Here is a 56,811-nt window from a genome sequence, read left to right on the forward strand (position 1 = left end):
GGAAGCCACTGGACGGCGGTCCGGGGGGCTGCTGGCCGCCACCCTGCTGGGGGTAGCCGGGCCCGCCGCTGGGGAAGGTCATCGGATGCACTCCTGTCGGTTCGACCGGCACTCCGGGCGCGCGGGCACCCGGGGAAAGACGAGGTGGCGTGTGTGCGCAGAACGCTAGCGCACTCCGCGGCCACCAGCCCAGCAGACGCACGAATCCCCCGCGCGGTTTCGTCCCGGGACGAGGAAAGGCCGGGCACTCGTCGAGTGCCCGGCCTCACCAGGAGTTACTTCGGGGGATCAGCCCAGGTTGTTGTACAGCTCACGCGCGAGGACGGCGGTCTCGCTCGGGGTCTTGCCGACCTTGACGCCGGCGGCCTCGAGGGCCTCCTTCTTCGCGGCGGCCGTGCCGGAGGAGCCGGAGACGATGGCGCCGGCGTGGCCCATGGTCTTGCCCTCGGGCGCGGTGAAGCCCGCGACGTAACCGACGACCGGCTTCGTCACGTTCTCCTTGATGTAGGCCGCGGCGCGCTCTTCGGCGTCGCCGCCGATCTCGCCGATCATCACGATGACCTTGGTCTCGGGGTCGGCCTCGAACGCCTCGAGGGCGTCGATGTGCGTGGTGCCGATGATCGGGTCACCGCCGATGCCGACCGCGGTCGAGAAGCCGATGTCCCGCAGCTCGTACATCATCTGGTAGGTCAGCGTGCCCGACTTCGACACGAGGCCGATGTGGCCCGGGCCGGTGATGTCGGCCGGGATGATGCCGGCGTTCGACTTGCCCGGGCTGATCACGCCGGGGCAGTTCGGGCCGATGATCCGGGTCGTGTTGCCCTTGGCGACCGCGTGCGCCCAGAAGTAGGCGGAGTCGTGCACCGGGATGCCCTCGGTGATGACCACGGCGAGCGGGATCTCGGCGTCGATGGCCTCGATGACCGCGTCCTTGGCGAACTTCGGCGGCACGAAGATGACCGACACGTCGGCGCCGGTCTCCTTGATCGCCTCTTCGACGGTGCCGAAGACCTTGAGGTCCTTGCCCTCGATGGTGACGGTCTGGCCGGCCTTGCGGGCGTTGACGCCGCCCACGATGTTCGTGCCGGACTTCAGCATCTTGGTCGCGTGCTTCATGCCCTCGGAGCCGGTGAGCCCCTGGACGATGACCTTGCTGTTCTCGTTGAGGAAGATCGACATCTCACGCACCTGCCGCGGCGAGCTCGGCAGCCTTGTCGGCCGCGTTGTCCATTGTGTCCACCACGGTGACCAGCGGGTGGTTCGCGTCGGCCAGGATCTGGCGACCCTCGACGACGTTGTTGCCGTCCAGGCGGACGACCAGCGGCTTGGTGGCCTCGTCGCCCAGGATCTTCAGGGCTTCGACGATGCCGTTCGCCACCGCGTCACAGGCGGTGATGCCGCCGAAGACGTTGACGAAGACGCTCTTCACGTCGGTGTCGTTGAGGATGACGTCCAGCCCGGCCGCCATGACCTCGGCCGACGCGCCGCCGCCGATGTCCAGGAAGTTCGCCGGCTTCACGCCGCCGTGCTTCTCGCCCGCGTACGCCACGACGTCCAAAGTGGACATCACGAGGCCCGCGCCGTTGCCGATGATGCCGACCTGGCCGTCGAGCTTGACGTAGTTGAGGTTCTTGGCCTTGGCCTTCGCCTCGAGCGGGTTCTCCGCGTCCTTGTCCACCAGGGCCTCGTGGCCCGGCTGGCGGAAGTCCGCGTTCTCGTCGAGGGTGACCTTGCCGTCGAGGGCGATGATCTTGTCCTGCGGGTCGCGGACCAGCGGGTTGACCTCGACCAGGGTGGCGTCCTCGGAGACGAAGGTCTCCCAGAGCTTCACCACGACGTCGGCGGCTTCGTCGATGATGTCGGCCGGGAAGTGGCCGGCCTTCAGGATCTCGAGCGCCTTCGCCTTGTCGACACCGGCGATCGCGTCGACCGGGATCTTCGCGAGCGCGTCGGGGCGCTCGACCGCGAGCTGCTCGATCTCCATGCCGCCCTCGGAGGACGCCATCGCCAGGAACGTGCGGTTCGCGCGGTCCAGCAGGAAGGAGAAGTAGTACTCGGACGCGATGTCCGAGGCTTCGGCCACGAGCACGCGACGCGTGATGTGGCCCTTGATGTCGAGGCCGAGGATGGCTTCCGCCTTCTCCTTCGCCTCGTCCGGCGTCTGGGCCAGCTTGACGCCGCCCGCCTTGCCACGGCCGCCGACCTTCACCTGCGCCTTGACGACGACCTGGTTACCGATCTGCTCCGCGGCGGCCTTGGCTTCTTCGGGGGTGCTAGCCACCGAGCCCGGCAGAACCGGTACTCCGTGGGCGGCGAAGAGATCCCTCGCCTGGTACTCGTAGAGGTCCACTACTCCAGTCTCCTGACGACACGCCACTGCAGGTGGTCCGCGACCGGACCGCGCTGTCGGACCAGTCGAGGTTAGCGACCTGCGCAGACGCAGGGGACTCCGCACCTGGTGAAGTCGGTCACCGTATGCGGTCAGACGGTGCTTCACCGGTGTGAGACCGCCCACCGCGCAACCATTCCACCGCTGTTCCGGGGTCTCCGGCGGGCAGGACGAGAACGCCGTTCAACGCTTCGGCGAGCCCGGGCGGCGGTCCCGCGCCGAGCACGCCGACGGCGTCCGGGTCCTCCTGTTCGGCGGTGCTCCGGAGCTCTTCGAGCGTGTTCAGCCGGCCGGCGTGGACGACTTCCACGCCTTCGTCACGCAGGACGCGGGCCAGCACGACCGCGGCCGGATCGGGCCGCCCGAACTCGACGAGCAGCACCCGGAGGCGCTCACGGCGCACGGCGTCCCCCGGCGACCGCCATGCCGGCGGCGGCGAGCAGCGCGGCCGTGGCGGCGAGCGCGACCCAGAAGCCGGTCGCCGGACTGGCGTCGCCGAGCGAGCCGCCGACGAGCGGCAGCTCCGCGGCGTGCAGCGCGGTGAGCAGGGCGGCCCCGACGAGCAGGGCGGCCGCGGGTTTCGGCCGGGACCGCGTCGCGAGCGCGGCCGCGCCGACGACGACCGCGGCGGCGGTCAGCAGCCCCCACCACGGCGTGTCGAGGTGCGACCAGAGGCCCGCGGCGACGTAACCGGGGACGGCGAAGACGGGCAGCCCGAACGCGGCGACGGCCAGGATCGCGCCGGCCGCGACGGGGGTGAGGACGTTGCTCAGCACGCTGCTCTCCCCGGCGTCCTCGCGTTCGACGACACCGGTGCCGACGGCGGCGAGGGCCGCCAGGACGGCGAGCACGAGCGCGGCGAACGTCCAGGCGGCGCCGGCCCCGAGGTCGTAGCCGAAGACCGGGGCGGCGGCGCCCCCGAACCCGGCGAGGTTGCCGGCCTGGGTGGCGGTCAGGGCGGTGTTGAGGACGGCGGTGCCGGCCAGGACGATCCCGGCCCAGGCGACCCCGAGCACCGGCCGCGCGACGGCGGCGGTCTTCGGGACGAGCACCCCGGCGGCGGGAACGGCGAGCACGACGGCGGCGGCGAGCAGGAACCAACGGGCGGGACTGTCGGCCGCGGCGCTGACCGGAGCGGTGGCGCCGGGGTTCAGTGCGGTGACGGCGACCTGCGGGGCGATGGCGCCGATGAGCGCGGCGACCGCGGTGGCGAGGCCCAGCAGGCCAGTGGTGAGCCGCCACCAGAAGAGGCTGGGGAGCTCGGCGTTGCCGGTCTCGGCCGGTTGGGCGCTTTCGGTCAGCCGCGTACCCGCGAGGCCGGCGACGATCGCCGTCGCGGCGAGGGCGAGCACGGGGCCCCAGGTGACGTGCAGGTCGTCCCGGAACAGCCCGGCGAGCACGGGCGGCGCGGCCACCCCGAAGGCACCGGCGGCGAGCCCGCCGAGCGCACCCCGGGCCGTTTGTTCGGCGGGCGCGGCGAGAGCGAGCACGGCCACGAGCGGCAGGGCGGCGGCGAGGAGGAGATAGCCGCCGAGCGCGGGCCAGGGGCCTTCGAAGGCGGCGCGGGCGAGCAGGAAACCGTTGTCGGAGTGGACGGGGGCGGTGAGCAGCCCCGCCCCGGCGACGACGGCGAGCAGCGGGACGAGCAGCCGCCAGCGCCGGCGTTCGGGCTCGTCGTGGCTGCGGAGGGCCCGCCAGGCGAGGACCCCGGCGGCCGCGGTGAGCACCTGCCCGGCCACGAGCAGCCAGAACCCGGCGCCGACGGTGGAGCTGCCGAGGAACCGGTCGGGCAGGTAGAGCTCGGGCCGGATGGTGAGCGGACCGTTGACGGCGAACTGCAGGTCGAGCACCAGCCGCCCGGGCGCGAGGGCGGCGAGGCCGAGAACGAGGCCGCCGCCCACGCCGGGTTTCCCGCAGGCGGCGAAGACGATGGCGGCGGCGACGGGTCCGAGCGCGAGGAGGGCGAGCCAGGGCCAGCTGGCGAACCCGGGACCGGCGGAGGGCGAGACGGGGACGAAGGCCGCGGCGGTGAGACAGAGGGCACCGAGGGCGGCCAGGGCCAGGGCGGTTTTCAGGGCGCCGGAGGGGTGGGTCTCGTCGGCCCAAGGCTCGGTCTCGGCGATTTGGAGCCCGTTGGGGGCGCGCCGGGCGAAGGGGTTCGGGGGCGCGGGGGTGCCGGAGCGGCTGGTGGCGGAGGGGGTTGACGCAGGTTTCGCGCGGTTGGCGGGATGGACCGGGGATTCGGTGGAGTTTTCGGGCACGCCGGGTACACGTGCCGCGGCAGGCACCGGGCTCGTTGGCGCGTCGGATCCGGCGGAGATTTCGGGAGCCGGGTCGGATCGGGAGGGGTCGCCGGCGCCCGAGGTGCCGCCCGCAGTGCTTTCGGGCTCGCCCCGCCCTGCCGAGGCGGCTTCGGGTCGCGAGGAACTATCGGACCGACCGGCCACCGTGCTGTCCGCGCTCCACTCGTCAGCCGAAGCCGGGGCAGAGCGAGAGGAACCACCGGACGGACCAGAGCCCGGGGCGCCCGCAGAGTCATTGACCGCACCCCGCTCGCCAGCCGAAGGCGGGGCAGGGCGGGATGAACCACCGGACCCTCCAGCGCGCGCGGGAGTGCCTGCAGCGCGGCCAGGCTTGCCACCCACGCCTTCCGCGGCGGGGACTGGCCGCGTCGGGGCGTCTGCTGCCGGCTGACCCGGGTCGGCGGGCTCGGCTGGGCTCGGGGCCGGGCCTCGGGCCTCCGGGTTTTCGGCGGGGCCGGGAGTGCTTCCGGTGGGGGGCTCTGCGCGTGGGGGCATATTGCCCGCGACGCTAGCAAGCTCGGGCCGCCCGGGAGCCGTCGGCGGGCGCGAGTCGTCGGATGCGCTTCAACCCTCTTCCGCAATCCGTTATTCCGGCGCGCGCGGACCCCGGAGGCCTCGGTTACCCCCTTGTCGGGCTTTCACTACCCCGCAACCGTGTAAGGCAAGTCACACCGAACGCCGTAAACCCCCGCTAACTTTCCGTGATTTGCACAGGTGAGCGTCGTGGCGACTCCACCCGATCGGCCGACACCGGGGGCACGTCTTGCCGACAGCGGTACCCCTTCGTTACTGTCCCGGGGTCCCCATTACAGTCAGGTCACGAAGTAGGACGCCGAGCAAACCACCCCCGAGGTTGGCTCACCGGGTTCCCCCGCCCGCAGTCCTCGACCCGGCTCCCCGACGATGGAAGGCCCTGTCTTGGCTTCACACCGCTCCCCCGGCGGCCAAGCTCCTTCCCCGGCATTGAAGGACGCACTGGAAGGTGCGGTCGTTCGTGTCCGGGGTGCGCACCGCATCGCCCCGCCCTCTTCGGCCCTCCGCGGCCGTGTCGTGGTTGCCGCCGTTGCGGCTGGTGCGTTCGCCGCCGCCGCTGCGGGTTCGACCCTCAAGACGGTCACCGATTCCGACGCCGCCTTCACGCCCCTGGCCAACAGCCAGGACGCCAGCGCATCGCTCACCGCGGGAGGTGCGGGCTCCGGGGGCGCCCCGGAACTCCTGCCGACCGGCCACACCGTCGACGCCTCCGCCGAAGCCGCGAAGCTCGCTGACAGCGCTTCTGTCACGCAGGCCCGCGAGCAGCGCGAGGCCGACGCCGCCAAGAAGGCCGCCGACGAAGCCGCTCGCCCCAAGACCTGCCTGCCCGCGCACGGCACCTTCACCTCGGGCTTCGGTGCCCGGTGGGGCACGAGCCACCTCGGCATCGACATCGCCAACGCCATCGGCACGCCGATCTACGCCGCCTCCGACGGCACCGTGATCGAGGCCGGCCCCGCCAGTGGTTTCGGCCTCTGGGTCCGGGTGCAGCTCGACGACGGCACCATCCAGGTCTACGGCCACATGAACAGCTTCTCCGTCAAGGAGGGGCAGAAGGTCAAGTGCGGCCAGCAGATCGCCGAGATCGGCAACCGCGGCCAGAGCACCGGCCCGCACCTGCACTTCGAGGTGTGGCAGAACGGCACCAAGAAGATCGACCCCCGGCCCTGGCTGGCCGCGCGCGGCATCGTCATCTGATCCACCCGCAGTTCGCCCCCCGCCCGGCGCCACCAGCGCGCCCGGCAGCGGAAACCCGGCCGTCGAGCAGGCTCCTGCTCCGGCCGGGACGCCGCGGGCAGCCCCGACCGGCCGAGGGTGCTGAAGGCACGCGCTCCGCCGAGCCGCTCGTCTGCTGGAACCGGTCACAAGATCAAGGTTCACCACCGCGGGCCATACGCAAACACCCTGATCGGGTACGTCTGCACGATCCGGCCCGAGCGGCCGGACGACACCAGGCGGCTCCGGCAAGCCGGCGGCCGTACGAAAGCCCGGCTCACTCCGGAGGCCGGACGGCACCGCACGCGCCCCAGGCCACGTCAAGCGCCGCCGGACGACCGCAACCACTCCCGAGCCGGGAAGAACCGCGCACAGGCGCCTCAGCGCCCGCAACCGCCTATCGCTGTCCGCCCGGTAACCGGCGGATGAAGTAGGCCACCGCGACCTGCCACACCGTGCACAGCTCCGCGGGCCGCCGCACCGGCAGCCAGCCCCAGGGCGCAGCTCCCCCTGCGCCCCCCGCGGAGCGGACACGTCCGGCACTGCGGGCCCTGGTCGTCCAGCGGCGTCCCCGGCCGCAGGTGACACAACGCCCGTCCGCGCCGAGCTCGTGCTGCCTGAGCAGCGCTCGCCAGGCGGCGGCCAGCCGGCACGCCTCCGCTCCCGCAAGCGAAGGAATTCCCGAAGCCCCCGAAGGTTCCCGACCCCGATCCGGAACCGTCGTCCCCAGGACTCCTCGCAGGTATTTCTGTACCCCTTCGGCCAACAGGCCAAACAGCACCGCGTCCACACCACACTACCCCCTCTGTCGAACCTTTGTTCGATTGCGGGGTCAGTTGTACCGGGTGGGTACGACGATTCCGGCGGCGATCGCGGAGATCGCCGCCGGATTCACTCGGACGGGTGGGGCTGCGGCTAGAGCTTCACCATCGGGACGCTGCCGATGAGCATCAGGCGGACCTTGCCCGCCGCGCCGAAGTCGATCGTGGCCGTCGCCCGCGGGCCGACGCCGTCGCAGGAGATCACCGTGCCGAGGCCGTACTTGTCGTGGCTGACCCGGTCGCCGACGTCCAGCTTCAGCGCCACCGTGTCCTTCCAGCCCTTGCCGAACGACGGCGTGCCCGACGAAGACGGCGAAGACGACCGGCGGCCACCCCAGGTGGTCGCCGCCCGCGGCGTGCCGCGCGAGCCGGAGCCGAACGAGCCGAAGCCGCCGCTGGACGGCTCCAGCCGCCGCCAGTCGACGAGGTCCGGCGGCAGCTCGTCGAGGAACCGCGAGGCCGGGTTCATCGACGGCTGGCCCCACGCCGAGCGCGTGATCGCGCGCGAGACGTACAGGCGCTTCCTGGCCCGCGTGATGGCCACGTACGCCAGCCGCCGTTCCTCGGCCAGCTCGGTCGGGTCGCCCAGCGCCCGCATGTGCGGGAAGACGCCGTCCTCCCAGCCGGTGCAGAACACCACCGGGTACTCGAGGCCCTTCGCGGTGTGCACGGTCATCAACGTGACCACGCCCGCGCCGCCGTCGCCTTCTTCGCCGCCGTCGGGCGACGGCACCGAGTCGGCGTCCGCGACCAGCGACACGCGCTCGAGGAACGCCGGCAGCGAGCCCGGCGCCGGGACGCCCTCCTCCACGACCAGCTCGGCGTTCTCGTCCGCGACGACCTCGGCGGTGATCTCGGTGAACTCGCGCGCCACGGTGACCAGCTCGTCCAGGTTCTCCACGCGCGTGTGGTCCTGCGGGTCTTCCGACTCCTCGAGCTCGATGCGGTAGCCGGTCTTGTCCAGCACGGCTTCCAGGACGTCGTGCACCTCGGCGCCGCCGGAAACCAGCGCACCCAGCTCGTCGAGCAGCGCCACGAACCCGCCGATCGCCTTGACCGAGCGCGGGTTCAGCAGCGGCACCTTGCCTTCGACGGCGTCCCGCAGCGCCTGCGCGAAGGAGATCCGCTCGCGCTCGGCGTGCGTGGCCACGACGGCCTCCGCGCGGTCGCCGATGCCGCGCTTGGGCACGTTCAGCACGCGCCGCAGGCTGACCGTGTCCTCCGGGTTCGCCAGCACGCGCAGGTACGCGATCATGTCGCGGACCTCGCGGCGCTCGTAGAACCGCACGCCGCCGACGACCTTGTACGGCAGGCCGAGCCGGATGAAGATCTCTTCGAAGACGCGGGACTGGTTGTTGGTGCGGTAGAAGACGGCGACGTCGGAGTAGTCGGCTTCGCCCTTCTCGGCCAGCGCGTCGATCTCGCCCGCGACGAACGCGGCCTCGTCGTGGTCGTTGTCCGCGACGTAGCCGACGATCTTCTCGCCGTCGCCCGAATCCGTCCACAGCCGCTTCGCCCGGCGATTCGGGTTGCGCTCGATGACGGCGTTGGCCGCGGACAGGATCGTCTGCGTGGAGCGGTAGTTCTGCTCCAGCAGGATGGTGTGCGCGTTCGGGAAGTCCCGCTCGAACTCCTCGATGTTGCGGATCGTCGCGCCGCGGAAGGCGTAGATCGACTGGTCCGCGTCACCCACGACGACCAGCTCGGCCGGCTCGACGCCCGCTTCGTTCGGCACCGTCCCGGCCAGCTCGCGGACCAGCGTGTACTGCGCGTGGTTCGTGTCCTGGTACTCGTCGACGAGCACGTGCCGGAAGCGGCGGCGGTAGTACTCGGCGACGTCGGGGAACGTCTGCAGCAGCGCGACCGTGCGCATGATGAGGTCGTCGAAGTCGAAGGCGTTGGCCTGGTTGAGCCGCCGCTGGTACTCGCCGTAGACCTCGGCGACGCGGCGCTCGAGGTCGTTGCCCGCGTTCGCCGCCGCCGTTTCCGGGTCGGTGAGCTCGTTCTTCAGGTTCGAGATGTGCACGGCGAGCGTGCGGGCGGCGTAACGCTTCGGGTCGATGTCGAGGTCCCGCGCCACCAGGGTGATCAGCCGCTTGGTGTCGTCGGAGTCGTAGATGGAGAAACTCGACGACATGTCCAGGGTTTTGGCTTCGCGGCGCAGGATCCGGACGCACATCGAGTGGAACGTCGAGACCCACATGGCGTTCGCGCGGCGCCCGACGAGCGCGGCGACGCGCTCGCGCATTTCGGCGGCGGCCTTGTTGGTGAAGGTGATCGCCATGATTTCGCCGGGGTGCACCCGGCGCTGGCCGAGCAGGTAGGCGATCCGGCGGGTCAGCACCCGGGTCTTGCCCGATCCCGCGCCCGCCACCACCAGCAGCGGGCCACCGGCGTGGGTGACGGCTTCGCGCTGGGCGGGGTTGAGGTCGTCGAGCAGCTCGGCCTGCCCGCCGGCGGCGGGCTTGCGCACAGGGGTCGCGGCGGGGAGATCGAAGAGGGTGTCCATCGTGGCGTCCACGCTACCCCGGGCGGGGCGGAGTGCGGCACAGCGTGCCCGTGGTGGCGGCGGGGTTCTTCCGCTCCTTTCCCGCCCGCTCCTACGTCCGGCGGGAAGCCCGCGCTACCGCGCCGGACGTAGGAGAAGGTGTCGCTCGCCGTCCGACGCGGGGCGGGTGCGCGTCGCGGAGTATCGGTGGGCATGGAAGACACCAGTTCCGCCCGCATCCGGGCCGCCGACGCCGATCGTGAACGCGTCGCCACCGCCGTCCAGACCGCCGGTTCCGAAGGGCGGCTCACCCTCGACGAAGTCGAAGAACGCCTCAGCCGCGTCTACGCCGCGCGGTTCACCGACGAACTCACGGCGCTCACCGCCGACCTGCCGCGGCCGGCGCCGGCGCCGCCCGGCTTCCCGCTGAGCCGGGCGGCGCTGCGGCGGCATCCCGCGCTGCGCGTCCACCTCGGCGTGGTGGCCGCGGTCGCGGTGCTGCTGATCGCCCGGTGGGCGGTGCTGGGCGCCGGGTTCTTCTGGCCGGCGTTCCCGTTGTTCTGGCTCGGGGTGAGCTTCTTGGTTCATGCTCGGGTGCGCTCGGTCCGGGAGCGGTCGCGCACCGCTGTGCCATACTGACGACATGCGGCACCACGCGAAGCGATTTTTTTACGGGACCCGGACTCCGGCTCCCGTGATCGCGTAGTGCCCGAACCGCCATCACGCCAGCCCCGGAGTCCACGGACCCGGGGCTGTCGCCGTCCCTGGGGCCGGGTCCGGGTCTCGAGGAAGAGGTCCCGATGAACGCACACGCGACGAACGCCGACGGCCAGCCCGCCGAGCACACCCCCGCGGGCGACGACATCGCGTCGCTCCGCGAGGAGATCGACCACCTGGACAAGGAGATCCTGCGGCTGGTCAAACGCCGGATCGAGGTCTCCAAGACGATCGGCGCCGCGCGGATGGCCGCCGGCGGCACGCGCATCGTCTACAACCGCGAGATGGACGTGCTGGCGCGCTACCGCGAGCTGGGTCCGGAAGGCCGTCAGCTGGCCATGGCGCTGCTGAACCTGGGCCGCGGTCGCCTCGGCCGGTAACGGTTGCGGCGAATTCGGGGACTTCCCCGAGGCGTTCGCGGCCCAGGTACGGGCAGACTGGGGTCATGGAGTGGCTCGTGAACCTCATCGCCGTCATCGTCGCGCTCGTGAGCGTGCTGGCCGCGCTGGGCCATGTCGGATATCTGGCGTTGCTCAACAACGCGGCGGGCAAGCGGGCCGGGGGCGCTCCGGTCGCGCAGTACGTCAAGAGCAGGTGGGCGGTGGCCGGCGGGACCACCGCGGCTTCCCTGTTCGCCTGGTTGCTCACGGCCGGGGGACCGACGCTGGACGTCTTCGCGATCATCGTCGCCGCCGGTAGCGGGGTGGTGGCGACGAAGGCGCTGCAGTCGACGCGGGACCGTTACCGCACCGGAGGCTGAACGCCTGATCAGGGCCGATGGCGCTGCGTGAAACTTCGCAGCGTCACCAACGCCCGTTCGGTCGCGCCCGACCGAGTGAAACCTCTGCAACTTGCAGGTTTGGGGGCGACTTTCTCCGCCGGATGCTCCTAGGGTTGGGGTTGTGAGGACCCTTGCGTCTGGGTCGGGCGATGCCCGCAGGACGCGCGGGGGCATCGGCCCCGCGCGCCCCCAGTCGCGTGCGCGTGCATTTGCGCAGGATTCCGAACAGGATTTCGCGCGTGAGGGTGCTCCGTTCGGGTCGTCCCGCCGCAGGTCGGCGTCAGGACCGCACCGCCGGGTGGTCGAGCCCGCATGAGCCAAGGCACGGAATTCCACGGACGCGGCACCGCGCCCGCCCATCCCGGGCGGCACCGGCGCGGCGGCGCGGAGAGCTGGACGCCACCCCTGCCGCAGCACCGCCCGGTGCGCCACCACGCGGCCGGGGCGGAGCCTTCGCTGCGGCACCACACACCGGTCGAACCGGCGGAGGGCGGTGTTCCCGCGGCGCGGCAGTACGGCGGCGGGGGCGCACCGGACGGCGGGTTCCGCCCGCTGCGGCGCTACCCCGATGGCCTCGCTGCCCCCGACAGCGGCGGGGGCCCACGGGACGACAGGTCCCACGCGGTGTGGCGCTACCCCGGCAGCCCCGCCTTCGCCGACAGCGCCGACAGCGCCGAACTCGCAACGGACGACAGGCCCCACCCGCTCCGGCGCTACCCCGGCGGCCCCGGCTTCGCCGACAGGCCCGAGGCTCCGCCGGACGCCGGGTTCCCCCCGCTGCCCGGTCCCGCCTCGGCCGGCCCGGCGATGGCCGATCCCCGCTTCCTGCGGCACCACGTCGTCCCCGGGGAAGCGGTGGCGGTGAGCAGCCACCCTTTTCGGCGCCCCGCCGATCCCGACCCGGCCGATCCGCCGGTGTCCGGGCTGCTCCCGCTCCCGCAGCCGCGTGACCGGCGGCCCTCGGCGCCGCTCTTCCCCGCCTCGCACGGCAGTCTTCCGCTCGACGAACACGACGAAGACCCAGGCGAAGTGGCCGCCACCGAAAGCCACGCCGAGCAGGCCCCCCGGCGCACTCGCGTCTCGCTGGCCGCTCCCGCGCCACGGTGCGTCGACCTCGATGAAGACGACGTCCGCATCTACTCCGCCCCTCCCATCGACGGACTGGGCGGCTTCACCATCGGTTCGGTTCCCGCGTCCGTGACGCCGCCGAAGACGTGGAAGAAGGCCGCCTGGTTCGCCACCGGTGCTTCCGGTGCCGTCGTCGTCGGGCTGCTGTGCGCCGGCTCCTTCCTCGTCGGGAAGCCGCCGATGGACCAGGCCGTGCAGGGCTCCTGGCCCGGCTACCAGGGCGTGCCGACCGTCGCCGACCCCACCGGGGAGCACCGGCCGCCCACGCAGGGCGGGTCCGCCGCCGGTCCGGAAACCGCGTCGCGGCCGGACGACTCCGCGACTCCGCAGCGGGGCGGGGCCGGGCCGGTCGACGGCGTGGCTCCCCCACCCGCTCCCGAAGACACCGGCGCCGCTCCGGAGACCGCGACGACCGGCGCCACCCGCCCGACCGCCGCCACCACGGTCCCGCGGAAGCCGCCGGTCACGCCCGCCCAGCGCGAGACGCCCGTCAAGTCGCCGTGGTGGTACTCCTTCCCACCGGACGCCCAGACCATGGGGGACAACTCGGAGAAGTTCTTCAACACCGTCACCACCGACCCGTCCGCGGCGTCGTCGGTGACCACCGGCCGCCTGCACGACCAGGGACCGCAGGCCCTCGCGCAGCGGTACGCCGGCATCGCCTACTTCGAAGTCAAGAAGGTCAGCGTCGACCAGCAGCGCGGCGTCACGATCAACACCGTCGAAGTCACCCACAAAGACGGGACCAAGACCGTCGAAGAGCGCACGCTGACCTTCGGCGACGGCGACAAGATCACCGCTGACGGCCAGTAGCCGGACCTGCACGTGCGGTTCGCCCGTTCTGATGCACGTGCGGTGCGGTGAGCGGTAATGCCTGGTCCGGGTGGGTGACATAAGCTGCCGCTCATCGTGTGGCGACGGCATTCCGGCGACAGAGCCTGGTGATCGCCGCCCGCACGGGGTTACCTGACGACAGCGGATCCGGAAACCGGCCACGAGTCGGCCGTCCGGACCAACGGCACCCCGGCCGAACGGCCGAGTGGCCGCCCCGGCACCCAGAGCGAGGAATTCCGTGCTTGATCGGCAGCGCACACGGCGTGAGTCACCCCACGCCGTCCGCGTCGAGGACGTCATCCCGGCCGAGATCCTGGACGGCGTCGCCGACGCCGAACGTGACCATCTCGAGCAGGTCTTCCGCGACCCGCAGCGGTTCCTGCCGGCGCGGACCGAGCCGGCCCGCGAGCCGGCGCAGGCCGAGGACGCGGGCGAGCCGGAAAGCCGGTTCGCGCGCCGCGCCAAGCTGACCGGGCTCGTCGCCGCGGGCGCGCTCGTCGCCGGTGCGGTGATCGCCGCGCCGATGCTGACCAGCTCGCACCGCGCCGCCTCGCCGTCCGGCGGCCAGGCCACGCCCGCCGGCTTCACCGGTGCGGCGGAGCTCGGCGGTCTCGCCGTCCCGCAGCACCAGGCCGGCGGCAGCGCACCCGAGCAGCACAGCCCCGCCACGGCCGGCGCGCGCGCCGAGGAGTCGCCCTCGGCCCAGCCGCCGAACGGCACCCCGCGGACCCGGCCGGCGCCCGCCGCGGCCACCTCGGTCCCGGACAAGGCCGCCGACGCGCGCAGCGCGAGCCGCAAGATCCAGGCCGTCAAGGACTTCTACGCCAAGATCGCCCGCGACTCGGCGGGCGCGCTGGCGCTGCTGAGCCCGGCGCTGGCCGACGGCACCGCCGGCGAGCTGGTCCGCACCTGGAGCTCGATGGACGCCATCGACGTCCAGGAGGCCGACACGCAGATCAAGCCGGACGGCTCGATCCTCGCCGTCGCCACGCTGCACCGGCCGGACGGCGCCCTGGTGCGCGTCACCCAGCTGTTCCGGGTGGCCGACACCGGCGGGCTGATCACCGAAGCCGAGCTCGTCTCGGCCCAGTACATGTAGCCCACCGCGACCACCCCTTCACCCCTGGTTTAAGTGCCCGTGCCGATTTCGTGTGCGCAGAGTGAGCGCCTAGCCTTGTCACGGGCCGGTCTCGGAAGGACCGGCTCAGAGCCCACGACATGTGCATACGCTCCAGCGAAGTGGCGTGCTCGTGGCCGCGTCACCAGGCACCGATCCGCACGCCCTGGTGAAGCCGGAGCCCAAAGGGAGGTCGCGTGAGCGACGAGGGTCGTCTGGTCGCCGATCGATACCGCATCGTCGGCCGGATCGGCACGGGCGCGATGGGGGCCGTCTGGCAGGCGCACGACGAGGTCCTGGGCCGCACCGTGGCCATCAAGCAGCTCCTGCTCCAGCCGCACCTGGACGAGCACGACGCCGAGGACGCCCGCCAGCGGACGATGCGCGAGGGCCGGATCGCGGCCCGGCTGCACCACCCCAACGCGATCTCCGTCTTCGACGTCGTCACCGACGACAACGGGCAGCCGTGCCTGATCATGGAGTACCTCAACTCCACCAGCCTGGCCGCCGTGCTGCAGGACCGCCGCACGCTGCCGCCGACCGAGGTGGCGCGCATCGGCGCCCAGGTCGCCGCGGCGCTGCGCGAGGCGCACGCGGTCGGGATCGTGCACCGCGACATCAAGCCGGGCAACATCCTGCTCGGCGCCAACGGCATCGTGAAGATCACCGACTTCGGCATCTCACGGGCCAAGGACGACGTCACGGTCACCAAGACCGGGATGATCGCCGGCACCCCCGCCTACCTGGCCCCCGAGGTCGCCATCGGCGGCGAGCCCGGGCCGGAGTCCGACGTCTTCTCCCTCGGTTCGACGCTGTACGCGGCGTGCGAGGGCCAGCCGCCGTTCGGGCTGTCCGAGAACACGCTGAGCCTGCTGCACGCGGTCGCGGCCGGGCAGATCAACCCGCCGCGCCAGTCCGGTCCCCTGGCCAGCGTGCTCGCCGTGCTGCTGCACCCGGAGATCGAGCACCGGCCCACCGCCGAAGAGTGCGAAGAGCTGCTCGCGGCCGTCGCGCGCGGCGAGACGCCGCTCGGCGGCCCGGCGGAAGAGACCATGCTGGCGCCCTCGGCCGGTGTCCTCGGCGCGGCCGGTGCCCTCGGCGCGGGGGCCGCCGACCCGAACGCGACGCAGATGTTCGACGAGATCCCCGCGGGCCACTCGGGCACGCTGCTCGGCGGCGGGGCTCCGACGCAGGCCGTGCCGTACTACGACGAGGACGACTACCCGGAGGCCACCGGCTACCCGGAGGACGACTACGACGGGTACGGCAACTACCGCGAGGGCGACCCCCACGCGGCCGGCGGCGTGCCGCCCGGCCTGGCCGCGACGCGCGCGGTGCCGGTCCCCCCGCACGAGCAGGGCGGGTACGAGGACGACTACGACGATTACGACGACGAGCCCGCGCCGCCGCCGCGGTCGCGCCCGCAGACGAGCCCGGTCGACGAGGACGACGACCGGCCCGGCGCGTGGAAGCGCCCGGCCATCATCGGCGGGGTCGTGGTCGTGGGCCTGGTCGCGCTTGTCGTCTGGCTGCTGAGCCCGAACAACCCGGAGGCGCCGGCCGCACCGGTGTCCAGCAGCAAGCCGTCGCCGGCCGCGACGTCGGCGTCGTCGACGCCGTCGACGACGGAGGACGAGGTCAGCACGGCCGATGTACCGCCCCCGGTGACGGAGGCGACCTCGTCGTCGAAGCGGGCGACGGCGACGAAGAGCTCCGAACCGCCGGCGACCACTACGCCGAAGACGACGACACCGATCAGGCCGACGACTACCGAGACGACGCCTACCAGCACCGCCCCCACAACGACCGGCGGCGCGTCCTCCAGCGCTGCCGCCGGTGGATGATCGAGGACCGACTTGAGTTCTGAAGGAACCATCGTCGGCGGCCGGTTCCGGCTGGACCAGCCGATCGGCCGCGGCCGCGCGGGCATCGTGTGGCTGGCGTTCGACACGCGGCTGTTCCGCACCGTCGCGATGAAGCGGATGTATCTGCCGGTCGGCGCGGGTGAACGCGCCGAGCAGGCGCGTGCCGCCGCCATGCAGGAGGGCAAGGACGCGGCCCGGATCGAGCACCCGTGCGCGATCAAGGTGTTCGACGTGCTGCCGGACGGCCAGGACGTCTGGCTGGTGATGGAGTACATCCCGTCCCGCAGCATGGCGACGTTCCTCGCCGAGCACGGCAGGCTCACCCCCGACCAGGCGGCGCAGCTGGGCATCCAGCTCGGGAACGCGCTGGCGGCCATCCACGCGGCCGGGTTCGTGCACCGCACCCTCGAGCCGGGCACCGTGCTGCTGGCCGACGACGGCGGCGTGAAGCTCACCGACATCGGCATCAGCGGCGGCGGCCCGAGCCCGGCGTACGTGGCGCCCGAGGTCGCGCGTGGGCTGCCGGGCACGCCGGCCGCGGATGTCTTCTCCCTCGGCGCGACGCTGTACACGTCCGTGGAAGGCGTGCCGCCGTTCGGGGACGACGGCCAGTCGTCCGAACGCCCGCCGCAGAACTCCGGCGTCCTCACCGAGGCGCTGCGCAAGATGCTGCGCGCGGACCCGAACACGCGGCCGACGATGGCCGACACCGTCCACTCGCTGAAGGCGATCACCGAGGGCCGCGAGACGGCGTTCATCCCGCCGACCGCGCCCGGGATCCCGCCGCCTCCGCCGCCACCCTTCAACCCGGCGCTGGCGCCCGCGGGGCCGCCGATGCCGCCGTCGGGACCGCAGTTCCAGCCGCCGATGCCGGTCGCCGCGCCCGGCTACTCCGCGGCGGAGGAGACGCAGCGGATGCAGCCGGTGCCGCCGCCGACGCAGTACGCGCGGCCGCCCGCGCCGGGCGCCCGGCCGCAGGCCCAGGAGTGGAACCTTCCGGTGTCGAAGAAGACGCTGGTCACCGTGGCCGCGATCCTCGTGGCGGTGCTGGTCGGCATCCTCGTCTCGGAGCTGTTCTTCGTTTAGGCGACCTTGGCGGTCGCCGCGCGCATGGCCGCGAGGAGCGTGCGGACGGCCGGGTGGGCCGAGGCGCGGGACGCCACCGCGGCGTGGATCGCGCGGACCGGCTCGGGGTTGCGGATCCGGCGAACGACCACTCCGGGGTGCTGCGCGCCGAGCCCGAGCTCCGGGATCAGCCCGACGCCGATGCCGGCGGCGACGAACCCCTGCGCCGTCTGGTAGTCCTCGGACTCCACGACGACGTTGGGCGCGAACCCGGCGGACGCACAGGCGCTGTCCAGGATGTCGCGGCAGACACCGGGGAGGCCGTCGACGCCCACCCACGGCTCTTCCGCGAACTCCGTCAGGTCCAGCACGCGCTTGCGGGCCAGCGGGTGCGCCTTCGGCAGCACCGCCCGGTACGGGTCGTCCAGCAGGTGCACCAGCTCGACTCCCTTGGCGGGCGGGGTCCTGCGCGGGAACACCGTGATCGCGACGTCGGCGTGGCCCGCTTCGACGTCGGTCATCGGGTCGTCGGGCTCGACGAGCTTGAGGTCGAGGCGCACGCCGGGGTGCTCGCGCCGGACCGCGGCGATCGCGGGCGGCACCAGGGACGCGCCCGCCGTGGCGAAGTAGCGGATCGAGACGCGGCCGATGCGGCCCTCCTTGAGCTCGGTCAGCGCCGCCTCGGCCTTGGCGAGCTCGGTGCTCAGCCGCTCGGCGTGCTCGGACAGCAGCGCGCCCGCCGGGGTCGCCCGGACGCCCCGGCCGACGCGTTCGAGCAGCTGGGTGCCCGCCTCGCGTTCGAGCGCGGACAGCTGCTGGCTGATCGCGGACGGCGTGTAGCCGAGGTTGCGGGCCGCGGCGGTGATCGACCCGCTGGTGATGACGGCGCGGAGGACCTGCATGCGGCGGACGTCGAGCATCCCGCGATCGTACAGCTGGGCTTAAGTGTTCCTGCAGTTAATTTCGCTTGTCCTTACGTCTGGTCCGGGTGAAGCTGACTTCGGCTTTCGAAGGAGGACTGGGGTGGGCGAGACGAAGACGCTGCTCAGGATCGGTGCGCTGGCGCTGATGTGGGGCTCGAGCTTCTTCTGGATCAAGCTGGGGCTGGGCGTGTTCTCGCCGGTGCAGCTGGTGCTGGCGCGGCTGGTGCTCGGCGCCGCCATGCTGCTGGTGCTCTGCCGCCTGCAGCGGGCGCGGCTCCCGCGCGAGCGCCGGATGTGGGGACACCTGGCGGTCGCGGCGTTCTTCCACAACGCGCTGCCGTTCCTGCTGTTCGCGATCGGCGAGACGACGGTCGATTCGGGGATCACCGGCGTGCTCAACTCGACGACACCGCTGTGGGTGCTGCTCGCGGCGCCGCTGATGGGGACGTCGTCGCGGATGACCGGCGCCCGGCTCGCGGGCCTGGTCATCGGGCTCGGCGGGATCCTGCTGATCTTCGCGCCGTGGCAGGCGTCGGGCCTGCTGAGCTGGGGCGCGCTGGCGTGCCTCGCGGCGGCGGCGAGCTACGGCTTCGCGTTCGTCTACGAGGGCAAGTACCTGTCGGACCCCTCGTTGTCGCCGTACGCGACTTCGGCCGGTCAGATGCTGCTGGCCAGCGGGATGCTGGTGCTGGCGCTGCCGGCGGGCGGGTTCACGCCGGTGCACGTGTCCACCGGGCCGCTGCTCGCGGTCCTGGTCCTGGGCATCGGGTCGACCGGCATCGCGTTCGCGCTGAACTACCAGCTGCTGGCGAGCGAAGGCGCGGTGGCCGCGTCCGTGGTCGGGTACCTGCTGCCGGTCGTTTCGGTGCTGCTGGGTGCGGTGTTCCTGGGCGAACAGCTGCACCTGCGGGTGATCGCGGGCATGGTGGTCGTGCTCGGCGGCGTGGCGCTGACCCGCCTCCAGAAGCCGGAGCGAGGGGCTCTGGACGTGGCCGGTGACCAGGCGGATGGGCTTGGTGACGACACCACCGGCAGCGCGCCCCGGCCTCTCGCTCCCCTGGCGGACTGAGCCGTCAGACGAGCCGGCGGTCGGAAGCCCAGCGGGAGAGCTCGTAGCGGTTCGACAGCTGGGTCTTCCGCAGCACGCTCGACACGTGCGTCTCGAGCTTTCGTTATCCAGCCGAACTGACAAAACCACCGTAACGGATCTACCGACGAATCCGACTCACACCGAAATTGACGATCTCACCGGAGATCGCCGAAGACCCCGTCTCACCCGTCTTCCGCATCAAGGTGGTGAACCTCAGCCGTCGTGCTGCCATGGATCTCCGGTTCGACGCTCATCTCGTGACACCCGTTGGCGCCAAGGGGGGCGCCATCAAGAGGCGAACTCCTCTCGAGTGCGGTAACGCGCCACTGTTGCTTCCCCGCCGCGATCGATCCGACGCCGACTACGACAACGCCTATCGCCTGCGAATCAAAACCGACATCCGCCAACTTCTGTCGGACAACCCGGCTTCCTTCATCAGGCTGCAGGTATTCGGCCGCCACGAGGTTTCCGGCACGGAAAGGACCTGACCGTCGTTCCCGAAGGCCGTCAGACGAGGCGGCGGTCCGAAGCCCAGCGGGAGAGCTCGTAGCGGTTCGACAGCTGGGTCTTCCGCAGCACGCTCGACACGTGCGTCTCCACCGTCTTCACCGAGATGAACAGCTCCGACGCGATCTCCTTGTAGGCGTACCCGCGGGCCAGCAGCCGCAGGACGTCGCGCTCGCGGGGGGTCAGCAGGTCCAGCTCGGGGTCGTTGATCGGTGCGGAACCCGGGCGGTCGGCGAACGCGTCCAGCACGAACCCCGCCAGGCGGGGCGAGAACACCGCGTCGCCGTCCGCGACGCGGACCACCGCGCGGACCAGTTCCTTCGACGAGATCGTCTTCGTCACGTAGCCGCGGGCGCCCGCGCGGATGACCGCGATGACGTCCTCGGCCGCGTCGGACACCGACAGGGCCAGGAACACCACGTCCGGCAGCTCCGGGCGGACCCGGCGCAGCACCTCGGCTCCGCCGCCGTCGGGCATGTGGACGTCGAGGAGCACCACCTGCGGCTTCGTGCGGGCGATGCCGGCGACGGCCTCGGCCACCGAACCGGCCTCGCCGACCACGCGGACCTCGTCGGTGATCGAGTCGAGCTCGGTGCGCACCCCGGCGCGGAACAGCGCGTGGTCGTCGACGAGGAACACCTTGACCGGTTCACGCTGGTTGTCCGTCACGTCGTCGAGCATAGCCGCCTCACGCCGCCCCCTTGCCCGCTTTCACCGGCATGGCGAGCTGCACTTCGGTGCCCTCGCCCGGCGCGGTGCGGACCTTGCACGTGCCGCCGTGGCGGGTCATCCGGCCGCGGATCGAGTCGGCGAGGCCGTGGCGGTCGTCCGGGACGAGGTCGGGGTCGAAGCCCTTGCCGCGGTCGCGGACGAACACCGTCACCGCCGTCGGCTCGACCTCGGCGTAGACGCTGACCTCCTCGACGCCGGCGTGCTTCGCGGCGTTGACGATGGCCTCGCGCGCGGCCTGGACCAGCGCCACCAGCGATTCGTCCAGCTCCGCGTCGCCGACGACGACCTGGCCGACCGAGATCGCGAAGGTGTCCTCGACCTCGCCGCACGCCGTCGCGAGCGCTTCGGACAGCTGCCCGGTGGCTTCCTCGACGTGCTCGGCGGGCTTGCCGTAGCCGTTGGGGCCGTAGAGCCAGCCGCGCAGCTCGCGCTCCTGGCTGCGGGCCAGCCGCGCGACCTCGCGGGGCTGTTCGCTCTGCTTCTGGATGAGCGCGAGCGTCTGGAGCACGGAGTCGTGCAGGTGGGCGGCGATCTCGGCGCGTTCGTCGGTGCGGATGCGGGCCTTGCGCTCGTCGGAGAGGTCCCGGACCAGCCGCAGCCAGAACGGCACGGTCAGCACGGCGACCCCGATCAGCGTCGCGAGGACCGCGATCAGCGCGAACTGGACCTGGTCGAGGGTGCCGCTGCGCAGCACGACGACGGTGATGCCGGTGATCACCAGCGCGACGCCGGCGACGATCCGGATCGCGGCCGACCAGCCGCCCCCGCCGAGGAGCGCACCGGCGAAGCCGTCCTTGGCACCGGCCCGCCAGCGCCGGCGCTGGGACTCGTCGGCCTCGCGCCAGACGACCGCGAGACCGATCATGGCGATGGCGAGCGGCACGGCGACCCAGCCGCTGATGAACCCGGTGAGCGTCCCGCTGGCGACGGCGAGGCCGACGCCCAGCGCGATCAGGCCGAACGCCTGCTGGCGCTCCTTCGGAGTCGGCGCCTCGGCCGCTTCCTCGGACTGCTGCTGGACGAACACCCAGAGGAGGCCGTAGGCGAGCAGCCCGGCGCCGTTGAGCGCGGCCAGCAGGGCGAAGGCCGTCCGCACCCAGAGGACCGGCACGCCGAGGTGATCGGCGAGCCCACCGGCGACCCCGGCGATGGCCCGCCCGGACCGGCGCCGGAACATCTTGGGCGCAGCCGGGTCCGTGGTGGCGATCGCCTGCTCGGCGGGAACGTGGTCGAGGGACTCCTGCACGCCGTCCATGGTCACACGCACCGCTGTCCGGTTCCATCGGGGAAACCCCTGATCCACTCGGCCGCCCGGGCTCCGGGGAAACCTCAGGGACCATCCCGGATGTCGCGCCGCCGCGGGTGACGCATGCTTCTCGGTATGAGTGGTGCGAGCGAGAAGCCGGGGGTCCTGAACGGCTTCGAGGAGACCGTCAAGGACTTCTGGGTCAGCCGGCCCCGGCGGCCGCACGCCGGGCGGAAGGTGGCCGGGGTGGCCGCCGCCATCGGGCAGCGGTACGGCCTCGATCCCGTCGTCGTGCGGATCGCGTTGGTGGTCACGACCGTCTTCGGCGGCTTCGGCGTTCCCTTCTACCTGCTGGGGTGGCTGTTCCTGCCCGGCGAGAGCGACGAGGTTTCCGGCTTCGAAAGCCTCATCGGACGCGGCCGGTCTTCGGTGTCGCCCGCGTTCGCCGTGGTCCTCGTGGTCCTCACCGTCGTCAGCGCCGGGGGCTCGGTCACCGGGTCGTGGTTCGACGGCGGCGGGCTCATCAGCTGCGCCCTCGTCGCCGCCGCGCTCTACCTGCTGCACCGCAGCCGCGGCCACGAGAACCGCCCTGCGCCGGTCACCGCGCGGAAGTCGCACCCGGCCTTCACCGGAAACGGAGCCTTCACCATGACCGACACCGCCGAGGCGCCTTCGCCGGCGCGCGGCTGGGATCCGCTCGCCGCCGACCCGGCCGGCTGGGACCTGCCCGACGCCCCGCCCGTCCAGGAGCCGCGGCCCACGCCGCCGCCCCCGTCCTTCCACGCGCCGCAGCGGCGGCACCGGTCGAAGGTCGGCTCGGTGACGTTCGCGCTGGCCGTGGTGACCGCCGGTGCCGGGGTCCTGGCGGCCCTCAACGGCGCCGGCTGGTTCTCCGCGCAGCACATCATCGGCCTGGTCCTCGGCGTGGTCGGGGTCGGCCTGGTGGCCGGCGCGTTCGCCGGCGGCGGGCGCGGCCTGATCGGGCTCGCGGTTCCCCTGGCCATCGCCGGGATGGTGCTGACGACCGCGCCGTTCCAGGACATCGACCTCCGCGGTGGTCTCGGCGACCTCGGGGAGACCCCGCAGACGCTGACCGATCTGAAGCCGGTCTACCAGCACGCGGCGGGCGACTTCCGGATCGACCTGACCGAGCTGCCCGAGGGCGCGCCGTACGCGACGACCGTGTCCAACGGCGCGGGCGACACCACGGTGCTCGTGCCGGCGAACGCGGACGTCACCTACGACTGCCACACCGGCGCGGGCGAGGCGTCCTGCTTCGGGCACTCGAGCGACGGGGTCAACCAGCCGGCGCTGACCGGGACGGACACCGGCACCGACGGCGCCGGCGGCCAGAAGATCACCCTGAAGGTTTCGAACAGCGTGGGCAACGTGGAGGTGCGACGTGGCTGAGCAGAACCCCTACGCCTACGACAACCCGGACAGCGCCCCGCCCGCCCGGCGAGGCGGAGTGGACGCCTTCACCCTCATCGTCGGCGTCGCGACGCTGCTGGTGTCGGCCTACGTCCTCTCGGACGGCGCGAGCTGGCTGCCGTCGTTCGACTTCCGCTGGGTCATCGCCGGCGGTGCGGTGTTCGTCGGGCTGCTGCTCCTCACCGCGTCGCTCGGCGGCAAGCGGCGACGCTGACCCGGCGCACCACCGAAGACCCTCGAGGCCCCGGATCCCACGCCGGGGCCTCGAGCCTTGTCTACAGAGGACTCATTCCCACTCGATGGTGCCCGGCGGCTTGGACGTCACGTCCAGCACGACCCGGTTGACCTCCGCGACCTCGTTGGTGATGCGCGTGGAGATGCGCTCCAGGACCTCGTAGGGCAGGCGCGTCCAGTCCGCGGTCATCGCGTCCTCCGACGACACCGGGCGCAGCACCACCGGGTGGCCGTACGTGCGGCCGTCGCCCTGGACCCCGACGCTGCGGACGTCGGCGAGCAGCACCACCGGGCACTGCCAGATGTCGCGGTCCAGCCCCGCCGCGGTCAGCTCCTCGCGGGCGATCAGGTCGGCCGCCCGGAGCGTGTCCAGGCGCTGCTGGTCGACCGCGCCGATGATCCGGATGCCCAGGCCGGGGCCGGGGAACGGCTGGCGGTGCACGATCGTCTCGGGCAGGCCGAGCTCCAGGCCGACCCGGCGGACCTCGTCCTTGAACAGCAGCCGCAGCGGCTCGACCAGCTCGAACTGCAGGTCGTCCGGCAGGCCGCCGACGTTGTGGTGGCTCTTGATGTTGGCCGTGCCCTCGCCGCCGCCGGACTCGACGACGTCCGGGTACAGCGTGCCCTGGACCAGGAACTTGTAGTCGCCCTGGGCCTTGAGGTCGCGCTCGGCCTGCTCGAAGACGCGGATGAACTCCCGGCCGATGATCTTGCGCTTCTGCTCCGGGTCGGTGACGCCGGCCAGCGCGTCCAGGAACCGCGCGCGGGCGTCGATGGTGACCAGGTTGACCCCGGTGGCCGAGACGAAGTCCTGCTCGACCTGGGTGCGCTCGCCGGCCCGCAGCAGACCGTGGTCGACGAACACGCAGGTCAGCCGGTCGCCGATGGCGCGCTGGACCAGCGCGGCCGCGACGGCGGAGTCGACGCCGCCGGACAGGCCGCAGATCGCCCGGCCGTCCCCGATCTGGTCGCTGATCCGCTTGACCTGCTCCTCGACGATCGACGACGTCGTCCACTGCGGCTCGATCCCGGCGATGTCGCGCAGGAACCGGCGCAGCACCTCCTGGCCGTGCGGCGAGTGCGCGACCTCCGGGTGGTACTGGACACCGGCGAAGCGGCGCTGGACGTCTTCGAAGCCGGCGACCGCGGCGCCGTCCGAAGAGGCGGTGACGACCGAGCCCTCGGGCGCCTTGGTGACGCTGTCGTTGTGGCTCATCCAGGCGGGCTGGTGCGCGGGCAGCCCGGCGTGCAGGACCCCGCCGTCCCCGGTCACGCGGACCTCGGTGCGGCCGAACTCGCGGACCCCCGTCGGCTCGACGACTCCGCCGAGCGCGCTGGCCAGCAGCTGGTGGCCGTAGCAGATGCCGAACATCGGCACGCCCGCTTCGGTGAGCTTCGGGTCCATGCCCGGCGCGCCTTCGGCGTACACGCTCGACGGGCCGCCGGAAAGGATGATGGCCGAGGGGTTCTTCGCGAGGATCTCTTCGGTGGACGCGCTGTGCGGCACGACCTCCGAGTAGATCTGTGCCTCGCGGACGCGCCGGGCGATCAGCTGCGCGTACTGCGCCCCGAAGTCCACGACGAGAACCGGACCGGTGGGACTGGGCACCTGGCGACCTCCTGGCGACGTTGGATTGACCTCCATCGTCCCAGGTGGGCCCGGTCACCCGGGATTCAGGGCCGTCCCTGTCCGCGATCGGGCCTACGGTGCGCGGTATGGCTGTGAACTGGACCAAGGAACTGACCGACCAGCTCGGCTTCCACTGGAAGGTGCACACGCGTCCGAAGCTGACCGGGCTCACCGACGAGGAGTACCGCTGGGAGCCGGTCGCGGGCTGCTGGACCGTCCGCCCGCGGAAGTCGGACGACGAACCCGGGACCGGCCCGTTCACGATCGACTGGGCCTACCCCGAGCCGACGCCCCCGCCGGTCACGACGATCGCCTGGCGGCTCGCCCACGTGCTGGTCGGGGTGCTGGGGATGCGCACAGCCTCGCACTTCGGCGGCCCGCCGATGACCTACGACGACTACCCGTACCCGGGGACGGCCGCCGAGGCGCTGTCCCGGCTCGACGAGTGCTACGCCCGGTGGATCGCCGGGGTGGGGTCACTGGACGAAGAGGCCTTGGCGCGGCCGTGCGGCCCGGCGGAGGGCCCGTACGCGAAGTACCCGATGGCAACGCTGGTGCTGCACATCCACCGCGAGATGATCCACCACTGCGCGGAGGTTCTACTGCTGCGCGACCTCTACCGGAGCCGGTAGCAGCAGGAAGCCCAGCGCGAGGCCGAGCAGGGCGGGCAGGCCGTGGTTGTCGTGCGCCACCGTGTCCACCACGGCCAGCACCGGTACCGCGAAGGCCATGATCCGGAACTGGACCGGCAGCACCACGCCGTAGCGGCGCGAAGCCGCCATCACCACCGCCGCGAGGCCGCCGAGCAGGCCGGCCGTGCACATCGAGTTGCCCGCGCCGACCGGGTTGAGCCAGACATAGCTGAGGAACTGGCCGGTCAGGCCGCAGCCGAAGTACAGGACGAGCCAGCGAGCGCGGCCGAATACGCGCTCGGCGAGCGTGCCGAACACCGCCAGCCACACCAGGTTCGAGACCAGGCCGAACGCCCGCGCGTCCTGGAAGAACATGCCCGTGACCAGGCGGTACCACTCGCCGGCGTCGATGCGGGCCGCGTCGCGGCGCATCGCGTCGTACAGCGGCGGGTGCACCAGCTGCGCGATCCCGCAGGCCAGCGTCACCGCGAAGACCACGGCGGTGAGGTACGGGCGGCGGCGCACCGGGGCCAGCGCCGCCAGGGGGTTGCGGGATGCGGTGCGCGTGGTCATGACCGAAAATCTAGGCGCGCCACCGCCGTCGCACCCCCGACGTTTGTCACGAACCTCCACGGGAAGGCCCCAGTATGCGAGCGACAGTCATCCACGGCGCCGGTGACGTGCGGGTCGAAACCGTCCCGGACCCGGAACTGGTGGACCCCACCGACGTCATCCTGCGGGTCGTGCGGTCCTGCATCTGCGGCAGCGACCTCTGGCCGTACGCCGACATGGCGCCGAGCGAGCGCGGCCGCCGGATCGGGCACGAGTTCCTCGGCGTCGTCGAGGAGGCCGGTGCGGACGTCCGCACCGTCACCAAGGGCGACCTCGTCATCGCACCCTTCGTCTGGTCGGACAACACCTGCGTGTTCTGCCGCGAAGGCCTGCAGACGTCCTGCCTTCACGGCGGGTTCTGGGGCGCGAAGGGCGTCGACGGCGGTCAAGGCGAAGCCGTGCGCGCGCCGCAGGCCGACGGCACGCTCGTCAAGGTGCCGCACACCGAGGACGACGCACTGCTGGCGTCGCTGCTCACGCTGTCGGACGTCTTCCCGACCGGCCACCACGCCGCGACGAAGGCGCGCGTCACGAAGGGCCAGAACGTCACCGTGATCGGCGACGGCGCCGTGGGCCTCTCCGCCGTCCTCGCCGCGAAGCGCCTCGGTGCCGAGCGGATCGTCCTCATGGGACGCCACCGGGCGCGGACCGACCTCGGCCGCGAGTTCGGCGCGACCGACGTCGTCGCCGAGCGCGGCGAGGAGGGCATCGCGAAGGTGCGTGAGCTGACGAACGGCGAGGGCACGCACGCCGTGCTCGAGTGCGTCGGCACGAAAGCCGCCTTCGAGATGGCGGTCGGGGCGGTGCGCCCGGGCGGGGCGGTCAGCCGCGTCGGCGTCCCGCAGTACGAAGAGGGCCCGATCGGCCCGGCGCTGTTCCGGCGCAACATCACCGTCACCGGTGGGGTGGCTCCCGCCCGGCACTACATCCCCGAACTGCTGCCGGACGTCCTCGACGGCAAGTACCAGCCCGGCAAGGTCTTCGACCGGACCATCGACGTCGAAGGCGTGCCGGAGGGCTACCGCGCGATGGCGGACCGCGAAGCGCTGAAGGTGCTCATCAAGCCGTGACCCGTCCGGGTGGGTGTCACCCTGCCGGGCACCCGGCCGGATTACGTTGGTACGCATGGACATGATCACCCCCGAGCCGCGCCCCGCCTGGATCGCCGGCCGCCCCGAACCGGGCGCCACCACGCTCGTCGTGCACCACCCGTACGACGGCAGCGAGGTCGCCACGGTCGCCGTGCCCGGGCCGGACCAGGTCGAACGCGCGGTGGCCGCCGCGGCGTCGGTCGCCAAGGAGTTCCGGCGCACCCCGGCGCACCAGCGGGCCGGCGCCCTCGAGCACGTCTCCCGGGTCCTCGCCGCCCGCGCCGAGGAGATCGCCGAGGTGATCACCGCCGAGAACGGCAAGCCGCTCAAGTGGGCCGAGGCCGAGGTCAAGCGGGCGGTGTCGGTGTTCCGCATCGCCGCCGAGGAGGTCCGCCGCTTCAGCGGGGAAGTCCAGCGCCTCGACACCGACCCCGCGGGCGAGGCGCGGCTGGCGCTGACCCGCCGCGTCCCGCGCGGGCCGGTGCTCGGCATCGCGCCGTTCAACTTCCCGCTCAACCTGGTGGCGCACAAGGTCGCGCCGTCGCTGGCGATCGGCGCGCCGATCATCGTCAAGCCCGCGCCGCGGACGCCGCTGTCGGCGCTGGTCCTCGGCGAAATCCTCGCCGAGACGGATCTGCCGGAGGGCGCGTTTTCCGTGCTGCCGCTGGGGAACGAACAGACGCAGGCGCTCGTCGCCGACCCGCGGCTGCCCGTCGTGTCGTTCACCGGCTCCGGCCCGGTCGGCTGGTCGCTCAAGGACGCCGCGCCGCGCAAGCACGTCGTGCTCGAGCTCGGCGGCAACGCGGCGGCCGTCGTGCTGCGCGACTGGCCGGACCCCGAGGGTGCCGCGCACCGGATCGCCACCTTCGGCAACTACCAGGCCGGTCAGTCCTGCATCGCGGTGCAGCGGGTGATCGTGGACGCCGCCGTGGCCGAGGAGTTCGTGCCCGCGCTGCTCGAAGCCGTCGAGGCGCAGCGGACCGGCGACCCGTACGACCGCAACACCGACGTCGGCCCGGTGGTCGACGAAGCCGCCGCCGAGCGGATCGTCGCGTGGGTCGACGAGGCCGTCGCGGCGGGGGCGAAGGTGCTCACCGGCGGCACGCGCGACGGCGCGACCGTCGCCCCGACGCTGCTCACCGACGTCCCGCCGGACACGAAGGCGTGGAACGAGGAGATCTTCGGCCCGGTGCTCGCGGTGTCCGTTGTGGACGGTGTGGACGACGCTTTCCGCGCGGTCAACGAATCGGCGTACGGCCTGCAGGCGGGCGTCTTCACCACCGACGTCCAGCTGGCCTTCCACGCCTCGGCCGAACTGGAGGTCGGCGGCGTGATCATCGGCGACGTCCCGTCCTACCGCGCCGACCAGATGCCCTACGGCGGCGTCAAGGGCTCCGGCGTCGGCCGCGAAGGCGTGCTCGCGGCGATGCACGACCTCACCGAAGAACGCGTCACCGTCTTCACCGGCATCGAGCTTTAACTGACGACGCCCTGCCCGAACCGGAAGACGTTCTGCGGGTCGTACTTCTGCGAAACGTCCTGCAGCCGCTTGGCGTTGTCGCCGTAGTAGGCCGTCTTCCAGTCGGGCAGGGCGGGGTCGATGTAGTTGACGTACCCGCCGCCCGCACCGGCCGCGGCCAGCCCCGTGACGACGTCGCCGACCGCCTGCGTGACCTTCGCCCGGGTCTTCGCCGTCGCCGGCGCGTAGATCTGCACGCTGGCCAGCGCATCGCGGTGCCAGAACGCGGTGGCGTCCTTGGCCGGGCTCGCCACCGCGCCGCCGAGGCCGTCGATGAGCAGGTCCATACCCTGTTTGCCGTCGGCGACCGCGACCACCTTCGCCGCGTCGACCGGGGTGGTGATCATCCGCGACGAGGCGACGAACGACTGGCGGTTCGAACTGCCCTCGAAGTACTTCATGGCGCCGAGGTAGTCCAGGGTCTTCACCGTGCGCTGCGCCGGCCGGGCTCCGGCGTTGGTGGTCAGGTTGTTGAGCAGCGTGTTCAGCCCCGCGGTGCCCCCGACGTAGCAGCCGCCGACCCGGCACTGCACCGGCGAGCCGCCCGAGAGCACCAGGTTCGCCCAGAGCTCCGGCGGCATCGCCGCGATCCACTGCTGCCACGCGGCGAGCACGCTGCTCGCGGACCCGGCCGGGAAGCGCAGCGAGAACACCGTCAGCTCCTCGGGCGCCGGGTCGGTGTCGAAGGTGAACTCGGTGACGACGCCGAAGTTGCCGCCGCCCCCGCCGCGCAGCGCCCAGAACAGGTCCGGCTCGGAGCCCGCGGACGCCGTCAGCGCCCGGCCGTCGGCCACGACGACCTGCGCGGAACTCAGGTGGTCGCAGGTCAGGCCGTACTTGCGGGCGAGCACGCCGATGCCGCCACCGAGGGTCAGCCCGGCGATGCCGACCGTCGGGCAGGACCCGGCGGGCAGGACGCGGCCGGCCTGCGCCAGCGCGGCGTAGACGTCCTTCAGCTTCGCGCCGGCGCCGATCACGGCCTTGCCGCCCTGGACGTCGATCTTGTTGAGCCCGGCCACGTCGATGACGAGCCCGCCGCCGGGCACCGAGTAACCGGCGTAGCTGTGCCCGCCGCTGCGTGCGGCGATGGTGACGCGCCCGGCCGCGGTCCGCAGACAGGTCTGGACGTCCTGCACGGAGGACGCGGTCGCGACGGCGACCGGGTTGTTGCCGTCGAAGAGCGGGTTGAAGCCGCGCTTGGCGGTGTCGTAGCCGTCGCTGCCCGGGCGCAGCAGGCCGCCGGTCAGCTGGGTGCGCAGGTCGTCCCAGTTCGGCGGCGCGGTGGGCAGCCTGCTGGCGGGCGGTGCGGACGCCGTGGTCGCCGGAGCGGTCGACGCCACCGGGGCCGCGGGTTTCTCCGGCCCGCACGCGGCGGCGACGGCTCCGGCGGCCGAGACGCCCGCGATCCGCAGGAACGCCCTCCGGGGGACGCCGGGCCGCCCCTGGTCGTGCTCACTGTCCACAGCGGACTCCTCGGTGCCGGGAACGCCCAGTGTAGAGCGGCCGCAAGGGGCTCACCGGGCGGAGCGGGCCGGTCACGCCCAGGCCGGGATCCGGGGCACGGCCCCGTCGAGGGCGTGGCCGTCGGAGCGCCCGCTGAGCCAGGCCAGCAGCGCCCCGGCCGTCCCGCGGACGGTCGTCTTCGGGGCGGCGCCCATCGTCCACTCGAACCCGTCGGCGACCAGGTGCAGGGCCGGCAGGTGGGCACCGCGCGAGGTGATGGCGTGCTGGACGACGTCCTCGGTGAGCGGGCCGAGCAGCGCCAGCACGCGGTCCAGGTCGTAGCCGCGGTCGAGGTCGGCGAGGTGGATGGTCAGTTCGGACAGCCGCATCCGCGCCACGACGGCCCCGGTGACGGACGCACCCTGCCGGTTGCGGGCTTCGCGCACCCAGGCGTCGTCCGGCAGCGCGGCGGCGTACTGCTCGAAGCGCCCGGCGGAGGCGACGAAGTCCGCGAGCAGGTCGGCGGCCGCCCGCTGGGCTCCGGCCTCGATGTCCCGGTCGCGCGCTTCGGCACTCGGGTACATCGGCGTCTCGACGCCGGTGTTCGCCCAGGTCAGCAGGTTGCGCAGGCCGTCGGCGTTGCGGGCGACGTGCGCGAGGACGTGGGCGCGCGACCAGCCGGGCAGCGCGCTGGGGGCGCGCAGCTCGGGTTCGCCGAGGCCGCCGATGGCCAGCGCCCATTCGTCGTCGAGCTTCCGGATGCCGCCGAGCAGCGCGTGTGCCTTCTGGGGTGCCGTCACGGCCCCGAGTCTAGGAGGAACGGCCTACGAGGATCGATGCAGCGCGGCGGGGGCTTCGGCGGGGACGGCCGGGTTCTTCGGGGCGATCGGCTCCAGCCGCACGTACCCGGCGTCCTGCGGGGGCCGCAGGTCCTCTTCGCCCTTGTTCGGCCAGAACGAGAACGCGCGCTCCGCCTGGGCGGTGATCGTCAGGGACGGGTTCACGCCCAGGTTGGCCGTGATCGCCGCGCCGTCCACCACCGACAGCCCGGGGTAGCCGAACACGCGGTGGTACGGGTCGAGCACGCCCTCCTCCGCCGTCGCCCCGATCGGGACGCCGCCGATGAAGTGCGCGGTCAGCGGGATGTCGAAGATCTCGCCCCACGTGCCGCCCGCGATGCCGCCGATGCGTTCGGCCGTGCGCTCGTTGGCCTCGTGGCCGGCGGGGATGAAGCTCGGGTTCGGCTCGCCGTGGCCCTGCTTCGACGTGTACTTGCGGCGGCCGAAGAGGCCCCGGCGCGTGTAGGTCGTGATCGAGTTGTCGAGGCTCTGCATCACCAGCAGGATCACCGTGCGCTCGCTCCAGCGGTAGCCGTTGAGCATCCGCGCCGACTGGACCGGGTGCTTCAGCAGGAACCGCAGCAGCTGCTGCCAGCGCGGCACCGGCGAAGCGCCGTCCGTCGCGATCGTCTGCAGCAGGCTCATCGCGTTGCTGCCCTTGCCGTAGCGCACCGGCTCGATGTGGGTGTTCTCGTCCGGGTGGATCGACGAGGTGATCGCGACGCCGCGGCTGAAGTTCCGGCTCTCGTCGACCTCGGTCCGGGCGGCACCGATGATCGCCTCGGAGTTCGTCCGGGTGAGCTCACCGAGCCGGCGGGACAGCCGCGGCAGTGTGCCCGTGTCCTTCATCTTGTGCAGCAGGTTCTGGGTGCCCCACGTCCCGGCGGCGAAGACGACCTTCTCGGCCGTGATCGTCGTCCGGAACTTCTTCGAGGTCGTCCCGGTCTTCTTCAGGTCGACTTCGTACCCGCCGTCGACGGGCCGCACGGACGTCACCGTCGTGAGCGGGATGACCTTCGCCCCGTCCTGCTCGGCGAGGTAGAGGTAGTTCTTGACCAGCGTGTTCTTCGCTCCGACGCGGCAGCCGGTCATGCACGAGCCGCACTCGGTGCAGCCGACGCGCTCGGGGCCGGCGCCGCCGAAGTACGGGTCGGCCGCCCGCTCCCCCGGCTTGCCGAAGTAGACGCCGACGGGCGTCGGGTGGAAGGAATCGGCGACCCCCATGTCCTTCGCGACGTCGCGCATCACGACGTCCGACGGCGTGATCGTCGGGTTGGTGACGACCCCCAGCATCCGGCTCGCCTGGTCGTAGTGCGGCGCGAGCTCGGCTTCCCAGTCGGTGATGTGCGCCCACTGCCGGTCGCGGTAGAACGGCTTGAGCGGCCGGTACAGCGTGTTCGCGTAGACGAGCGAGCCACCGCCGACGCCGGCGCCCGCCAGCACCATGACGTCGTTGAGCATGTGGATGCGCTGGATGCCGTAGCAGCCGACCTGCGGTGCCCACAGGTAGCGCTTGAGGTCCCACGACGTCTTCGCGAACTCGTCGTCGGCGAACCGGCGCCCGGCTTCGACGACGGCGACCCGGTAGCCCTTCTCGGTGAGCCGCAGCGCCGCGACGCTGCCGCCGAACCCCGACCCCACCACGACGACGTCGTAGTCGGGGCCACCCGCACTGGTGGTGGTGTTACTGGCAGTCACACCTGGAGCGTAACTCCGGCTCCGCGTTCTGACCAGAGGTAAGTTACTCGTCGGTTATGGTTGTCCGACGACAATAGTGGGTAATCTCTACGGTGCTCGATGTCCACGTCGGCGAATCACCGCCGCGCGGGACACAATCGCGGGAGACACCACGATGAGCCCACGAACGCTCACCGGTTGGCGCAAGTCGAGCCACAGCCACTTCGAAGAGAACGCCTGCGTCGAGATCGGCACCGGCCCCGGCGTCGTCGGGGTGCGGGACACCAAACAGCCGACGCCCCGCCCGGTCCTCGTCTACTCGGCCGGGGCCTTCGCCGCGTTCCTCGCGCAGCTCACCGCCGAACGGTGAGCCCCACCCGCTGGAACTCCTTGAGGTCCGAGTAACCCGTCTTCGCCATCGCGCGGCGAAGCGCCCCGAAGAGGTTCACCACGCCTTCCGCGTCCGACGACGGCCCGAACAGCAGGGTCTTGAGGTCCACGGCGTAGTCGGGGCCCGCCGCCACGCGTGAGCGCGGCAGCGACGGGTGCGCCGCGGCCGCCGTCCAGTACAGGCCCTGACCGGGCGCGTCGGAGGCGGCGGCCAGCGGCGAGCCGAGCATGACGGCGTCGGCGCCGCACGCGATGGCCTTCGCGATGTCACCCGAGGTCGTCATGCCGCCGTCGGCGAGCACGTGCACGTACCGGCCGCCGGTCTCGTCGAGGTAGTCGCGGCGGGCGGCCGCGGCGTCGATGATCGCGGTGGCCATCGGCACGCCGATGCCGAGCACGCGGTCGGTGCTCGTCACCCCCGGCGTGTAGCCGTGGCCGACGATGACGCCGGCCGCGCCGGTGCGCATGAGGTGCATCGCCGTGCGGTAGTCGCTGACGCCGCCGGCGATGACGGGGACGTCGAGGCGGCCGATGAACTCCTTGAGGTTCAGCGGCTCGGCGTCGCGCTGGACGTGCTCGGCGGAGATGATCGTGCCCTGCACGACGAGGATCTCGACACCGGCCGCGACCAGGTCGGGGGTCAGCTCGGCGGCGTGCTGCGGGCTGACGCGCGCGGCCACCGTGACGCCGGACTCGCGGACGGTCTTGATCGCCTCACTCAGCAGGTCGAGCCGGATCGGCGCGGCGTGCAGCTCCTGCAGCACGCGGCCGACCGCGGTCGGGTCCTCGAGGTCCTCGGCCGCGCGGACCAGCTGGAAGATGGCGTCCTCGACGTTCGCGTGCCGGGCCCAGAGCCCTTCGGCGTTGAGCACGCCCAGCCCGCCCAGCTCGCCGACGGCGACCGCGGTGCCCGGCGAAACGATCGCGTCGGTCGGGTGCGTGACGAGCGGCAGGTCGAAGCGGTAGGCGTCGATCTGCCACGCGGTGGACACCACCGCGGAGGAGCGCGTCCGCCGCGACGGCACGATCTCGACGTCGTCGAGGTCATACGCCCGCCGCGCGGTGCGGCCCATCCCGATCTCGACCAGGTCCCGCACGTGCAGCCTCCTCCGACGACGACGATTTGCCGTGCCCCATTGTCGCTAGGCCGCGTGGGTGACCCGCGCACGGGGGTCTACACGCGCACGAAAACGGCGATCGGCGCCAGGACCGCGCCCAGCGCGAGGGCCAGCCAGGTCGCCACCGGCGGGTAGACGTGGAGCCGGACCGCGCCGAAGTACACCGCGCCCAGCGCCAGCAGGCTGGCGGCGATCAGCAGCACCGGCCGGACCACGCCCGGCCGCAGGTCGACCACGCCGCCGCCGGCCTGGAGGTAGGCGATGCTCCCGTCCGCCGTCGAGATGTCGAGCGCGACCGGCTGGCCCGCCGGGAGGTCGAGACCGGGGTCGACGGCGGTGACGTGGTAGCGCCGGCCCGCCGCGCCGACGTCGATCGTCTGGCTGACCGCGTCTTCATTACCGGCGACCGGCAGCTCTCCCCGCTCGTGGAAGAGCACGTACCCCTCGACGCGGTACGTCGGCGCGTCCCGGCCGGCCAGCACCTGGCACATCAGGCAGACGACGCCGCCGAGGCCGAGCGACAGGAGGGCGACGGCCGTGAAGAAGACCCTGCGCAGCAGCCGGCCGATCGTCATGTGCCCCAGTGCACACCACGACGGCCACGCAAGGCGATAGACCGATCACGCTACGCACGCTAGGTCACGGTGACACAGCGAGAAGCCCGCACTTCGGACGCCTCCGGAGTGCGGGCCACGCTGCCGGCGGTAGTCAGCGGGTCGTGTAGTTCGGGGCTTCGACGGTCATCGTGATGTCGTGCGGGTGGCTTTCCTTGAGCCCGGCCGCGGTGATCCGGACCAGCTGGGCCTCCTGCAGCTGCGCGATCGTCTCGGCGCCCGCGTAGCCCATGCCCGCGCGCAGGCCGCCGACGAGCTGGTGCACGACGTTGGCCAGCGGGCCGCGGAACGGGATCCGGCCCTCGATGCCCTCCGGGACCAGCTTGTCCTCGTTGAGCACGTCGTCCTGGGCGTAGCGGTCCTTCGAGTAGGACTTGCCCTGGCCGCGGGACTGCATCGCACCCAGCGAGCCCATGCCGCGGTAGACCTTGAACTGCTTGCCGTTGACCAGGATCAGGTCACCCGGCGACTCGGCGGTGCCGGCGAGCAGGCTGCCCAGCATCACCGTGGACGCGCCGGCCGCGATGGCCTTCGCGATGTCACCGGAGTACTGGATGCCGCCGTCGCCGATCACCGGGATGCCCGCCGGCCGGGCGGCCTGGTCGGCCTCGTAGATCGCCGAGATCTGCGGCACGCCGACCCCCGCCACGATCCGGGTGGTGCAGATGGAGCCCGGGCCGACCCCGACCTTGATGCCGTCCGCGCCCGCGTCGACCAGCGCCTGCGCGCCGGCCCGCGTGGCGACGTTGCCGCCGACGATGTCGACCGACTCGCCCAGTTCCTTCTTCAGCAGCGCGACCGTGTCGACGACCGCGCGGGAGTGCCCGTGCGCGGTGTCGACCATCAGCACGTCGACGCCGGCTTCGGCGAGCGTCATCGCGCGCTTGTGGCCGTCGACGCCCACGCCGACCGCGGCCCCGACGATCAGCCGGCCGTCCGGGTCCTTCGTCGCCTTCGGGTACTGCTCGGTCTTCACGAAGTCCTTGACCGTGATCAGGCCGCGGAGCTTGCCCGCGCCGTCGACGATCGGCAGCTTCTCGATCTTGTGCCGGCGCAGCAGGCCGAGCGCGGCGTCCGCCGACACGCCGACCTGGGCGGTGACCAGCGGCGCCTTCGTCATGACCTCGGACACCGGGCGGCTGTGGTCGACCTCGAACCGCATGTCGCGGTTGGTGATGATGCCCACCAGCGTCCCGGCCGCGTCGGTGACCGGCACGCCGGAGATGCGGAACTTCGCGCACAGGGCGTCGACCTCGGCCAGCGTCGCGTCGGGCGAGCAGGTGACCGGGTCGGTGACCATGCCGGCCTCGGACCGCTTGACGACCTCGACCGCGGCGGCCTGCTCGTCGATCGGCAGGTTGCGCTGGAGGACCCCGATACCGCCCTGGCGCGCCATGGCGATGGCCATCCGCGCTTCGGTGACGGTGTCCATCGCCGCGGACACCAGCGGGATGCCGAGGGTGATGTTCCGGGTCAGCCGGGAGCTCGTGTCGACGGTGCTCGGAACGACGTCCGATTCGGCCGGCAGCAGCAGCACGTCGTCGAAGGTCAGGCCGAGCATGGCGAACTTGGCCGGCACGGGGGCGGTGATGCCGTCGCTGGTCATAGCGGGTGAAGGGCCTTCCTGGCGCGGGATGAGCGTGTCGCTGTGTTCCGGATCAAGATCAACGGCGACTCGGAGCCTTCCCCTCATGATATCCGCCGCTCGCCGCCCGCCCCGGGCGGTGGGCGGGCCGGCGGGGCCGCCCGGTACCGTGCAGGCCGTGGCGCACGATGTCCTGCCTCCAGACCCGTTCGCGGACGACCCGGACGACCCGGCCCGCGCTTTCGGAGACCCCGAGGACCGGCTGGACGAGCCGATCAGCGACTCCGAACGCACCGAACTACTGGCCGATCTTTCGGATCTGGCCGTCTACCAGGCCCTGCTCGAACCCCGCGGTGTCCGCGGGATCGTCGTCGACTGCGGCGAGTGCGACGAACCGCACTACCACGACTGGCACCTGCTGCGGGCGAGCCTCGAGCAGCTGCTGGCCGACGGGCGGATGCGCCCGCACGAGCCGGCCTACGACCCCAACCCCGGCGACTACGTGAGCTGGGACTACTGCCGCGGTTTCGCCGACGGCGTGACGGCCAACGAAAGCGCCTACTGAGCGCTCCCCACCGACGGAAAAAGCCCTGGTGAGTTTCCTCACCAGGGCTTTTCTCGGGTCGGATCTACGTCGTCTCGCTGACGCCCTGCGGGGCACCGCCGGCGGACTCGCTGCGCGGCGTGCCCGGGTCGTTGCCGGTGGCGCCGGTGGTGGTCGGCGGCGGCGGGGTCGTCGTGGGCGGCGGGGTCGTCGTCGGCGGCGGGGGCGTCGGCGTCGGGGTCGCGCTGCCCGGCAGGCTCGTGGTGCCGCTGCCGCTGCCCGGGAGGGAGGACGCCGAGCCGGCCGGCGGGGCCTGGCTCGTCGGCGCGCCCGGCGAAACCGGCGGCAGCGAGGTCTGGATCGGGCCCTGGACCGGCGCTTCCGGGTTCTGGAGCTGGGCGGCGAGCTGCCGGTGCTGCTCCATCAGCTGGTCGCGGTTCTCCTCGTCGGTGACCTGCGACAGGGCGGCCTGCGCGTCCTGCAGGGCCTGGCGGGCGGCGTCGAGGTTGCCGCCGGCGATGGCGAGGTTGGCTTTTTCGAGGTCGAGCTTCGCCGTCGCGGCGGCCTCGACGGAACGGGTGTGGTCGGAGTAGAGGACCTTGGCGAGGCCCCACAGCGTGTCGCCCGGTTGGGCGGAGCGCGCGGCCAGCCCGGTGCCCGTGAAGGCGATCGCCAGCACGGCGGCGGCGACGGCGATCGGGACGAGCAGCCTGCGGCGGCGTCCGCTCGAAGCGTGCCGCTTCGCGAGCGCGGCGGTGCTGACGGTGCGCACGGCGGTGTCGACGTCGACCAGCTCGGCCAGCGGCTCGCTGTCGATGTCTCTTCGCCACGCCACCAGCAACGCGTTGAGCTCCTGGTCGCCGAGTCCGTCGGCCAACGCCGGGTCGGACCCGCCGAGCGCGTCGAGCAGCGCGTCGTCGGCTTGCACCGCCGACAGGTCGGCGGCGAACTCCGCCTCCGACGCCGTCAGGCCACTGCCGAAGACGTCGTCCGGCTCGAATCTCTCGTGACCGGTCACTCAGATCACCTCCTCTGCGGCCAGGACCTTTCTCAACCGCGCAAGGGCGCGGTGCTGGGCGACGCGGACGGCGCCGGGGGTGGAGCCGACCGCATCCGCGGTCTCCTCCGCCGACAGGCCGACGACCACGCGCAGCACCACGATCTCCCGCTGCTTGTCCGGCAGCACCTGCAACAACTGGGACATCCGCTCGTTCAGCTCACCTTGCAGCGCCCGCTGCTCGGGGCCGACCCCGCCCTCGACCTCGTCGGGGATCTCGGCCACCGGCTCGGCCCGGTTGCGCGCCGCCGCGCGGTGCGCGTCGGCCACCTTGTGCTGGGCGATCCCGTAGACGAAGGCCAGAAACGGGCGGCCTTGATCGCGGTACGAGGGCAATGCCGTTAGCACCGCGAGACACACCTCCTGCGCAACGTCGTCCGCCGAAGCGAACGATCGCTCCTGCCTGCCAACCCGGGCGCGGCAATACCGCACTACCAGTGGACGGATAGCAGCCAGCAGCCGCTCCACTGCCTGGGGATCTCCCTCGACAGCAGCGGCGACCGGCTCATCCAGTCCATCCCCCACATTGGCCATCGCAGACAACAGTCCCAGTGTTACGTGTAGGTGTGCAGAGAACCCGGTTCGTGGTCGCCTCCACCGCGCACCGGAGACCGCTACCGTACCGTCGGCCCGCTCCGTAACGGCGCGCGCGGTGCGCCCGGGCGCGCCGCGGCGGCGGGGGCCGCGGAAGTACGGGTCGTCCTGCACACCCGCGGTCGAGGTCGCCGATTCAACGAGCGAACCCGGCTGCGGGTACGAGATCCGCCGCGGGGGCGCGGCGGGGAGGCGGAATTCCGCCACAGCGAAACGCCGGACTGTGGTGGGGACCACACAGGTGCGGGCCAGGGCGGTGTGCCCTGGCCCGTCGTCACCTGGGAACCGGCCGTGTCAGGAACGGGGAGAGCGTCAGGTCAGCTGACCAGGCCGCGACGGAAGCCGTGGGCCACGGCCTGCGCGCGGTCGCGCACGCCGAGCTTGCGGAACAGCCGCCGGGCGTGGGTCTTGACCGTGTCCTCGGACAGGTAGAGCTCGCGGCCGATCTGGCCGTTGCTCTTGCCCTGGCTCATCCCGCGGAGCACCTGAAGCTCGCGCTCGGTCAGCTGGACGCCCGGGTCGGACGGCTGACGGGGCGCGGGCACCGAGGTGCTCGCCAGGGTGTGGGCCAGCGCGGCGACCAGCTCCGGCCGGGACGCGTCCCAGCGGAGGTAGCCGCGCGCACCGCCGGCGATCGCGGCGGCGATGCTGCCCGCGTCGTCCGGGGCGCCGAAGACGATGACGTTCGCCTGGGGGTTGGCCGAGACGAGCCGCCGGGTGGCTTCGACACCCGTCGGGACCGCGCGCTGCGTCCCGACCAGCACGACGTCGACGGGCTGACGGGAGTACCGGGCCAGCAGCTCGTCACCGTGCGCTACGCAGTCGATGCGACTGACCCCAGGGACCGCGGACATCACTCGGGTGAGCCCTTCACGGACACTGCGTCGGTCGTCGCAGATCAAGACCGTCGTCACGGGGTTTCCTTCCTGCAGCCGGGTGACATTCCTCTTCCCCTATCGGACGCTTTAGCCCGAACCTTGACACGATCCGGTGGCTTTTTTTGAACTTTCTTAGCCCGGATGCCGGAACACCCCATTCCGACGGCTCAACCACCCGGGACGGGGACCCATGGTGATTCCCCCGCAACCCTCCTCCCGCAAGGATCGGCGCTTCGTAACACTGCGTGCAACACCTGCGCCATTCTGAATCGATACTCCTCGGCGTGTCCTGGGCGCAGGTCGGCCGCGACGAGCGCCGCCGGCCAAGAAAGTGAAAGGAGTTCGCATTCCTCCGCCGTCGCCATTGCATTTCCGACAAGGTCGTCCGAAATCTGCCGGTGATCGGGATCCCCGGCCGCGCTCAGGGCGACTGCCAGCACAATCCCGGATTTCACGATGTGCCGCCGCGCGCCCCGCGCTCGCGCGGTTTCCCAAGCGCGTCGGGCGTGCGGTACGGCGGCGGCGCCCTGACCTGCGGCGAGTTCGATTTCGGCGCCCACCCAGCCGCCCCGGACGGTGGCTCGCCACCCGTGCCCGGCGGCCGCGGCCCGATCGGCGAGCCGGCGGGCGGCGGCGAGCCGGCCGAGGGCGAGGTTGTCGGCGGCCAGGCCGAGCAGGGCATCGGTCCTCGCCCCGGCGGCATCGAGACCGTCCGGGTCGGGCTCGGTCTCTGCGGCGGCGGCCTTCGCGAAGGCCTCGCCGTCGAGGGCGCGGGCCTGCCGGTGCCCGCCCAGCTGCCGCCGGTGCGAGGCGAGGGTGCTCGCGGCGAGGGACGCCGTGACCGGATCGCGCTCCTGCCGGAGCACGTCGAGCAGCGTCGCAGCGGCGGCGTACCGGCCCTGTGCCCCGAGAACGACGGCGGCGAGCAGCCGTTCCCGCGGCCGCCCGGCCCCGCGCAGGGCGGCGGGATCGGGCAGCGGATCACTCCCGAACGCGGCGGCCCTCAGGGCGGGTTCGTGCACCCGTCCTTTCTAGTGGGTGGGTCCGACAAAAAACATGATCGAAGTGCCGCCACGCCCCGGGCGGTCAAGCCCCACCCATCCCGTCCGGCCGCAGCGAGCCCCACCGGGCCGCCGCGGCCCTGCTCAGTGGTGGCGTGGCGATGAGGCCCTGATGGCGTTCCTGCTGCGCCCGGATCGCGGCGCGGCCGCCGGAACTGTCCACATCACAACCGGGCTGTGGACAGCCGCCGGCCAACCGCTTGACCACCGCTACTGCCGCCACCCCGCTACGGTCGCGCGCCGACCAGGACGTGCTCGATGCGGTCCGCTGCCGTCGGGAGGTCCGTCAGCAGCTCGACCTTGTCCGGCAGCGTCGCCGGGTCCCAGCCCGGGCCGCAGGCGAACAGCCGGCTGCGCTGGCGGCCGCGGGACACCCGGGCGAACAGGCGCGCGTCCGCGACTCCGCGGCCGTGGGCCCACAGCACCACCGCCGCCGGGGCGCTGCGGCGGACCGCGACCGCCAGGACCTCCGCCGGCAGCGGTACCCCGAACAGCTGCGCGCCGATGCGCCGCCCGGCCAGGGACGCCGCCAGCGCGTACATCGGCATCGAGTCGCGCTCGTCGGGGACGCAGCCGAGGAGGACCGGGCGGGTGTTGCGGGGCTCGTCCAGCACCGGGGTCGCCCGGACCAGGGCCGCGAACACGCACTCCGCCAGCAGGTACTCCACCTCCGCGCCCGCGCTCACCCCGCGCCACCGCGCGCCCAGCGCCGACAGCACCGGCTCGATCACCCCCGTCCACGCCGGGAGGACGCCGAGTTCGGCGATCGTGTCCGCGAGCATGCGCTGGACCGCGCCGACGTCCATCGCCAGCGCCGCCGTGCTCAGGCGGCGGGCCAGGCGGGAGCGGAACTCCAGGCCGTCGTCGGCGACCGAAGCCGCGGGTGGTTCGCCGGGCTCCTCCGGCTGGCGCGGCCCGGAACGCGGGATCTGCTCGAGGGCGTAGCGCGCCGCCTCGGCCGTCGACGCGCCGCTCAGCAGCGCGCGCTGCATCAGTTCCAGGCGGCCGATGTCGGAGCTGCCGTAGCGGCGGTGGCGGCCGTCGGTGTGCCGGCTGGGACCCAGTCCGTAGCGGCGGTCCCAGGTTCGGAGGGTGGACGGCGCGACCCCGAGCCGGCGGGCGACCGAGGCCACCGGCAGGGTGGGTTCATCGGTGCCCGACCCAGCTCCCACGAGGCTCAATATCCAGGCACCCAGCGCCATCGGCAACCGGAGGCGAAAGCCCTGCTCACACATCCGGGGGATGCCTAACGGCTGAATCGAACCGAATCGCTTGAACAACTATTGGCGCGCTTCTAACGTTACCGCCGTTGCACCGAATGGAGTATCGGCACCACAGCAGAGCAGCTAGCGGCATCGACCGGATGACGGAGGCGGTCAGGATGGCAGACACGCGCAGGCTCCCAGGACCCAACGCCGACATGTGGGACTGGCAGCTCGAAGGGTCGTGCCGGGGGATGGACAGCGCGTCCTTCTTTCACCCGGACGGCGAGCGCGGCCCGGCGCGGGCACGACGGGAGGCCAGAGCGAAAGCCGTCTGCCTGAGCTGCCCGGTGTTGGAGATGTGCCGCAGCCACGCGCTGGCGGTGCACGAGCCGTACGGCATCTGGGGCGGGCTCTCGGAGTCCGAACGGGAACACATCATCAAATCGGACAAACGCGCGCTCAGCATGTCCGGCGGCTGAGCGCGCCACAGACATCGGAGGGCGGCACCGGGTGGGGTGCCGCCCTCCGTGCCGTCCAGCCGTCGCTTTCCCGCGAAAGCGACACCGCGGCGGGACGGAAGCGGGGCGGCACCCCTGGTGGGATGCCGCCCCGCTTCGCGTACTGCGTCAGTGCGAGTGGCCGTGGCCCGCCGCGGCGGGCTCTTCCTCGGCCGGCTTCTCGACGACCGACGACTCCGTCGTCAGCACGAGCCGCGCGATCGAGGCGGCGTTCGCCACCGCGGACCGGGTCACCTTGACCGGGTCGACGATGCCGGCCGCCAGCAGGTCGGTCAGCTCGCCGGTGGCGGCGTTGAAGCCCTGCCCCCAGCCCTGCTCCTGCACCTTGTTGACGATGACCGCGCCCTCGTGGCCCGCGTTGGTCGCGATCCAGAACAGCGGGGCCGTCAGCGCGTCCTTCACGATCCGGACGCCGGTGGCTTCGTCACCGGAGAGGCCCAGGCCGCCCTCGAGCTCCTTGACCGCGTGGACCAGCGCCGAACCACCGCCGGGCAGGATGCCCTCCTCGACGGCCGCCTTGGTGGAAGCCACGGCGTCCTCGATGCGGTGCTTGCGCTCGTTCAGCTCGGTCTCGGTGGCCGCGCCGACCTTGATGACCGCGACGCCGCCGCCCAGCTTCGCGAGGCGCTCCTGGAGCTTCTCGCGGTCCCAGTCGGAGTCGGTCGTCTCGATCTCCTTGCGGATCTGCGCGACCCGCCCGGAAATGGCGTCCTTGGAGCCGGCGCCGTCGACGATCGTGGTGTCGTCTTTGGTGACGACGATGCGGCGGGCCTTGCCCAGCGCGCCGAGGTCGACGTCGGACAGCTTGCGGCCGATCTCCGCGGAGATGACCTCGCCGCCGGTGACGACCGCGAGGTCGTCCAGGAACGCCTTGCGGCGGTCGCCGAAGAACGGCGCCTTGACCGCGACGGCGGTGATCGTCTTGCGCAGCGAGTTCACCACGAGGGTGGACAGCGCCTCGCCGTCGACGTCCTCGGCGATGATCAGCAGCGGCTTCTTGGCCTCGACGACCTTCTCCAGCACCGGCAGCAGGTCGGCCAGCGCCGAGATCTTCTCGCGGTGCAGCAGGACGTAGGCGTCCTCGAGGATCGCCTTCTGCTCCTCCGGGTTGGTCGCGAAGTGCGCCGAGAGGAAGCCCTTGTCGAACTGCACGCCCTCGGTGATCACCAGCTCGGTCGCCAGGGTCGACGACTCCTCGATGGTGATGACGCCGTCCTCGCCGACCTTCTCGACGGCTTCGCCGAGCAGGGCGCCGATGTTGGCGTCGCGGGAGGTCACGGTGCCGACCTGGGCGATGTTCTCGCGGCCCTTGACCGGGGTGGCCTTCGCCTTGAGGACCTCGATGACCTTCTCCGCGGCGGCCTCGATGCCGCGGCCGATCGAGGTCGGGTTCGCGCCGGCCGCGACGTTGCGCAGGCCGACCTTCACCAGCGACTGCGCGAGCACGGTCGCGGTCGTCGTGCCGTCGCCGGCGACGTCGTTGGTCTTGGTGGCGACGCTCTTGGCGAGCTGCGCGCCGAGGTTCTCGAACGGGTCGTCGAGCTCGATCTCACGGGCGACGGTCACGCCGTCGAGGGTGATGGTCGGGCCGCCGAACTTCTTGTCGAGCACGACGTGGCGACCGCGCGGGCCGAGGGTGACCTTGACCGCGTCGGCGAGCTTGTTCACCCCGCGCTCCAGCGCGCGACGAGCGTCCTCGTCGAAACTGATCTGCTTGGGCATAGCGTGTTCCGCTTACCTTTCGGTGGTCTTGAACGCACGAACGCCCCGTCCCCCGGCGTTGTGCGGGGCCCGGGGCGTCATGCGCTGCGAGCGGACGTCAGTTGATGACGGCCAGCACGTCGCGGGCGGACAGGATGAGGTAGTCCTCGCCGTTGTACTTGACCTCGGTGCCGCCGTACTTGGAGTAGATGACGACGTCGCCGACGTTCACGTCGAGCGGGACGCGGTTGCCCTTGTCGTCGATCCGGCCCGGGCCCACGGCCAGAACCTTGCCCTCCTGGGGCTTCTCCTTGGCGGTGTCGGGGATGACGAGGCCGGAAGCGGTCGTCTCCTCGGCCTCGCTCGTCTGGACAACGATCTTGTCCTCGAGCGGCTTGATGTTCACGCTCACCGGGTTGACCTCCACGGTCGTCGAAAGCGTTGGCAGGATGTGGTTACGGCTCTACCACCCCCGCCGTCGCGGGTGCCGGGGCTGTTCGGGCCGTGCGATTAGCACTCTATCCACGCGAGTGCCAATCGTGCAAGGAGGGTCCACCGGACGAGCGCACGGGCCTCCCGCAACCAGCTGACCGGCGGTTTCGGCCCGACACGCCGCCCATCGGCAGGCCGGCTCTTACTCCCGGCACGCGTTTCTGGTTAGGTTCTCACCTCTGGCACCTGCACCTTGGGGGTTCATGCCCATGCCCGTCCCCAGAACAGCCGCCGTAGTGGCCGCCGTGGCGCTGGTCACCGGTCTCGCCACCCCGGCCCACGCCGACACGACCGCCCAGCGCCAGCGCGACTTCGCCGCCGCCGCGGCCGAGTTCGGCGTCCCGGAGAACATCCTCCTCGGCGTCTCCTACCTGGAGTCGCGCTGGGACACCAACGCCGGCACGCCGTCCACGTCCGCCGGTTACGGCCCGATGCACCTCACCGACCTGCGGGAGGCCGGCGTCGCGACCAGCCACCACGACGCCGGCACCGAAGACCCGCGCGGGGACGACGCCCGTCCCGCCCGCCACCCGCAGGCCGGGCCCGCCGCCCCGCCGCCCACGCTGCAGACCGTCGACGAAGCCGCGCGGCTGCTCCACACCGATGCGGGAACGCTGCGCACCGATCCCGCGCAGAACATCCGCGGCGGCGCCGCCCTGCTCGCGAAGTACCACACGGGCGGCGACTGGTACGACGCCGTCGCGAAGTACAGCGGGTCTGCCGGGGACGCCGCGCAGACCTTCGCCGACGAAGTCTTCGCCACCCTCAAGACCGGCATCGCCCGGACCACCGACGACGGCCAGCAGGTGACGCTGAGCGCGACGCCGGACCTCGTCGTCCCGCAGCACGCCGACCGGACGCCACCCGGCGTGGAGTGCCCCCGCCGGGTCACCTGCGAGTCGGTGCCCGCGCCCTACCAGGAGCTGCCGGGCGGCGACTACGGCAACCACGACCTCGCGAACCGGCCCGAGAGCCAGCGGATCGACCACATCGTCATCCACGACACCGAGGGCTACTGGGCCAACGTCCTCGACCTCGCCCAGGACCCGACGTACGTCAGCTGGCACTACACCATCCGCTCGGCCGACGGCCTGATCGCGCAGCATGTGCCGACCAAGGACGTCGCCTGGCACGCCGGCAACTGGTACGTCAACGCGAAGTCGATCGGCATCGAGCACGAGGGCTTCGCCGCCAAGGGCACCTGGTACACCGAGGCCATGTACCGCTCGAGCGCGAAGCTCGTCGGCTACCTCGCGCGCAGGTACGGCATCCCGCTCGACCGCGCGCACATCATCGGCCACGACAACGTGCCGGGCACCGTCCCGTCGACGATCAAGGGCATGCACTGGGACCCGGGCCCGTACTGGGACTGGTCGCACTACTTCGACCTGCTGGGCGCGCCGCTCGGCGGGTTCGGCCTGCCCGGCTCGTCGCTCGTCACCATCGACCCGGACTTCGCGAAGAACCAGCCGGTGTTCACCGGCTGCGACAGCCCTGGGACCCCGTGCGCGCCGCGCGGTTCGGAGGCGGTCGTGCTGCACTCGGAGCCGAGTGACTCCGCGCCGCTGCTGAAGGACGCCGGCCTGCACCCCGACGGCTCGGCGGCCACGATGGACGTCTCGGACGTCGGCAGCCGCGTCGCGACCGGGCAGCGGTACGCCGTCGCCGAGGTCCGCGGCGACTGGACGGCGATCTGGTACCTCGGCCAGAAGGGCTGGTTCCACAATCCCCGCGGTGCGAAGGTCGCGAAGCCGGCGGTCGGCTGGGTCGTGACGCCGAAGCCGGGTCTCGCGACGGTGCCGGTGTTCGGTCGCGCCTACCCGGAACCGGAGGCCTACCCGGCGAACGTGCCGGTGCAGGCCATCACGCCGCTGCCGTACACGCTGGCCGCGGGCCAGCAGTACTCGTCGGCCGGCACGGTCGGGTCGGAGTACTACTACGCCGTCACGTTCGACCCCGCCGACCACGTCGTGGTCAAGGGCAAGCTGAAGTACGTGCAGATCCAGTTCGGGCACCGGATCGCGTTCGTCAAGGCGGACGACGTCCGGCTCCTCCCGGCGTTCTGACCCGGCCGGCGGAGGTCGCGCTCACGCGTCGAGCGCGACCTTCGCCCCCGCCGCCCGCTCGGTGTTGCGGCGTGTCTTCGCCCAGCCGTTGCGCCCGCGGACGAGCCGGAACAGCGCGCGCCACGACGTCACGTAGAACGTGTAGATGTACGCGGCGTACGCGAAGCCCATCCCGATGCCACGCAGGATGTTCCTGCTGCGCAAGCACTTCAGCTGGTAGATCGGGCCCCAGACGAGGAACGGCAGCAGCCCGAACGAGCCGTAGATGGCGAACAGGATCCAGGCGCCGCCGGTGAACCACGTCCACATCCGCGCCGGGTCGCCCGCCGTGCCGATGACCAGGAGCACGAACGGGATCGGGTACAGCAGCGAGCCCAGCAGCTGCAGCCACGGCTGGGCCAGGTAGTACATCATCTCCGCCGCGCCGAGCGTGCTGACGTGCGGGGAATCCCAGATCCGCCGCAGGTACCGGGCGCACTGCATGGTGCCCTGGCCCCAGCGCGTGCGCTGCACGAGGAACCGCCGCAGGCTGTACAGGCCTTCCTGCGAGACGTGGGAATCCGGGGTGAACCCGGTGCGCCAGCCCGCGGTCAGCAGGTGGACGCCGAGTTCGAAGTCCTCCAGCAGTGAACCGCGCCACGGCTCGCCGGCGTCGCCGGCGATCGAGTCCAGCGCGGTGAGGCGGGTGAACTGGCCGTTGCCGCCCATGGAGATCGTGCCGGTGAACCCGCGCGAAGTCTGGATCGCCGCGATCGCCGTCCGGAACTCCAGGTCCTGCAGCTGCGCCAGCTTGAGGCCGAACCAGCGGCCGACCGGGTTGCGCGACGGCGGCGGTGTGCCCGCGTTGCCCATCCACACGTCGAGCTGCACCGCACCGATCTCCGGGTCGCCGAAGAGGTGGTCCGCCGCGCAGACCTCGAGGCAGTTCGGCGCCGGGCGCCCGTCGGCGTCGACGACCACCACGACGACGTCGTCGCGGCTCGCGTCCGGGCCCATCCAGTCGTTCAGGGCGCGGTAGGCGGCGTTGAGCGCGTCGCCCTTGCCGGTCCGGGCCTCGGGCCGCACGCGCGGCACGAGGTGCAGGTACGGGTCATAGCCGCCGTGGCGCCGCCACAGCATCCGGACGACGCGCGCGGTGCGGTCCTCCGAATCGTCGTCGACCACCCAGACGTGCGCGTGCCGGAACGTGGTGCGCAGGTAGCGGATCGTCTCGCGGATGACTGTCTGCTCGTCGCGGCACGGCACGAAGAAGTGCCAGGTGAAGCCGGCCGGGTCGCCGACCGGGCCGGGCCTGCGGCGCAGGTACGGCACCACGATCACGACGACGTAGACGAGGAACGCCACGCTCATGGTGAGCGCGAACGCCTGCGTGATCGCCAGCAGGACCTTGCCGCTCATGCCTTCTTCCTCCGGGTCGCCAGCCAGACGAACAGGACGATCGAGACGGCGCCGCCGAACACGCTGACCATCGAGCCGAGCAGCGTGTGGCCCCAGTAGTAGCCCTCGTCGGTGCCGAGGCCGTGCACGAGCCCGACGATCGTCAGAATGCGCAACTGGTTCACCAAGACGACGACGACCGCGGAAATACCGAGCGAAAAGAAGAGCCGCCGTGCATTCGACGGCCGGAAGTAGAGCATGGCCATCGTCACAACGAGCAGGGGCAGCAAAAGGAACGCCGAAGAACATTCCGGCGTCATTCTCAACCCGAACGGAGTAGTACTGGTCAACCCAAAGTAAACAGACTCCCGATCGGGTGCCACATAAACACCCGATGTAGTGAAGAGATCGAGGATGGCCCCGGCGAGCCGTACTTCCAGCTCGCGGTAGAGCCGCTCGGCCAGCACCACCACGACACCCGCCGCCGCCAGCGCACCGAGCGCTACGACCTGCGGAAACTTCGTCATTCCTGAGTTCGGAGCGCTCGCTACCGCCACGACGTTCCTCTCGGTGTGTGGATTTCCCGATCGAGTGGGGGGTCGGGCGAGCGTAGGACATGTGTGCCACGGGTTTCCACTCGGAGGGGTGGAAAGTGTGCCCCAATCGGCTGGACCTTCAGCGAACTTGTTAGACCGTTCGGGTGATATTGACGACGACCAGCGGAAACGGCGTCAAGCCTTACCCGATCCGGTGATTCGGGAAATTTTGTGTGCTATTCGAGCCGGTCTTGGCGATAGTCGATCCGCGTGCCGAGTCCCCAGGTAAGCCGGTTCGATCCGCGCCGCCGTCACGCAAACCCCGGATAAACCCAGCGAATTCGGAGGAACACTTGATGAAGAGCTCCCTCGTGCGCCGCGGCGGACTGCTCGCCGCGGTCGTGGCGAGCGTCGTGCTCGCCGGCGCGGCCTCTGCTTCGGCGGCCCCCGGCGACGGGTCCGCGTACGGCGTCAAAGTCGACGTCAAGCTGCTCGGCCAGGACGCGGTGAAGGCCGGCCCGTTCGCGGCCGCGAACACCGCCGGCCCGACCAGCAACAGCCTGGCGAAGGTCGACCTCACCGGCATCCTCAAGGCCGGTGCGATCAACACCGAGGCGAAGCGCGACGAGAATTCCGGTGCGGTGACGGCGAAGGCGAGCACCGCCGACGTCACGCTGCCGCTGCTGAAGGCGGCGCTCGGCAACGTCGGCATCAAGCTCGTCGAAGCCGTCTGCACCGCGACGCAGAAGGGCGTCGAAGGCAGCGCGAAACTGGTCGGCGCGGACCTCGGCAGCGTCGGCGCGGTCGACGCCACCCCGGCGGCGAACACGCAGATCAAGGTCGGTCTCGGCACGCTGAACGTCGCGACGATCACCCTGAACGAGCAGGTGAAGAACCCCGACGGCAGCCTCACGGTGAACGCCGTCCACGTGAAGCTGCTCGGCGAAGGCCTCAAGGCGCTCGGCTCGGGTGACGTGATCGTGTCGTCGGCGACCTGCGGCCCGGCCGCGCCGCCGATGCCGCTGGCGTCCGGCGCCGGGCTCTGGATCGGGCTCGGCCTGCTCGGCGCCGTCGCCGTGCCGGTCGGCACCCGGATCCTCCGCCGCCGTTCCGCACAGGCCTGAGCGAGGTCGGGATGTACAAGATGCCGGGCGCCGGGGTCGGCGTGGCCGGTGGCGGGGTGGGCACCCTCGCCGCCACCGGGGCCGACATCGGGTGGTGGCTGGCCGTCGGCGTGCTCCTGGTCCTGCTCGGGACCGTCGCGCTGATCGCCGTCCGCCGCCGCAGCCGCCGTCTCTCCCAGGCGCGGGATTGAGGAACGGGCCGCCGGCGTGTGCCCCTCGCACGCCGGCGGCCCCGGCGGACGCGACTGCACAGCAGGACACTCGACGACCACCGATGGCCCGGCGGAGGGAAATTTGCCGGACACTCGACGATGTGGAGAAGGGGCACCCCCGGGTGGATGTGATGTTGCTGGCCGGCACCCGGCCGGAAGCCGTCAAGCTCGCGCCGCTGGCACTGGCGCTGGCGGACCACCCGGTGCTGCGCCCGGTCGTGGTCCACAGCGGCCAGCACCCGGGCATGGTGGAGCAGGCCCTGGAGCCGTTCGGCCTGACCGCGGACGTGTGGCTCGACGTGCCGCCGCGGGTCACCGGCGGCCAGGCCGAACTGGTGGCCGGGCTGCTGCCCGCGCTCGACGACGCCCTGCGCCGCCACACCCCGGCCGCGCTGGTGGTCCAGGGCGACACGACGACGACGCTCGCCGGCGCGCTGGCGGCGTTCTGGCTGGGCATCCCGGTGGTCCATCTGGAGGCCGGGCTGCGCACCCACGACCTGGCGGCGCCGTTCCCGGAGGAGGGCGCGCGGCAGATGGTGTCGCGGATCGCGGCGCTGCACCTGGCGCCGACGCTCGGCGCGGCGGCGGCCTTGCGCTCGGAAGGCGTTGCGCGGCAGCAGATCGCGGTCACCGGCAACACGGTCGTCGACGCGGTCCTGGAGATCGCGGCCCGCGACCTGCCGGCGCGGGACACGGCGCTGGCGTTGCTGGAGATGGAACTGGCGGAGGCCGGCGAGCGGCTGGTGCTGGTCACCTCCCACCGGCGGGAGTCCTGGGGCGAGCCGCTGGAGCGGACGCTGGCGGCGGTGCAGCTGATCGTGGCCGAGCACCCGGACGTCCAGGTGCTGTTCCCGGCCCACCCGAACCCGCAGGTCCGCGGCCAGGTCGAAGCGGCACTGGCCGGCCTGCCCCGGGTGACGGTGACGGACCCGCTGGAGTACCCGGACCTGGTCCGCGCACTGCGGCTGGCGTCGCTGGTGCTGACGGATTCGGGCGGCATCCAGGAGGAGGCCCCGACGTTCGGCACGCCGGTGGTGGTGCTGCGGGACGTGACCGAGCGCGCCGAGGTGGTGGCGGCCGGCTGCGCGTGGCTGGCGGGCACGGAAACCTCGCGGATCGCGGACCTGGCGGCGCGCCTGCTGAACGGGGAGCTGCGGCCGGCGCAGGTGGGAAACCCCTACGGCGAGGGGAACGCGGCGATCCTGGCGGTCGCGGCGATCGAGGAGCTGCTGGGCGTGCGCTCCCCCGCCCCGAGCCCGGCGGCAGCTCCCTGAGGCATTGCCCGGTGGTTAGAGCGACACCACGTTCACCGGCAACGCCGGGTTCGCGCTGAAGTCCAGCGGGGCCGTCGGGCGCTTGCCCGCCACCACGTGCGCGCCGAGGGCGGCGATCATCGCGCCGTTGTCCGTGCACAGGCGCGGCCGTGGCACGCGCAGCTCGATGCCCGCCGCGGCGCAGCGCTCGGCCGCCAGTTCCTTCAGCCGGGAGTTCGCCGCCACGCCGCCGGAAAGCACCATCGTGGTGATGCCCTGCTCCTTCGCCGCGCGGATCGCCTTCGCCGTCAGCACGTCCGCGACCGTCTCCTGGAACGAAGCGGCGACGTCGTCCACCGGGATTTCCTCGCCGCGCCGCTGCGCGCCTTCGACCCAGCGCGCGACCGCCGTCTTCAAGCCGGAGAACGAGAAGTCGAACGCGGCGTCGCGCGGGCCCGTCATGCCGCGGGGGAACGCGATCGCCGCCGGGTTCCCGTTCTTCGCCGCCTTGTCGATCGGCGGGCCGCCCGGGTACGGCAGGCCGAGGACGCGCGCGACCTTGTCGTACGCCTCGCCCGCCGCGTCGTCCACTGTGGACCCCAGCTCGGTGATCTCCGACGCGATGTCGTCGACGCGCAGCAGCTGCGTGTGGCCGCCGGAAACCAGCAGCGCCAGGCACGGCGTGGGCAGCGGCCCGTGCTGCAGCGTGTCGACCGCGATGTGCCCGGCCAGGTGGTTGACGCCGTAGAGCGGCACGTCCAGCGCCGTCGCGTACGCCTTCGCCGCCGAGACGCCGACGAGCAGGGCGCCCGCCAGGCCCGGGCCCGCCGTCACCGCGATGGCGTCCACATCGGACATCGACAGCCCGGCCTTCTCGAACGCCCGCGAAGTCGTCGGGACCATCGCTTCCAGGTGCGCGCGGCTGGCGACCTCGGGCACCACGCCGCCGAAGCGGGCGTGCTGCTCGACGCTGGACGCGACCTCGTCCGCCAGCAGCTCGACCGTGCCGTTGTCGTGCAGGCGGACCAGGCCGACGCCGGTTTCGTCGCACGAGCTCTCGATACCCATGATGATGCGTGCCATCAGCCCGCCACCCCGTCCCGCGTCCGCGCCGGGCGGACCATCGTGTACGCGTCGGCGCCGGAAGGCTGGTAGTAGCGCTTCCGGATGCCGAGCCGTTCGAAGCCGTGGCGCTCGTAGAGGGCGAGCGCGGTGGTGTTGTCCGTGCGGACCTCGAGGAAGACCGGCGCCTCGAACTCGTCGGCCCGCGCCAGCAGCGCGCGCAGCAGCGCCTTGCCGATGCCCTGGCCCTGGTACTCGGGCGCGACGCCGATCGTGTGCACGGTCGCCTCGTATTCGCCGCGGCGGCGGCCGACGACGGCGAGCCCGGCGTAGCCGAGCAGCTCGTCGCCCTCGTCCGGGCGCGCGGCGAGGTAGAAGTTGCCCGCGTCCAGCTCGGAATGGAAGGCGCGGGCGCTCCACGGGTCGTCGCCCGGGAAGAGGATCTGCTCGATCTCCACGCACCGGGCGATGTCCATGCGGCGCAGCGGCCCGAGTCTCACGAAACGGTCACCCGTTTCGGCGCCGCGGGCTCGGCCGCGTCCGGACGGCGCAGGTACAACGGCGTCAGGGGTCCGGGCGGTTCCTTCGCCAGCAGCGCGGCTTGCGCGACCTTCACCAGCCCGGCGGGCGACGGGAACCGCGGCTCGATCGGCCGGACGCCGAGCGCGTCGGCGTAGAGGAGGGCGCCGTCGCCGGCCGCCACCCTGATGTCGCTCTCGAGGTCCGCGGGCCGCTGGACGTGCGGGCCGTCGGTGCGCCGCCCGGCGGCGTCGTAGGCGGCCCAGTAGACCTCGCGGCGGCGGGCGTCGGTCAGCACGAGGAAAGCGTTGTCCCCCGGCGCGACGTCGGCGGCCAGCGCGTCGAGGCTGCAGACCGGGTACACCGGGATGCCGAGAGCGTGGCCGAACGCGGCGGCGGTGGCCATCCCGGCCCGCAGGCCGGTGAACGGCCCGGGACCGACGCCGGCGACGATCGCGTCGAGCTCTTTGAGCGTCACCCCGGCGGCCTCGGCGGCGGCCAGCGCGTGCGGCGTGATCAGCTCTCCGTGGGCGCGGGGGTCGACCGTGACGCGCTCACCGCGCGTCTCGACCAGGCCGCCGTCCAGCACGACGACGCCCGCGGTCACCGCCGGGGTCGAGGTATCGATCGCCAGTACCAACACGGTGTCCCAGCCTACGACCAGCGCATACGGCCGCTTGCTGCAGGGGACCCCTCCGCACGGTAACGTGCGGGTGGAGTCCGACACTGGGAGGTCCCCGCGGTGCCCGACCCGTTGTTCCCCACGCTCGTCGCCGGTGCCGCCAAGGAAGCTCTGCGCTTCGGCGAGCACGCCCTCACCCACGACGATCTCGCCGCCGTCGCCGGCGGTCTCGCCCGCGAACTGCCGCCCGGCCGGGTCGCCGTCTGGGCGACCCCGACGCTGCACACGAGCGTCGCGGTCGTCGCCGCGCTGCTCGCCGGGGTGCCGGCGGTGCCGCTGAACCCGAAGATCGGCGAACGCGAACTCGCGCACATTCTCACCGACAGCGAACCGCAGCTGGTGCTGGCCGAACCGGGTGCCGAGCTGCCTGCCGGGCTCGCCGCGCTCCCCCGCCGGGACATCCCCCTCACCGGCGGGAAAGCGCCGGTCCCGGCGGAGGCCGAGCCCGAGTCCCCCGCGCTGATCGTCTACACCTCCGGCACCACCGGCCCGCCGAAGGGCGTCGTGCTCCCCCGCCGCGCGCTCGCGACCACGCTGGACGCCCTCGAGGACGCCTGGGGCTGGACCGCCGACGACGTCCTCGTGCACGCGCTTCCCCTGTTCCACGTGCACGGGCTGATCCTCGGCATCCTCGGCCCGCTGCGCCGCGGTGGTTCGGTGCGCCACCTCGGCCGGTTCTCGACCGAAGGCGTCGCCCGCGAACTCGCGAACGGCGCCACCATGCTGTTCGGCGTCCCGACGATGTACCACCGGATCGCCGGCGAAGTCGGCTCCGACACCGCGCTGGCGGACGCGCTCAAGCGGGCGCGCCTGCTGGTTTCCGGGTCCGCGGCCCTGCCGGTGCACGACCACCGGCGAATCACCGCGGCCACCGGCCAGCAGGTCGTCGAGCGCTACGGCATGACCGAGACGCTGATGAACACCAGCGTCCGCGCGGACGGCGAGCGCAGGCCGGGCACGGTCGGCGTTCCGCTGCGGGGTGTCGAGCTCCGGCTGGTCGGGGACGCCGGCGAAGTCGTCGAAGAGGTCGAGACCGTCGGCGAAATCCAGGTCCGCGGGCCGAACCTGTTCACCGAGTACCTCAACCGCCCGGACGCGACCGCGGCCGCGTTCGACGACGGCTGGTTCCGCACCGGCGACATGGCCACGCGCGACGCCGACGGGTACGTCAAGATCGTCGGGCGCAAGGCGACCGACCTCATCAAGAGCGGCGGCTACAAGATCGGCGCGGGCGAGATCGAGAACGCGCTGCTCGACCACCCCGGCGTCGCCGAGGCCGCCGTCACCGGCGAACCGGACGACGACCTCGGCGAGCGGATCGTCGCGTGGATCGTGCCCAGCGGCGAGCCACCGGCCGCGGCGGAGCTCGCCGACCACGTGGCGAAGCTGCTCGCGCCGCACAAGCGCCCGCGGGTCGTCCGGTACCTGGAGGCGTTGCCGCGCAACGACATGGGCAAGGTCATGAAGCGGGCGCTCGGTGCCTAGGCAGCCGGCGCGTGAGGTCGTCGGCGCGATCGCCAACGGTTTCACGGAGTTCCCGACGCCGTTGCGCGAGGAGCCGGCGGACGGCCCGATCGGCTGGCCGGGCTACCGGGAAGCGCGCTCTGCCGCGGAAGAACGCACCGGGGAAAAGGAATCGGTCGTCTGCGGGACGGCGAAGATCGGCGACGTCGAAGCCGTGCTGGTCGCCTTCGAGTTCGGGTTCCTCGGCGGCTCGCTCGGGCAGCGGACCGGCGACCGGATCGAGGCGGCGTTCGCGCACGCCCGCGACGCGCGGCTGCCCGTGGTGTCGCTGGTCGCGACCGGCGGCAGCCGCATGCAGCAGGGCATGCGCGCGCTGATGCAGCTGCAGCGGGTGGCGCGGGCGTCGGCGTTGACGCGGTCGGTGGGCATCCCCCGGATCGCCGTGCTGCGCGACCCGACGACCGGCGGCGGCTGGGCGACGCTCGGCGCGGGCGCCGACGTCGTCCTCGCGCTGCCGGAGGCGCAGGTCGGCTTCGCGGGCTCGCGGGTGCGCCCGCCGGAAGCCCCGGAGGCGTACACCGCGGAGGCGCACCTCGAGTGGGGTCAGGTCGACGCCGTCGTCGCCCCGGACGAACTCGGGCCGGCGCTGGAACGGTGGCTGCGGCTGCTGACCGCGCGGTCGTCGGCCGCGGCTCCGCCGCCGACCGCGCTGCGGGCCGCGTCGCTGCCCTCGACGGGCTGGGAGGCGGTCCAGGCGGCACGGTCGCCGCAGCGGGCCCGGGCGGCGGAGTACCTCGACGCGTATTTCGGCTGGCGGCAGGACATCAGCGGCGACCGCGTCGGCGGCGCGGACCCCGGTGTCGCGTGCGGCTTCGGCTGGCGCGACGGGAGGACGATCGCGTACGCGGCCCAGTGCGGCACGCCGACGTTGCCGTCGGGGTTCCGGACGGCGGCGCGGCTCGTGCGGCTGGCGTCCCGCCTGGGCATCCCGGTGCTGACGCTGGTCGACACCCCGGGCGCGGCGAACGACGCGGCGGCCGAACAGGCCGGCGTCGGCGGCGCGATCGCGGAGCTGTTCGAGGCGGTGGCGACGGCCTCGGTCCCGGTGACGACGCTCGTGATCGGCGAAGGCGGCTCGGGCGGCGCACTGGCGTTCGCCGCGGCCGGCTCGACGTGGGTGGCCCCGGACGCGTACTTCTCGGTGACGTCCCCGGAAGCCGCGGCGGCGATCCTCAAGCGCCCGGCTTCGGAGGTGCCGGACATCGCCAACCGGCTGCACCTGCGGCCGCAGGACCTGGTGGACCTGGGCGTGGCGCGCGCGGTGATCAAGCCGTCGTGAGCTCCGGGACGCGGTCGGCCCAGGTGCCGTGCGGCTCCAGGGTGATCTCGCGGACGTCGTCCTCGCGGCGGTCGAGGCGGACCACCAGGTAGTCCGCCGACAGCCGCTCCGCCGAACCCTCGCCCCACTCGACGACGACCGCCGAGCGCTCCAGGTCGGTGTCCAGGTCGAGGTCGTCGAGCTGCGAGAGGTCGCCGCCCAGGCGGTACGCGTCCACGTGCACCAGCGGCACACCCGCCGTGCCCGCCGGGTGGACGCGGGCCAGGACGAACGTCGGGCTGCTCACGCGGCCGCCGACGCCGAGGCCGTCCGCGATGCCGCGGGTCAGCGTCGTCTTGCCCGCGCCGAGCGGGCCGGCCAGGAGCACCAGGTCACCCGCGCGGAGCGCGCGCCCGAGCACGCGCCCGAAGTCCATCGTCTCTTCGGGGGTCGGAAACACCATGCTCAACGCTGCCACCACCAGGTTCGCCGGGACGAGGTCACGCCGTCCGCACCGGAACAGCGTTGCAGGAGATCGATCAGCTGGCTGTTCACCAGCTCGGGCTGCTCGAGCTGGA

Annotated in this window: 55 protein-coding genes and 1 pseudogene (2 of these 56 running past the window's edge); 24 read left to right on the forward strand and 32 right to left on the reverse strand. The window is 72.3% G+C overall.

Annotation, left to right across the window (positions count from 1 at the left end):
- From ACLJOU_RS20585 to ACLJOU_RS20605, 5 genes are all read right to left on the reverse strand, one after another.
- Positions 1-82: the 5' portion of a DUF5336 domain-containing protein gene (locus ACLJOU_RS20585; protein ID WP_410569264.1), read on the reverse strand. 695 nt of this gene lie to the left of the window's left edge; only the first 82 of its 777 coding nucleotides appear in the window; it begins with the start codon at positions 80-82; the stop codon falls past the left edge of the window.
- A gap of 206 nt (positions 83-288) precedes the next feature.
- Positions 289-1,179, reverse strand: coding sequence for a succinate--CoA ligase subunit alpha (sucD, locus tag ACLJOU_RS20590; RefSeq protein ID WP_285988189.1), 891 nt, complete (start codon positions 1,177-1,179; stop codon positions 289-291).
- 1 nt (position 1,180) lies between these two features.
- Positions 1,181-2,350, reverse strand: a complete 1,170-nt coding sequence (gene sucC / locus ACLJOU_RS20595) for an ADP-forming succinate--CoA ligase subunit beta (protein WP_410569265.1) — start codon at positions 2,348-2,350, stop codon at positions 1,181-1,183.
- A 118-nt stretch (positions 2,351-2,468) separates the two neighbouring features.
- A complete protein-coding gene (locus ACLJOU_RS20600) occupies positions 2,469-2,792 on the reverse strand; it encodes a hypothetical protein (RefSeq protein ID WP_410569266.1) in 324 nt (107 codons plus the stop codon).
- On the reverse strand, positions 2,782-4,677 hold the full coding sequence (locus ACLJOU_RS20605; RefSeq protein WP_410569267.1) for a hypothetical protein: 1,896 nt from the start codon (positions 4,675-4,677) through the stop codon (positions 2,782-2,784). The genes ACLJOU_RS20600 and ACLJOU_RS20605 overlap by 11 nt, the downstream gene beginning before the upstream one ends.
- A gap of 1,065 nt (positions 4,678-5,742) precedes the next feature.
- Between ACLJOU_RS20605 and ACLJOU_RS20610 the strand changes: the two genes are divergently transcribed.
- Positions 5,743-6,423: a M23 family metallopeptidase gene (locus ACLJOU_RS20610; RefSeq protein ID WP_410569268.1), complete on the forward strand. Its 681-nt coding sequence runs from the start codon at positions 5,743-5,745 to the stop codon at positions 6,421-6,423.
- A gap of 933 nt (positions 6,424-7,356) precedes the next feature.
- On the opposite strand, the gene pcrA is transcribed toward ACLJOU_RS20610, so the two are convergent.
- Positions 7,357-9,771 (reverse strand): DNA helicase PcrA, encoded by a 2,415-nt coding sequence (gene pcrA / locus ACLJOU_RS20615; protein WP_410569269.1) that lies wholly within the window; start codon positions 9,769-9,771, stop codon positions 7,357-7,359.
- A 192-nt stretch (positions 9,772-9,963) separates the two neighbouring features.
- Here pcrA and ACLJOU_RS20620 point away from each other — a divergent pair, with 192 nt between their 5' ends.
- The 7 genes from ACLJOU_RS20620 to ACLJOU_RS20650 all read left to right on the forward strand — a co-directional run bounded on the left by ACLJOU_RS20620 (position 9,964) and on the right by ACLJOU_RS20650 (position 17,278).
- A complete protein-coding gene (locus tag ACLJOU_RS20620) occupies positions 9,964-10,389 on the forward strand; it encodes a DUF1707 domain-containing protein (protein WP_410569270.1) in 426 nt (141 codons plus the stop codon).
- Positions 10,390-10,550: 161 nt separating this feature from the next.
- A complete protein-coding gene (locus ACLJOU_RS20625; protein ID WP_410569271.1) occupies positions 10,551-10,847 on the forward strand; it encodes a chorismate mutase in 297 nt (98 codons plus the stop codon).
- Between the two features lie 65 nt (positions 10,848-10,912).
- Positions 10,913-11,227, forward strand: a complete 315-nt coding sequence (locus ACLJOU_RS20630; RefSeq protein ID WP_410569272.1) for a hypothetical protein — start codon at positions 10,913-10,915, stop codon at positions 11,225-11,227.
- Between the two features lie 333 nt (positions 11,228-11,560).
- Positions 11,561-13,189: a hypothetical protein gene (locus tag ACLJOU_RS20635; RefSeq protein ID WP_410569273.1), complete on the forward strand. Its 1,629-nt coding sequence runs from the start codon at positions 11,561-11,563 to the stop codon at positions 13,187-13,189.
- A gap of 259 nt (positions 13,190-13,448) precedes the next feature.
- Positions 13,449-14,309, forward strand: a complete 861-nt coding sequence (locus tag ACLJOU_RS20640; RefSeq protein WP_410569274.1) for a hypothetical protein — start codon at positions 13,449-13,451, stop codon at positions 14,307-14,309.
- 215 nt (positions 14,310-14,524) lie between these two features.
- Positions 14,525-16,171 carry a serine/threonine-protein kinase gene (locus ACLJOU_RS20645; RefSeq protein WP_410569275.1) on the forward strand — a complete coding sequence of 549 codons (1,647 nt, stop codon included), beginning with the start codon at positions 14,525-14,527 and terminating at the stop codon, positions 16,169-16,171.
- A gap of 12 nt (positions 16,172-16,183) precedes the next feature.
- Positions 16,184-17,278, forward strand: a complete 1,095-nt coding sequence (locus tag ACLJOU_RS20650) for a protein kinase domain-containing protein (RefSeq protein WP_410569276.1) — start codon at positions 16,184-16,186, stop codon at positions 17,276-17,278.
- Here ACLJOU_RS20650 and ACLJOU_RS20655 read toward each other — a convergent pair.
- Positions 17,275-18,177: a LysR family transcriptional regulator gene (locus tag ACLJOU_RS20655; protein ID WP_410569277.1), complete on the reverse strand. Its 903-nt coding sequence runs from the start codon at positions 18,175-18,177 to the stop codon at positions 17,275-17,277. The genes ACLJOU_RS20650 and ACLJOU_RS20655 overlap by 4 nt on opposite strands.
- Before the next feature lie 103 nt (positions 18,178-18,280).
- Here ACLJOU_RS20655 and ACLJOU_RS20660 point away from each other — a divergent pair, with 103 nt between their 5' ends.
- A complete protein-coding gene (locus tag ACLJOU_RS20660) occupies positions 18,281-19,249 on the forward strand; it encodes a DMT family transporter (RefSeq protein ID WP_410569278.1) in 969 nt (322 codons plus the stop codon).
- A gap of 4 nt (positions 19,250-19,253) precedes the next feature.
- Here the strand turns inward: ACLJOU_RS20660 and ACLJOU_RS20665 are convergent.
- Positions 19,254-19,352, reverse strand: a pseudogene (locus tag ACLJOU_RS20665) (DNA-binding response regulator); the annotation flags it as partial.
- A gap of 64 nt (positions 19,353-19,416) precedes the next feature.
- On the opposite strand from ACLJOU_RS20665, the gene ACLJOU_RS20670 reads away from it, so the two are divergent.
- Complete coding sequence (locus ACLJOU_RS20670) at positions 19,417-19,758, forward strand: hypothetical protein (RefSeq protein WP_410569279.1); 342 nt, start codon at positions 19,417-19,419, stop codon at positions 19,756-19,758.
- 19 nt (positions 19,759-19,777) lie between these two features.
- Here the strand turns inward: ACLJOU_RS20670 and ACLJOU_RS20675 are convergent, their stop codons facing one another.
- Together ACLJOU_RS20675 and ACLJOU_RS20680 are read right to left on the reverse strand one after the other, a co-directional pair.
- Positions 19,778-20,458, reverse strand: coding sequence for a response regulator (locus ACLJOU_RS20675; protein ID WP_103342484.1), 681 nt, complete (start codon positions 20,456-20,458; stop codon positions 19,778-19,780).
- 7 nt (positions 20,459-20,465) lie between these two features.
- Entirely contained in the window at positions 20,466-21,770 is a 1,305-nt protein-coding gene (locus tag ACLJOU_RS20680) for a PspC domain-containing protein (protein ID WP_410569336.1), read from the reverse strand.
- Positions 21,771-21,890: 120 nt separating this feature from the next.
- On the opposite strand from ACLJOU_RS20680, the gene ACLJOU_RS20685 reads away from it, so the two are divergent.
- Both ACLJOU_RS20685 and ACLJOU_RS20690 read left to right on the forward strand, forming a co-directional pair.
- Entirely contained in the window at positions 21,891-23,165 is a 1,275-nt protein-coding gene (locus tag ACLJOU_RS20685) for a PspC domain-containing protein (protein ID WP_410569280.1), read from the forward strand.
- Positions 23,158-23,400: a hypothetical protein gene (locus ACLJOU_RS20690; protein ID WP_410569281.1), complete on the forward strand. Its 243-nt coding sequence runs from the start codon at positions 23,158-23,160 to the stop codon at positions 23,398-23,400. The genes ACLJOU_RS20685 and ACLJOU_RS20690 overlap by 8 nt, the downstream gene beginning before the upstream one ends.
- 72 nt (positions 23,401-23,472) lie before the next feature.
- On the opposite strand, the gene guaA is transcribed toward ACLJOU_RS20690, so the two are convergent.
- Positions 23,473-25,029: a glutamine-hydrolyzing GMP synthase gene (gene guaA / locus ACLJOU_RS20695; RefSeq protein ID WP_410569282.1), complete on the reverse strand. Its 1,557-nt coding sequence runs from the start codon at positions 25,027-25,029 to the stop codon at positions 23,473-23,475.
- A 107-nt stretch (positions 25,030-25,136) separates the two neighbouring features.
- On the opposite strand from guaA, the gene ACLJOU_RS20700 reads away from it, so the two are divergent.
- The gene (locus ACLJOU_RS20700; protein ID WP_410569283.1) at positions 25,137-25,682 is read left to right on the forward strand and encodes a DinB family protein; all 546 of its coding nucleotides are present in this window, start codon (positions 25,137-25,139) and stop codon (positions 25,680-25,682) included.
- Here ACLJOU_RS20700 and ACLJOU_RS20705 read toward each other — a convergent pair.
- On the reverse strand, positions 25,650-26,255 hold the full coding sequence (locus ACLJOU_RS20705; RefSeq protein ID WP_410569284.1) for a rhomboid family intramembrane serine protease: 606 nt from the start codon (positions 26,253-26,255) through the stop codon (positions 25,650-25,652). The two genes, ACLJOU_RS20700 and ACLJOU_RS20705, sit on opposite strands and share 33 nt — an antisense overlap.
- A 74-nt stretch (positions 26,256-26,329) precedes the next feature.
- Here ACLJOU_RS20705 and ACLJOU_RS20710 point away from each other — a divergent pair, with 74 nt between their 5' ends.
- Together ACLJOU_RS20710 and ACLJOU_RS20715 are read left to right on the forward strand one after the other, a co-directional pair.
- Entirely contained in the window at positions 26,330-27,364 is a 1,035-nt protein-coding gene (locus tag ACLJOU_RS20710) for a zinc-binding dehydrogenase (protein WP_410569285.1), read from the forward strand.
- Positions 27,365-27,419: 55 nt separating this feature from the next.
- Positions 27,420-28,865, forward strand: a complete 1,446-nt coding sequence (locus ACLJOU_RS20715; protein WP_410569286.1) for an aldehyde dehydrogenase family protein — start codon at positions 27,420-27,422, stop codon at positions 28,863-28,865.
- Here ACLJOU_RS20715 and ACLJOU_RS20720 read toward each other — a convergent pair.
- From ACLJOU_RS20720 to ACLJOU_RS20730, 3 genes are all read right to left on the reverse strand, one after another.
- Entirely contained in the window at positions 28,862-30,367 is a 1,506-nt protein-coding gene (locus ACLJOU_RS20720) for an FAD-binding oxidoreductase (RefSeq protein ID WP_410569287.1), read from the reverse strand. The genes ACLJOU_RS20715 and ACLJOU_RS20720 overlap by 4 nt on opposite strands.
- A gap of 72 nt (positions 30,368-30,439) precedes the next feature.
- Entirely contained in the window at positions 30,440-31,147 is a 708-nt protein-coding gene (locus ACLJOU_RS20725) for a maleylpyruvate isomerase family mycothiol-dependent enzyme (protein ID WP_410569288.1), read from the reverse strand.
- Between the two features lie 24 nt (positions 31,148-31,171).
- Entirely contained in the window at positions 31,172-32,884 is a 1,713-nt protein-coding gene (locus tag ACLJOU_RS20730; RefSeq protein ID WP_410569289.1) for an FAD-dependent oxidoreductase, read from the reverse strand.
- A gap of 154 nt (positions 32,885-33,038) precedes the next feature.
- Between ACLJOU_RS20730 and ACLJOU_RS20735 the strand changes: the two genes are divergently transcribed.
- The gene (locus ACLJOU_RS20735) at positions 33,039-33,233 is read left to right on the forward strand and encodes a DUF397 domain-containing protein (protein WP_410569290.1); all 195 of its coding nucleotides are present in this window, start codon (positions 33,039-33,041) and stop codon (positions 33,231-33,233) included.
- Here the strand turns inward: ACLJOU_RS20735 and ACLJOU_RS20740 are convergent.
- From ACLJOU_RS20740 to guaB, 3 genes are all read right to left on the reverse strand, one after another.
- Positions 33,217-34,350: a GuaB3 family IMP dehydrogenase-related protein gene (locus tag ACLJOU_RS20740; protein ID WP_410569291.1), complete on the reverse strand. Its 1,134-nt coding sequence runs from the start codon at positions 34,348-34,350 to the stop codon at positions 33,217-33,219. The genes ACLJOU_RS20735 and ACLJOU_RS20740 overlap by 17 nt on opposite strands.
- Positions 34,351-34,427: 77 nt before the next feature.
- Positions 34,428-34,946: a hypothetical protein gene (locus ACLJOU_RS20745; RefSeq protein WP_410569292.1), complete on the reverse strand. Its 519-nt coding sequence runs from the start codon at positions 34,944-34,946 to the stop codon at positions 34,428-34,430.
- Between the two features lie 133 nt (positions 34,947-35,079).
- A complete protein-coding gene (guaB, locus tag ACLJOU_RS20750) occupies positions 35,080-36,591 on the reverse strand; it encodes an IMP dehydrogenase (RefSeq protein ID WP_410569293.1) in 1,512 nt (503 codons plus the stop codon).
- Between the two features lie 148 nt (positions 36,592-36,739).
- On the opposite strand from guaB, the gene ACLJOU_RS20755 reads away from it, so the two are divergent.
- Complete coding sequence (locus ACLJOU_RS20755; protein ID WP_003073549.1) at positions 36,740-37,135, forward strand: DUF5319 domain-containing protein; 396 nt, start codon at positions 36,740-36,742, stop codon at positions 37,133-37,135.
- Between the two features lie 64 nt (positions 37,136-37,199).
- Here ACLJOU_RS20755 and ACLJOU_RS20760 read toward each other — a convergent pair whose 3' ends face one another.
- The 5 genes from ACLJOU_RS20760 to ACLJOU_RS20780 form a co-directional block, all read right to left on the reverse strand.
- A complete protein-coding gene (locus ACLJOU_RS20760) occupies positions 37,200-38,132 on the reverse strand; it encodes an anti-sigma-D factor RsdA (RefSeq protein ID WP_410569294.1) in 933 nt (310 codons plus the stop codon).
- Complete coding sequence (locus ACLJOU_RS20765; RefSeq protein WP_026468912.1) at positions 38,133-38,705, reverse strand: sigma-70 family RNA polymerase sigma factor; 573 nt, start codon at positions 38,703-38,705, stop codon at positions 38,133-38,135. It lies immediately after the preceding gene.
- A 377-nt stretch (positions 38,706-39,082) separates the two neighbouring features.
- On the reverse strand, positions 39,083-39,679 hold the full coding sequence (locus ACLJOU_RS20770; RefSeq protein ID WP_003073605.1) for a response regulator transcription factor: 597 nt from the start codon (positions 39,677-39,679) through the stop codon (positions 39,083-39,085).
- 131 nt (positions 39,680-39,810) lie between these two features.
- Positions 39,811-40,665: a hypothetical protein gene (locus tag ACLJOU_RS20775; RefSeq protein WP_410569295.1), complete on the reverse strand. Its 855-nt coding sequence runs from the start codon at positions 40,663-40,665 to the stop codon at positions 39,811-39,813.
- Between the two features lie 266 nt (positions 40,666-40,931).
- Complete coding sequence (locus ACLJOU_RS20780; protein WP_410569337.1) at positions 40,932-41,837, reverse strand: MerR family transcriptional regulator; 906 nt, start codon at positions 41,835-41,837, stop codon at positions 40,932-40,934.
- 248 nt (positions 41,838-42,085) lie between these two features.
- Between ACLJOU_RS20780 and ACLJOU_RS20785 the strand changes: the two genes are divergently transcribed.
- Positions 42,086-42,388: a WhiB family transcriptional regulator gene (locus ACLJOU_RS20785; RefSeq protein ID WP_033261506.1), complete on the forward strand. Its 303-nt coding sequence runs from the start codon at positions 42,086-42,088 to the stop codon at positions 42,386-42,388.
- A 147-nt stretch (positions 42,389-42,535) separates the two neighbouring features.
- Here the strand turns inward: ACLJOU_RS20785 and groL are convergent, their stop codons facing one another.
- The gene (groL, locus tag ACLJOU_RS20790) at positions 42,536-44,149 is read right to left on the reverse strand and encodes a chaperonin GroEL (protein ID WP_410569296.1); all 1,614 of its coding nucleotides are present in this window, start codon (positions 44,147-44,149) and stop codon (positions 42,536-42,538) included.
- Between the two features lie 97 nt (positions 44,150-44,246).
- A complete protein-coding gene (gene groES / locus ACLJOU_RS20795; RefSeq protein ID WP_004559922.1) occupies positions 44,247-44,540 on the reverse strand; it encodes a co-chaperone GroES in 294 nt (97 codons plus the stop codon).
- A gap of 283 nt (positions 44,541-44,823) precedes the next feature.
- Between groES and ACLJOU_RS20800 the strand changes: the two genes are divergently transcribed.
- Positions 44,824-46,686 carry an N-acetylmuramoyl-L-alanine amidase gene (locus tag ACLJOU_RS20800; protein WP_410569297.1) on the forward strand — a complete coding sequence of 621 codons (1,863 nt, stop codon included), beginning with the start codon at positions 44,824-44,826 and terminating at the stop codon, positions 46,684-46,686.
- Positions 46,687-46,707: 21 nt separating this feature from the next.
- On the opposite strand, the gene ACLJOU_RS20805 is transcribed toward ACLJOU_RS20800, so the two are convergent.
- Positions 46,708-48,084, reverse strand: coding sequence for a glycosyltransferase family 2 protein (locus tag ACLJOU_RS20805; protein ID WP_410569298.1), 1,377 nt, complete (start codon positions 48,082-48,084; stop codon positions 46,708-46,710).
- The gene (gene xrtP / locus ACLJOU_RS20810; protein ID WP_410569299.1) at positions 48,081-48,590 is read right to left on the reverse strand and encodes an exosortase P; all 510 of its coding nucleotides are present in this window, start codon (positions 48,588-48,590) and stop codon (positions 48,081-48,083) included. The genes ACLJOU_RS20805 and xrtP overlap by 4 nt, the downstream gene beginning before the upstream one ends.
- A gap of 365 nt (positions 48,591-48,955) precedes the next feature.
- On the opposite strand from xrtP, the gene ACLJOU_RS20815 reads away from it, so the two are divergent.
- From ACLJOU_RS20815 to wecB, 3 genes are all read left to right on the forward strand, one after another.
- The gene (locus ACLJOU_RS20815; RefSeq protein ID WP_410569300.1) at positions 48,956-49,723 is read left to right on the forward strand and encodes a choice-of-anchor P family protein; all 768 of its coding nucleotides are present in this window, start codon (positions 48,956-48,958) and stop codon (positions 49,721-49,723) included.
- 11 nt (positions 49,724-49,734) lie between these two features.
- Positions 49,735-49,914, forward strand: a complete 180-nt coding sequence (locus ACLJOU_RS20820; RefSeq protein WP_410569301.1) for an LPXTG cell wall anchor domain-containing protein — start codon at positions 49,735-49,737, stop codon at positions 49,912-49,914.
- Positions 49,915-50,057: 143 nt separating this feature from the next.
- A complete protein-coding gene (gene wecB, locus ACLJOU_RS20825) occupies positions 50,058-51,209 on the forward strand; it encodes a non-hydrolyzing UDP-N-acetylglucosamine 2-epimerase (RefSeq protein ID WP_410569302.1) in 1,152 nt (383 codons plus the stop codon).
- A 15-nt stretch (positions 51,210-51,224) separates the two neighbouring features.
- Here the strand turns inward: wecB and tsaD are convergent, their stop codons facing one another.
- From tsaD to tsaB, 3 genes are read right to left on the reverse strand one after another with little or no spacing between them, the layout of a single operon-like run.
- Positions 51,225-52,271 (reverse strand): tRNA (adenosine(37)-N6)-threonylcarbamoyltransferase complex transferase subunit TsaD, encoded by a 1,047-nt coding sequence (gene tsaD / locus ACLJOU_RS20830; protein WP_410569303.1) that lies wholly within the window; start codon positions 52,269-52,271, stop codon positions 51,225-51,227.
- Positions 52,271-52,750 carry a ribosomal protein S18-alanine N-acetyltransferase gene (gene rimI / locus ACLJOU_RS20835; protein WP_410569304.1) on the reverse strand — a complete coding sequence of 160 codons (480 nt, stop codon included), beginning with the start codon at positions 52,748-52,750 and terminating at the stop codon, positions 52,271-52,273. Before rimI ends, tsaD begins: the two co-directional genes overlap by 1 nt.
- Positions 52,747-53,412, reverse strand: coding sequence for a tRNA (adenosine(37)-N6)-threonylcarbamoyltransferase complex dimerization subunit type 1 TsaB (gene tsaB / locus ACLJOU_RS20840; protein ID WP_410569305.1), 666 nt, complete (start codon positions 53,410-53,412; stop codon positions 52,747-52,749). Before tsaB ends, rimI begins: the two co-directional genes overlap by 4 nt.
- A 99-nt stretch (positions 53,413-53,511) precedes the next feature.
- Here tsaB and ACLJOU_RS20845 point away from each other — a divergent pair, with 99 nt between their 5' ends.
- A complete protein-coding gene (locus tag ACLJOU_RS20845; protein WP_410569306.1) occupies positions 53,512-54,936 on the forward strand; it encodes an acyl-CoA synthetase in 1,425 nt (474 codons plus the stop codon).
- Positions 54,929-56,254, forward strand: a complete 1,326-nt coding sequence (locus tag ACLJOU_RS20850) for a carboxyl transferase domain-containing protein (protein WP_410569307.1) — start codon at positions 54,929-54,931, stop codon at positions 56,252-56,254. Before ACLJOU_RS20845 ends, ACLJOU_RS20850 begins: the two co-directional genes overlap by 8 nt.
- On the opposite strand, the gene tsaE is transcribed toward ACLJOU_RS20850, so the two are convergent.
- The gene (gene tsaE / locus ACLJOU_RS20855) at positions 56,241-56,702 is read right to left on the reverse strand and encodes a tRNA (adenosine(37)-N6)-threonylcarbamoyltransferase complex ATPase subunit type 1 TsaE (RefSeq protein ID WP_410569308.1); all 462 of its coding nucleotides are present in this window, start codon (positions 56,700-56,702) and stop codon (positions 56,241-56,243) included. The two genes, ACLJOU_RS20850 and tsaE, sit on opposite strands and share 14 nt — an antisense overlap.
- On the reverse strand, positions 56,699-56,811 hold the end of the coding sequence (locus ACLJOU_RS20860; protein WP_410569309.1) for an alpha/beta fold hydrolase. The gene runs 982 nt beyond the window's last position; the window shows 113 of its 1,095 coding nt (coding positions 983-1,095); its start codon lies off the right edge, out of view; the stop codon is at positions 56,699-56,701. The genes tsaE and ACLJOU_RS20860 overlap by 4 nt, the downstream gene beginning before the upstream one ends.

This window comes from Amycolatopsis sp. cmx-4-61 (assembly GCF_046548775.1).
Taxonomy (GTDB): Bacteria; Actinomycetota; Actinomycetes; order Mycobacteriales; family Pseudonocardiaceae; genus Amycolatopsis.

Coding starts and splice junctions, on each gene's coding strand:
- sucD (WP_285988189.1), bottom strand. CDS start 1,179: ATGTCGATCTTCCTCAACGAGAACAGCAAGGTCATCGTCCAGGGGCTC.
- pcrA (WP_410569269.1), bottom strand. CDS start 9,771: ATGGACACCCTCTTCGATCTCCCCGCCGCGACCCCTGTGCGCAAGCCC.
- ACLJOU_RS20620 (WP_410569270.1), top strand. CDS start 9,964: ATGGAAGACACCAGTTCCGCCCGCATCCGGGCCGCCGACGCCGATCGT.
- ACLJOU_RS20625 (WP_410569271.1), top strand. CDS start 10,551: ATGAACGCACACGCGACGAACGCCGACGGCCAGCCCGCCGAGCACACC.
- ACLJOU_RS20630 (WP_410569272.1), top strand. CDS start 10,913: ATGGAGTGGCTCGTGAACCTCATCGCCGTCATCGTCGCGCTCGTGAGC.
- ACLJOU_RS20635 (WP_410569273.1), top strand. CDS start 11,561: ATGAGCCAAGGCACGGAATTCCACGGACGCGGCACCGCGCCCGCCCAT.
- ACLJOU_RS20655 (WP_410569277.1), bottom strand. CDS start 18,177: ATGCTCGACGTCCGCCGCATGCAGGTCCTCCGCGCCGTCATCACCAGC.
- ACLJOU_RS20675 (WP_103342484.1), bottom strand. CDS start 20,458: ATGCTCGACGACGTGACGGACAACCAGCGTGAACCGGTCAAGGTGTTC.
- ACLJOU_RS20685 (WP_410569280.1), top strand. CDS start 21,891: ATGAGTGGTGCGAGCGAGAAGCCGGGGGTCCTGAACGGCTTCGAGGAG.
- ACLJOU_RS20700 (WP_410569283.1), top strand. CDS start 25,137: ATGGCTGTGAACTGGACCAAGGAACTGACCGACCAGCTCGGCTTCCAC.
- ACLJOU_RS20705 (WP_410569284.1), bottom strand. CDS start 26,255: ATGACCACGCGCACCGCATCCCGCAACCCCCTGGCGGCGCTGGCCCCG.
- ACLJOU_RS20710 (WP_410569285.1), top strand. CDS start 26,330: ATGCGAGCGACAGTCATCCACGGCGCCGGTGACGTGCGGGTCGAAACC.
- ACLJOU_RS20715 (WP_410569286.1), top strand. CDS start 27,420: ATGGACATGATCACCCCCGAGCCGCGCCCCGCCTGGATCGCCGGCCGC.
- ACLJOU_RS20735 (WP_410569290.1), top strand. CDS start 33,039: ATGAGCCCACGAACGCTCACCGGTTGGCGCAAGTCGAGCCACAGCCAC.
- ACLJOU_RS20745 (WP_410569292.1), bottom strand. CDS start 34,946: ATGACGATCGGCCGGCTGCTGCGCAGGGTCTTCTTCACGGCCGTCGCC.
- guaB (WP_410569293.1), bottom strand. CDS start 36,591: ATGACCAGCGACGGCATCACCGCCCCCGTGCCGGCCAAGTTCGCCATG.
- ACLJOU_RS20765 (WP_026468912.1), bottom strand. CDS start 38,705: ATGGCCAATGTGGGGGATGGACTGGATGAGCCGGTCGCCGCTGCTGTC.
- ACLJOU_RS20785 (WP_033261506.1), top strand. CDS start 42,086: ATGGCAGACACGCGCAGGCTCCCAGGACCCAACGCCGACATGTGGGAC.
- groL (WP_410569296.1), bottom strand. CDS start 44,149: ATGCCCAAGCAGATCAGTTTCGACGAGGACGCTCGTCGCGCGCTGGAG.
- ACLJOU_RS20800 (WP_410569297.1), top strand. CDS start 44,824: ATGCCCATGCCCGTCCCCAGAACAGCCGCCGTAGTGGCCGCCGTGGCG.
- ACLJOU_RS20805 (WP_410569298.1), bottom strand. CDS start 48,084: ATGAGCGGCAAGGTCCTGCTGGCGATCACGCAGGCGTTCGCGCTCACC.
- xrtP (WP_410569299.1), bottom strand. CDS start 48,590: ATGACGAAGTTTCCGCAGGTCGTAGCGCTCGGTGCGCTGGCGGCGGCG.
- ACLJOU_RS20815 (WP_410569300.1), top strand. CDS start 48,956: ATGAAGAGCTCCCTCGTGCGCCGCGGCGGACTGCTCGCCGCGGTCGTG.
- ACLJOU_RS20820 (WP_410569301.1), top strand. CDS start 49,735: ATGTACAAGATGCCGGGCGCCGGGGTCGGCGTGGCCGGTGGCGGGGTG.
- tsaD (WP_410569303.1), bottom strand. CDS start 52,271: ATGGCACGCATCATCATGGGTATCGAGAGCTCGTGCGACGAAACCGGC.